The organism is Dactylosporangium sp. NPDC000244, assembly GCF_040300725.1.
Lineage (GTDB): Bacteria > Actinomycetota > Actinomycetes > Mycobacteriales > Micromonosporaceae > Dactylosporangium.
This window is the reverse complement of the sequence record NZ_JBEPEH010000059.1, coordinates 1-50,913: the sequence shown is the minus strand read 5'-3', so window position 1 is coordinate 50,913 and position 50,913 is coordinate 1. Positions and strand designations below refer to the sequence as shown.

General features: G+C 70.1%; 47 protein-coding genes and 1 pseudogene. 32 read left to right on the top strand and 16 right to left on the bottom strand.

Features of this window, described 5'->3' with window-relative positions; all coding sequences use genetic code 11:
• A partial coding sequence (locus tag ABT369_RS52135) for a hypothetical protein (RefSeq protein WP_350625136.1) occupies positions 1-283 on the top strand: 283 nt, incomplete at its 5' end.
• A 36-nt stretch (positions 284-319) separates the two neighbouring features.
• Complete coding sequence (locus ABT369_RS52130; RefSeq protein WP_350625134.1) at positions 320-874, top strand: hypothetical protein; 555 nt, start codon at positions 320-322, stop codon at positions 872-874.
• Between the two features lie 75 nt (positions 875-949).
• Here ABT369_RS52130 and ABT369_RS52125 read toward each other — a convergent pair whose 3' ends face one another.
• A complete protein-coding gene (locus ABT369_RS52125) occupies positions 950-1,084 on the bottom strand; it encodes a hypothetical protein (protein ID WP_350625132.1) in 135 nt (44 codons plus the stop codon).
• 41 nt (positions 1,085-1,125) lie between these two features.
• On the opposite strand from ABT369_RS52125, the gene ABT369_RS52120 reads away from it, so the two are divergent.
• Entirely contained in the window at positions 1,126-1,512 is a 387-nt protein-coding gene (locus ABT369_RS52120; RefSeq protein ID WP_350625130.1) for a hypothetical protein, read from the top strand.
• Positions 1,513-1,535: 23 nt separating this feature from the next.
• The gene (locus tag ABT369_RS52115; RefSeq protein WP_350625128.1) at positions 1,536-2,201 is read left to right on the top strand and encodes a GNAT family N-acetyltransferase; all 666 of its coding nucleotides are present in this window, start codon (positions 1,536-1,538) and stop codon (positions 2,199-2,201) included.
• 10 nt (positions 2,202-2,211) lie between these two features.
• On the opposite strand, the gene ABT369_RS52110 is transcribed toward ABT369_RS52115, so the two are convergent.
• On the bottom strand, positions 2,212-3,834 hold the full coding sequence (locus ABT369_RS52110; RefSeq protein ID WP_350625126.1) for a serine/threonine-protein kinase: 1,623 nt from the start codon (positions 3,832-3,834) through the stop codon (positions 2,212-2,214).
• Positions 3,835-4,469: 635 nt separating this feature from the next.
• Here ABT369_RS52110 and ABT369_RS52105 point away from each other — a divergent pair.
• Together ABT369_RS52105 and ABT369_RS52100 are read left to right on the top strand one after the other, a co-directional pair.
• Entirely contained in the window at positions 4,470-5,201 is a 732-nt protein-coding gene (locus ABT369_RS52105) for a DUF7933 domain-containing protein (protein WP_350625124.1), read from the top strand.
• Positions 5,202-5,553: 352 nt separating this feature from the next.
• On the top strand, positions 5,554-6,612 hold the full coding sequence (locus ABT369_RS52100; RefSeq protein WP_350625122.1) for a lysylphosphatidylglycerol synthase transmembrane domain-containing protein: 1,059 nt from the start codon (positions 5,554-5,556) through the stop codon (positions 6,610-6,612).
• A 106-nt stretch (positions 6,613-6,718) separates the two neighbouring features.
• Here the strand turns inward: ABT369_RS52100 and ABT369_RS52095 are convergent, their stop codons facing one another.
• From ABT369_RS52095 to uppS, 3 genes are read right to left on the bottom strand one after another with little or no spacing between them, the layout of a single operon-like run.
• Positions 6,719-7,072 carry a hypothetical protein gene (locus tag ABT369_RS52095; RefSeq protein WP_350625120.1) on the bottom strand — a complete coding sequence of 118 codons (354 nt, stop codon included), beginning with the start codon at positions 7,070-7,072 and terminating at the stop codon, positions 6,719-6,721.
• A 17-nt stretch (positions 7,073-7,089) separates the two neighbouring features.
• Positions 7,090-7,389: a hypothetical protein gene (locus tag ABT369_RS52090; RefSeq protein ID WP_350625118.1), complete on the bottom strand. Its 300-nt coding sequence runs from the start codon at positions 7,387-7,389 to the stop codon at positions 7,090-7,092.
• Positions 7,382-8,218, bottom strand: a complete 837-nt coding sequence (uppS, locus tag ABT369_RS52085; protein WP_502891937.1) for a polyprenyl diphosphate synthase — start codon at positions 8,216-8,218, stop codon at positions 7,382-7,384. The genes ABT369_RS52090 and uppS overlap by 8 nt, the downstream gene beginning before the upstream one ends.
• Before the next feature lie 602 nt (positions 8,219-8,820).
• On the opposite strand from uppS, the gene ABT369_RS52080 reads away from it, so the two are divergent.
• From ABT369_RS52080 to ABT369_RS52035, 10 genes are all read left to right on the top strand, one after another.
• Positions 8,821-9,714: an ABC transporter substrate-binding protein gene (locus ABT369_RS52080; RefSeq protein WP_350625116.1), complete on the top strand. Its 894-nt coding sequence runs from the start codon at positions 8,821-8,823 to the stop codon at positions 9,712-9,714.
• An 11-nt stretch (positions 9,715-9,725) separates the two neighbouring features.
• Positions 9,726-11,210, top strand: a complete 1,485-nt coding sequence (locus ABT369_RS52075; protein ID WP_350625114.1) for an asparaginase domain-containing protein — start codon at positions 9,726-9,728, stop codon at positions 11,208-11,210.
• Between the two features lie 12 nt (positions 11,211-11,222).
• Positions 11,223-11,615 (top strand): cupin domain-containing protein, encoded by a 393-nt coding sequence (locus ABT369_RS52070; protein ID WP_350625112.1) that lies wholly within the window; start codon positions 11,223-11,225, stop codon positions 11,613-11,615.
• Positions 11,608-12,546, top strand: coding sequence for an amino acid ABC transporter permease (locus ABT369_RS52065; protein WP_350625109.1), 939 nt, complete (start codon positions 11,608-11,610; stop codon positions 12,544-12,546). Before ABT369_RS52070 ends, ABT369_RS52065 begins: the two co-directional genes overlap by 8 nt.
• Positions 12,543-13,313 (top strand): amino acid ABC transporter ATP-binding protein, encoded by a 771-nt coding sequence (locus ABT369_RS52060; protein ID WP_350625107.1) that lies wholly within the window; start codon positions 12,543-12,545, stop codon positions 13,311-13,313. Before ABT369_RS52065 ends, ABT369_RS52060 begins: the two co-directional genes overlap by 4 nt.
• A 63-nt stretch (positions 13,314-13,376) precedes the next feature.
• A complete protein-coding gene (locus ABT369_RS52055; protein ID WP_350625105.1) occupies positions 13,377-15,020 on the top strand; it encodes a phytoene desaturase family protein in 1,644 nt (547 codons plus the stop codon).
• 4 nt (positions 15,021-15,024) lie between these two features.
• Entirely contained in the window at positions 15,025-16,155 is a 1,131-nt protein-coding gene (locus ABT369_RS52050; protein WP_350625103.1) for an aminotransferase class I/II-fold pyridoxal phosphate-dependent enzyme, read from the top strand.
• Entirely contained in the window at positions 16,152-17,303 is a 1,152-nt protein-coding gene (locus tag ABT369_RS52045; RefSeq protein WP_350625101.1) for a M24 family metallopeptidase, read from the top strand. Before ABT369_RS52050 ends, ABT369_RS52045 begins: the two co-directional genes overlap by 4 nt.
• A 41-nt stretch (positions 17,304-17,344) precedes the next feature.
• Complete coding sequence (locus tag ABT369_RS52040; protein ID WP_350625100.1) at positions 17,345-18,031, top strand: GntR family transcriptional regulator; 687 nt, start codon at positions 17,345-17,347, stop codon at positions 18,029-18,031.
• Positions 18,024-19,469, top strand: a complete 1,446-nt coding sequence (locus tag ABT369_RS52035; protein ID WP_350625098.1) for an aldehyde dehydrogenase family protein — start codon at positions 18,024-18,026, stop codon at positions 19,467-19,469. Before ABT369_RS52040 ends, ABT369_RS52035 begins: the two co-directional genes overlap by 8 nt.
• On the opposite strand, the pseudogene ABT369_RS52030 reads toward ABT369_RS52035, so the two are convergent.
• From ABT369_RS52030 to ABT369_RS52020, 3 genes and pseudogenes are all read right to left on the bottom strand, one after another.
• Positions 19,402-19,689, bottom strand: a pseudogene (locus tag ABT369_RS52030) (hypothetical protein); the annotation flags it as partial. The gene ABT369_RS52035 and the pseudogene ABT369_RS52030 sit on opposite strands and share 68 nt — an antisense overlap.
• Before the next feature lie 30 nt (positions 19,690-19,719).
• A complete protein-coding gene (locus ABT369_RS52025) occupies positions 19,720-20,256 on the bottom strand; it encodes an SHOCT domain-containing protein (protein WP_350625096.1) in 537 nt (178 codons plus the stop codon).
• Between the two features lie 54 nt (positions 20,257-20,310).
• Positions 20,311-20,559 carry a hypothetical protein gene (locus ABT369_RS52020; RefSeq protein ID WP_350625094.1) on the bottom strand — a complete coding sequence of 83 codons (249 nt, stop codon included), beginning with the start codon at positions 20,557-20,559 and terminating at the stop codon, positions 20,311-20,313.
• Between the two features lie 55 nt (positions 20,560-20,614).
• Between ABT369_RS52020 and ABT369_RS52015 the strand changes: the two genes are divergently transcribed.
• From ABT369_RS52015 to aroQ, 3 genes are all read left to right on the top strand, one after another.
• Positions 20,615-21,181, top strand: a complete 567-nt coding sequence (locus ABT369_RS52015; RefSeq protein ID WP_350625092.1) for a hypothetical protein — start codon at positions 20,615-20,617, stop codon at positions 21,179-21,181.
• Positions 21,182-21,775: 594 nt separating this feature from the next.
• On the top strand, positions 21,776-23,908 hold the full coding sequence (locus ABT369_RS52010) for an outer membrane protein assembly factor BamB family protein (RefSeq protein WP_350625090.1): 2,133 nt from the start codon (positions 21,776-21,778) through the stop codon (positions 23,906-23,908).
• Between the two features lie 176 nt (positions 23,909-24,084).
• Positions 24,085-24,528 carry a type II 3-dehydroquinate dehydratase gene (gene aroQ / locus ABT369_RS52005; RefSeq protein WP_350625088.1) on the top strand — a complete coding sequence of 148 codons (444 nt, stop codon included), beginning with the start codon at positions 24,085-24,087 and terminating at the stop codon, positions 24,526-24,528.
• Positions 24,529-24,549: 21 nt separating this feature from the next.
• On the opposite strand, the gene ABT369_RS52000 is transcribed toward aroQ, so the two are convergent.
• Positions 24,550-25,356, bottom strand: a complete 807-nt coding sequence (locus tag ABT369_RS52000; protein WP_350625086.1) for an IclR family transcriptional regulator — start codon at positions 25,354-25,356, stop codon at positions 24,550-24,552.
• Positions 25,357-25,882: 526 nt separating this feature from the next.
• Here ABT369_RS52000 and pqqC point away from each other — a divergent pair.
• From pqqC to pqqB, 3 genes are read left to right on the top strand one after another with little or no spacing between them, the layout of a single operon-like run.
• The gene (gene pqqC, locus ABT369_RS51995) at positions 25,883-26,581 is read left to right on the top strand and encodes a pyrroloquinoline-quinone synthase PqqC (RefSeq protein ID WP_350625084.1); all 699 of its coding nucleotides are present in this window, start codon (positions 25,883-25,885) and stop codon (positions 26,579-26,581) included.
• Complete coding sequence (gene pqqE, locus ABT369_RS51990; RefSeq protein ID WP_350625082.1) at positions 26,578-27,996, top strand: pyrroloquinoline quinone biosynthesis protein PqqE; 1,419 nt, start codon at positions 26,578-26,580, stop codon at positions 27,994-27,996. The genes pqqC and pqqE overlap by 4 nt, the downstream gene beginning before the upstream one ends.
• The gene (gene pqqB / locus ABT369_RS51985) at positions 27,993-28,850 is read left to right on the top strand and encodes a pyrroloquinoline quinone biosynthesis protein PqqB (protein ID WP_350625080.1); all 858 of its coding nucleotides are present in this window, start codon (positions 27,993-27,995) and stop codon (positions 28,848-28,850) included. Before pqqE ends, pqqB begins: the two co-directional genes overlap by 4 nt.
• Before the next feature lie 4 nt (positions 28,851-28,854).
• Here the strand turns inward: pqqB and ABT369_RS51980 are convergent, their stop codons facing one another.
• On the bottom strand, positions 28,855-29,514 hold the full coding sequence (locus ABT369_RS51980) for a TetR/AcrR family transcriptional regulator (protein ID WP_350625078.1): 660 nt from the start codon (positions 29,512-29,514) through the stop codon (positions 28,855-28,857).
• A gap of 463 nt (positions 29,515-29,977) precedes the next feature.
• On the opposite strand from ABT369_RS51980, the gene ABT369_RS51975 reads away from it, so the two are divergent.
• Both ABT369_RS51975 and ABT369_RS51970 read left to right on the top strand, forming a co-directional pair.
• Positions 29,978-31,042: a ThuA domain-containing protein gene (locus ABT369_RS51975; protein ID WP_350625076.1), complete on the top strand. Its 1,065-nt coding sequence runs from the start codon at positions 29,978-29,980 to the stop codon at positions 31,040-31,042.
• 224 nt (positions 31,043-31,266) lie between these two features.
• A complete protein-coding gene (locus ABT369_RS51970) occupies positions 31,267-33,978 on the top strand; it encodes a TIM barrel protein (protein WP_350625074.1) in 2,712 nt (903 codons plus the stop codon).
• 17 nt (positions 33,979-33,995) lie between these two features.
• Here the strand turns inward: ABT369_RS51970 and ABT369_RS51965 are convergent, their stop codons facing one another.
• The 3 genes from ABT369_RS51965 to ABT369_RS51955 form a co-directional block, all read right to left on the bottom strand.
• The gene (locus ABT369_RS51965) at positions 33,996-34,781 is read right to left on the bottom strand and encodes a citryl-CoA lyase (protein ID WP_350625072.1); all 786 of its coding nucleotides are present in this window, start codon (positions 34,779-34,781) and stop codon (positions 33,996-33,998) included.
• Positions 34,778-36,016: a CaiB/BaiF CoA transferase family protein gene (locus tag ABT369_RS51960; RefSeq protein WP_350625070.1), complete on the bottom strand. Its 1,239-nt coding sequence runs from the start codon at positions 36,014-36,016 to the stop codon at positions 34,778-34,780. The genes ABT369_RS51965 and ABT369_RS51960 overlap by 4 nt, the downstream gene beginning before the upstream one ends.
• Before the next feature lie 76 nt (positions 36,017-36,092).
• Entirely contained in the window at positions 36,093-36,950 is an 858-nt protein-coding gene (locus ABT369_RS51955) for an IclR family transcriptional regulator (protein ID WP_350625068.1), read from the bottom strand.
• Positions 36,951-37,128: 178 nt separating this feature from the next.
• Between ABT369_RS51955 and ABT369_RS51950 the strand changes: the two genes are divergently transcribed.
• From ABT369_RS51950 to ABT369_RS51915, 8 genes are all read left to right on the top strand, one after another.
• Positions 37,129-38,625, top strand: coding sequence for an aldehyde dehydrogenase family protein (locus ABT369_RS51950; RefSeq protein ID WP_350625066.1), 1,497 nt, complete (start codon positions 37,129-37,131; stop codon positions 38,623-38,625).
• On the top strand, positions 38,622-39,608 hold the full coding sequence (locus tag ABT369_RS51945; RefSeq protein WP_350625064.1) for a zinc-dependent alcohol dehydrogenase: 987 nt from the start codon (positions 38,622-38,624) through the stop codon (positions 39,606-39,608). Before ABT369_RS51950 ends, ABT369_RS51945 begins: the two co-directional genes overlap by 4 nt.
• The gene (locus ABT369_RS51940; protein ID WP_350625062.1) at positions 39,605-41,383 is read left to right on the top strand and encodes a thiamine pyrophosphate-binding protein; all 1,779 of its coding nucleotides are present in this window, start codon (positions 39,605-39,607) and stop codon (positions 41,381-41,383) included. The genes ABT369_RS51945 and ABT369_RS51940 overlap by 4 nt, the downstream gene beginning before the upstream one ends.
• A 31-nt stretch (positions 41,384-41,414) precedes the next feature.
• A complete protein-coding gene (locus tag ABT369_RS51935; RefSeq protein ID WP_350625060.1) occupies positions 41,415-42,560 on the top strand; it encodes an ABC transporter substrate-binding protein in 1,146 nt (381 codons plus the stop codon).
• Positions 42,561-42,624: 64 nt separating this feature from the next.
• The gene (locus ABT369_RS51930) at positions 42,625-43,494 is read left to right on the top strand and encodes a branched-chain amino acid ABC transporter permease (RefSeq protein WP_350625057.1); all 870 of its coding nucleotides are present in this window, start codon (positions 42,625-42,627) and stop codon (positions 43,492-43,494) included.
• Positions 43,491-45,293 carry a branched-chain amino acid ABC transporter ATP-binding protein/permease gene (locus ABT369_RS51925; protein ID WP_350625055.1) on the top strand — a complete coding sequence of 601 codons (1,803 nt, stop codon included), beginning with the start codon at positions 43,491-43,493 and terminating at the stop codon, positions 45,291-45,293. The genes ABT369_RS51930 and ABT369_RS51925 overlap by 4 nt, the downstream gene beginning before the upstream one ends.
• Positions 45,290-46,006: an ABC transporter ATP-binding protein gene (locus ABT369_RS51920; RefSeq protein WP_350625053.1), complete on the top strand. Its 717-nt coding sequence runs from the start codon at positions 45,290-45,292 to the stop codon at positions 46,004-46,006. The genes ABT369_RS51925 and ABT369_RS51920 overlap by 4 nt, the downstream gene beginning before the upstream one ends.
• Positions 46,003-46,869, top strand: a complete 867-nt coding sequence (locus ABT369_RS51915) for a DMT family transporter (protein ID WP_350625051.1) — start codon at positions 46,003-46,005, stop codon at positions 46,867-46,869. The genes ABT369_RS51920 and ABT369_RS51915 overlap by 4 nt, the downstream gene beginning before the upstream one ends.
• A 56-nt stretch (positions 46,870-46,925) precedes the next feature.
• Here the strand turns inward: ABT369_RS51915 and ABT369_RS51910 are convergent, their stop codons facing one another.
• The 3 genes from ABT369_RS51910 to ABT369_RS51900 all read right to left on the bottom strand — a co-directional run bounded on the left by ABT369_RS51910 (position 46,926) and on the right by ABT369_RS51900 (position 50,799).
• Entirely contained in the window at positions 46,926-48,827 is a 1,902-nt protein-coding gene (locus tag ABT369_RS51910) for a CE1 family esterase (protein ID WP_350625049.1), read from the bottom strand.
• Between the two features lie 537 nt (positions 48,828-49,364).
• Positions 49,365-50,060: a TetR/AcrR family transcriptional regulator gene (locus ABT369_RS51905; protein ID WP_350625047.1), complete on the bottom strand. Its 696-nt coding sequence runs from the start codon at positions 50,058-50,060 to the stop codon at positions 49,365-49,367.
• A 157-nt stretch (positions 50,061-50,217) separates the two neighbouring features.
• Positions 50,218-50,799 carry a peptidase dimerization domain-containing protein gene (locus ABT369_RS51900; protein ID WP_350625045.1) on the bottom strand — a complete coding sequence of 194 codons (582 nt, stop codon included), beginning with the start codon at positions 50,797-50,799 and terminating at the stop codon, positions 50,218-50,220.
• Between the last annotated feature and the right edge of the window lie 114 nt (positions 50,800-50,913).

Genomic DNA, 50,913 nt, shown 5'->3' with positions numbered 1-50,913 from the left:
GGTCGCCGCCGGCCTGCTGCCGCGCTTCGCGCGAGTCTGGGCAGGCACGACCGGCCGTTGGCCGCTCCATTCGCGCGACAGCGGCTTGGCCGGGCTAGTGCCGGTCGCCGCCGGCCTGCTGCCGCGCTTCGCGCGAGTCTGGGCAGGCACGACCGGCCGTTGGCCGCTCCATTCGCGCGACAGCGGCTTGGCCGGGCTGGTGCTGGTCGCCGGCCCGCCGCCGCGCTTCGCGCGAGTCTGGGCAGGCACGACCGGCCGTTGGCCGCTCCATCACCGTGGGTGAGGCCGGGTCCCACCCGGCCGAATTAGGGTCGACCCTATGTCAACGACCGCCACCGCCCTCGCCGTCATCGTGATCGTGCTGATCGTCATCGCCGCGGTCGCGACGGGCATCGGCCAGCGTCGCCGCTCCAAGGATCTGCGCCGGCGGTTCGGCCCCGAGTACGACCGCGCGGTCGCGGAACAACCCTCCCGGCGTGCGGCCGAACGCGACCTGCGCCAGCGCGAGCAGCACCACGACAGCCTTGCGCTGCGGGACCTGGACCCGAACCAGCGCCGCGTGTACGCGGACCGGTGGCAGCGGACCCAGGCCCACTTCGTCGAGGAGCCCGAGGCGGCGACGCGGGAGGCCGACCAGCTCGTCACGCAGGTCATGGCCGAGCGTGGCTACCCGGTGGACGACTTCGACACGCGGGCCCAGGAGCTCAGCGTCGAGCACGCCGAGACCCTGGGTCACTACCGCGAGGCGCACGAGATCAACAAGGTCAACGAGCGCGGCCAGGCTTCGACCGAGCAGCTGCGCCAGGCCCTGATGCACTACCGAGCCCTCTTCGCCGATCTGCTCGGCGACCGCCCGGCTACCGGAAAGGCATGATCGCCATGCGTGACCCGTCAATGGATCCCGAGCAGCCGACCTACCCGACCTCGGAGCCACCGGCTGCGCCGCCGCCTACCGCACCTTCACCCGGTGCGCCTTCCCGTGGTGCGCCTCCGCCTGGTTCGCCTTCACCTGCCGCACCTCCGCCTGGTTCGCCTTCACCTGCGGCGCCTCCGCCTGGTGCGCCTCCGCCCAGCGCGCCTTCACCCGGTGCGTTTTCGCCCGAGTCGCCTGCTGCGGGGGCGCCTGTGCCGGGTGAGACCGTTTCGCGGCCGACCGGCGATTCGCCCGCCACCACGCCTGCTCAGACGCCCTCCCCGACGGGCGCTCAGACGGCGGCCGAGGCCGCGCCGGGTGCCGGGACGCGGGAGACGCCGATCTGGGACAGCGCGCGGGCCGAGGAGATCCGCCGGCGCTGGCACGACCTGCAGACCAGTTTCGTCGAGAACCCCGCCCGCAGTGTCGGCGAGGCCCGGCAGCTCGTGGACGAGGCGGTCGAGGGTCTCACGGCCAGCGTCCGCGGGCGGGAGGAGCAGCTTGAGCGGGCCGGCGCGCGTTCGTCGGACAGTACGGAGGGTATGCGTGACGCTGTGTTGCAGTACCATCACCTGCTTGATCGGCTGCTGTCGGTCTGACGAGGTTTGATCTACTTGGCGGCATGAGTGAGCTGCGTGGGCTGTTCGCGCGCTGGGCACAAGGCTGGACCGCCGCGCGGGAACTGCCCGCGGCCGACGACCTCGGCGACGGGCTGCGGGTGCACTGCCGGCAGATGGGGCGCGAGATCGAGTACTTCGCGCTCGACGACGACCCCGGCGCGCTGACCCGCCTGGCCGGTCTCGTCGCGGCCGAGGACGCGATCACGTGGCTGACCGTCCCGACGACCGACCCCGCCCGCTCGGCCGCGGCGATCGAGGGGGCCGGGCTGGTGCTGCTGCGGTCCTCGGAGCGGCTGATGGCCACCGACCTGGGGACGCATCCGCGGGTTGCGGTGCGAGAGCCGTACCAGATGGAAATCCAGGCTGATGAGTCCTGCATCCGCGTGTCCGTCTCCGCGCCCGGCGACGCGTGGGCGGCGCGCGGCTTCGCCGGCCTCAGTGCCCGCACGGCCGTGCCCGACCGGATTCTGACCGGCCCCGACCATCGGCGCCGCGGCCTGGCCGCCGCCGTCATGGGCGCCCTCGCGTCCGCCGCCGCCGAGCGGGGCGCCGAGGAGGGCATCCTCGTCGCGAGCGAGGAGGGCCGGCTGCTCTACCGCACGCTCGGGTGGCGCGAGGCCGCCCAGGTGCTGATCGCGTCGACGCCGGGGGTCGAGTACCCGGTCTGAAGCGCCTTGGTCACGCCGTGTCGGTGCTGAGCGACGGCGTCCCGCCGGGGCACGTGACGGTCATGGTGACGCGGGTGTTGCCGTGCCGGAACGTCACGCTCGCGGCGGCGGCCGGCCCGGTCTGCTCGTCGTCGACCTTCCACGACTTCGCCGGCGTCCGATCGGTGATCCGCGCCAGCCCGTCGGCGCACTCGGCCGTGACCGCGCCGCCCTCCGAGGTGAACGTCCGCGAAGCCGGCGGCCGCTCGGTCGGTGGCGGCGTGGCCGGGTCCGTGGTCGTCACCCCGCCGGTCGCACCGCCGGTCGGGCCGGGGGCCGCGCCGCTGGTCGCCACCGCGGTGCCGCCGCCGTTGCCCGCGACGCCCGGCCCCTTTTCGGTGGCCGCGGTGCCCGGGTTCGCGGCGGCGCCGGACGAATTGTCGGACCGGCTCGCAACCACCGGGGAGACGGTCGGGTCCGCAAGCCAGGGCTGGACGTCCGCCGGCACCGCGTGGTCCGGCGCCGACACGAGCACCCAGGCGAGGACGACAGCCGCCGTCGCGCCCCCGGCCGCCGCCACCGCCGGCCACGCCGTGTCCCGAATCCGCGACGGGCGCGGCTCCGCCGTGGCGCGCAGGACCGCGGCGACCTCCGCGGCGCTCGGCCGCGACCGCGGATGCTTGGCGAGGCAGCGGCGGCACAGGTCGGCGACGGCGGGCGGCACGCCGGGCAGCCGGGGGAGCGGTGCCGGGACCCGGTGCTGGTGCGCGTCGAGCACGTCCGGCCCGTCGGCGACCGGCCAGGGCAAAGTGCCGGCGAGGAGTTTGTACAGCACCACGCCCAGCGAGTACACGTCGGACGCCGCGGTGACCGGGTCGGAGCCGAGGCGCTCCGGCGCCAGGTACTGCGGGGTGCCGAACACCGGCCGCCCGCTCGCGTCCGTGTCCGTGAGCGCCTCCGGCCCGACGAGCGTGGCGATGCCGAAGTCGACGAGCTTGGCGCCGGCCGGGGACAGGATCACGTTCGCCGGCTTCACGTCGCGGTGCACGAGGCCCTCGGCGTGGGCGGCGGCCAGGCCGGCCGCGGCCTCGGCGCAGATGCGTAGGGACTCGGCGGGCGGGAGGGGTCCCTCGGCGAGGCGCTGGGCGAGGGTCTGGCCGGGGACGAGCTCCATGACGACGTACGGCATCGGCCCGTCGCCCGTCGTCGCGCCGCCTGATGGCGTCTCGCTTCCGGTTGGCCCTCCGGCGGCTTGGCGTGCCTCGTTTCCGGCTGCCCTTCCGGCTTGTGGCGTCTCGTTTCCGGATGGTCTTCCTGCTTGCGGTGTCTCGTTTCCGGATGGTCTTCCTGCGTGCGGTGTCTCGCCGGTCGCCGGCGCCTTGTCGTCGCCGGGGAAGGCTTCGCCGTAGTCGTACACCTGCGCGATGTTCGGATGCGACAGCACGGCCGCGGCGCGAGCCTCGTCACGGATTCGGCGCCGCGAGCGCTCGTCGGCCGCGTACCGTCCCGACAGCACCTTCACCGCGACGGAGCGCCCCAGCACCGAGTCGTGGGCGAGCCAGACCACCGACATTCCCCCGACGCCGAGGATGTCGTCCAGCCGGTACCGCCCGCCGAGCACCCGGGGCTCGTCACCGGCACCGCTCCCGCTCATCGGGAGCACGGTACACATCGATTGCTGATCTCCGTGATCCGGCCCGGTTCGTGCGGGATTGTGCCTATATTGCGATCGTGGAGCCACGGAGGGTAATCGCACGCGGACGCGGAAGCGCAACAAGATTGTCGTGGCAGCCGGTGGCGCTAGCTGTCGCCGTGCTGACCGGCCTGTCGCCGGCCGCAGCGCCGGCGCGAGCATCGAGCGACCGCGTCGTCACCGTCAGTCCCTCTCTCGCCCCGGCTCCCGCAGGCCTCGCTGCTCCCTTCCGTGTATACGCAGCCTCTACTTTCCGTCCCAAGGCTTCCTCGGGTCCTAGCGTTTCCGCGGCTCGCGGCGCTTCCTCGGGTCCCGGCGCTTTCTCGGGTCCTAGTGGCACTTTGGGGTCTCGCATTTCCTTGGCTTCCGCGGGCGCTGGTGTTGCTGTCCCGTCGAGCGCTTTCGCGAGTCCCGATGCTTCTGCGGGTCCGAGCCTTTCCGCGAGCCCGGGTGGGTCTGCGAGCCCCGCTGTGCCTGCGAGTCCCGATGCTTCTGCGGGTCCGAGCCTTTCCGCGAGCCCCGCTGTGCCTGCAGGCCCCGCTGTGCCTGCGAGTCCTGCTGTGCCTGCGAGTCCTGGTGTGTCTGCGAGTGCTGGTGTGTCTGCAGGCCCCATCGCGTCCGGCGGCCCGACTGCCCCGGCCGCGCCGCCCATCACCGGACAGCCGTACGTGGCGGCATTCTTCGCCGTCCCGGCCACCGTCCCGATCGGGGAACCCACCGCGCTCGGCATCGCCGTATTCAACCCGTCCCGGGCGGCGGTTCCATTCACGTTCACCGCCACCCTCCCGCCGCATCTGAAGATCACCGCGATCGGCGCCCCGCCGCAGAACACCTGCGGCGGCCCGGTCACCACAACGCAAGACGGGACAAAGGTCACCACCTGGGGCCGTGTCGAGCCCATGCCGGGCGGTTGCGGCGTCATCCTGCCGGTGATCGCCGACCAGATCGGCACCTACACCGCCGCGGACGTCGCTCTCAGTGAGGTGGCCGGTGTGCCGGCGAGGGTCACCGACATCAGAAGCACGTGCGGCGACCAGTGCGGCGCCCTCGCCCCGACGCTGACGGTGACCACGACGCTGGCCCCGCAGGCGATCACATTCGGCCCGCTCGCCGACGCGACTCTGTCGACCACGGCGGTGCGGCTGACCGGCTCCGCGTCGTCCGGGCTGCCGTTGACGTACACGAGCCAGACCCGGCCCGTGTGCGCCGTCTCCGATGTGACGGTCACGCTGCTGACGCTCGGCACCTGTACGATCACTGCCGGCCAGCCGGGCAACGCCACGTACGCCGCGGCCGAGCCGGTCGCCGTATCCTTCACGATCCGTTGAACCGCCTCCGATCACGCTGTGTGATCGACACCGAATTACCGGCATTGCGATTACCGGTAATTCGATAATTCGGTAATCCGCCGCTAGCTCGAGGACCTGCCGACAGCGCGGGCTGTCGAGAAGGCGGGCCCTTGCGAGCTTGTATGCGGTGCGCTGACAGCGGCCGGATCGGCGTTTGCGGCGTTGGCCGCTTGCCGCTCGATTGCGGTGGGCGTCGTGTGCCTTGTGGGTGCGGATGGGAGCTCGCGCGTGCCGGGGATCTGGACGTTGGCCGTCGCCGGAATGACGGTTGAGACGCTGGCCACGGTGCCGGGGGCGAGAGGGGTGAAATCCCGTTGGGGATAATCAGACGGTGTCCGCGCCCACTACGCCCGAGCTCGCGCCCCCGGCCCCGCCGCGGCGGCGCCGTCGGCGTTGGGTGCGGCTCGCGGTCATCGGGGTCATCGCAGTCGTCCTCGCCACGATCGGACTGCACGGGCGGCTGCCGTCGCCGCAGGACATTTTGGCGGCGTTGGGCGGCGCGAAGTACAGCTGGATTGCTCTTGCCGCCCTGCTCCAGGTGGCCTCCATCGAGTCGTTCGCGCTGCAGCAGCGCCGGTTGCTCAACAGCCTCGGCGCGCATCTGACCCGCGGGCACGTGATGGCGATCACGCTCGCGGGCACGGCGTTGTCGATTTCCATGCCCGCCGGGCCGGCCGTGTCGACGGCGTTCACGATCCGGGAGTACCAGCGCGGCGGCGCGACCCGCGAGGCCTCCGCGGCGTCCGCGATCGTCTCCGGGCTGGCCTCCATCGGAGGGCTCGCGCTGCTCTACGCCGGTGGCGGCCTGGCCCTGATCGCCCGCAACCCCGACGGCCTGCTCACCTGGCGTCCGCTCGTGGTCGTCGTCGTGATGGCCGCGCTCACCACCGCGCTGGTCCTGGCCGGGCGCCGGTTCGCGCGCCGTCCCGCCCCGGCGCCGGACGCGCGGCCCGCGGCCGGCAATCGGGTCACCCGGGCACTGCAGGGCCTGCTGCGCGCGGGTGGCGACGCGTGGCGGGCCGGGGCGGGGTTGCGGGCGTTGGACTGGGTGTTCGCCCTGGTGTACGCGACCGTGAAGTGGCTCGCCGACCTGCTCTGTCTCGTCGCCGTGGCCGAGTCGCTGCATCTGCCGGTGGGCGTGGCCACGATGGCGACCGTGTACCTGACCGTGCAGATCGTCCGCCAGGTCCCGCTGACCCCGGGCGGCGTCGGCGTTGTCGAGACCGCCCTGATCGCCGGCCTGACCGCCGCGGGCGCGACCGGTGTCGGTGCCGCCGCGGCCGTGCTCGTGTACCGGGTGCTGTCCTGCTGGGCGCTGATTCCGATCGGCGGGATCGCGGCCGTGGTCCTGCGGCGGCAGCGTGGGCGGGAGAGCGGTAGCGGCGCGTAGTTCTGCGGTGACTGTGAGGGCGGGAGAGTGGGCAGTGGGCGTGGTCCTGTCGCGCCAGCGCGGGCGGTAGCCGTAGTCCCGCCGCGACGCAGGTTGCGGCTTCGTCCTATGACATCCGGGCGTCCTCGTCCTGTGAAGGCGGTGCCGGCGGGAGAGCGGGGAGCGGGTCGGCGGCGAGCACCTCGTCGATGAACCGGCGCCCGTCCGCGATCTCCAGCCGCGTGGTCCAGCCCAGCTCCCGGGCCCGCCGGATCAGCCGCTCGGCCAGTGCCGGTCGGTAGATGTTCGAGATGACCTCGAAGCCGGTCCCGCGCCATGGCAGGCTCATGCGGAACAGTGACCGCTTGTCGCCAAGCGGGTACGCGGTGAGCACGATCGTCTGCGGGTTGCTGCGCACAGCCACGTGGTACTGCGCACCGTCGACGACGATGGTCTTCCCCGATCGTCCGTGTTTGTGCACGCGCCCACGGTAGTCGCTCAGTCGGTGAGCGGCCGCTGGCGCAGCGCACACGCCTCGGCCGTTGGGCTTCGCTCATGGCGGATTGTCTCGGCTGTGGTGCTGCCCGGGCGGTCACTGGTGTGGTGGCCGTGCTCAGGTGTGTGGGGGCAGGTGCGGCGGCGCAGCACTAGGGCAGCGACGATGACGGCGCCGGGAGTCAGGCCGAGCGCGTAGCCGTCGCTGAGCGCGGCGGGCGTGGTGCTCGAGCCGGTGCGGTCATTGGCCGCGGTGCCGAGCGCCGCCGGGCCCAGCGACGCTTGTGGTGCCGGGTCAGGCACCGAACCGGCGATGGCGTGCGGCGTAGGACCGCAGGGCGCGGAGGAAGTCGATTTTCCGGAAGCCGGGCCAGTAGACGTCGGTGAAGTACAGCTCGGAGTATGCGGCTTGCCAGAGGAGGAATCCTGACATGCGGCGTTCTCCGCTGGTTCGGATGACCAGGTCGGGGTCGGGTTGTCCGCCGGTGTAGAGGTGGGTGGCGATCTGGTCGGTGGTCAGCCGTTGGGCGATGTCGTCGATGGTGTGACCGGCTCGCCCTTGCTCTTCGAGGAGCGATCGGATGGCGTTGAGGATTTCTTCGCGGCCGTCGTAGCCGATGGCGATGTTGAGGTGAAAGGGCGTGTTGCCGTCTCGGGTGGCCTCCTCGGCCAGTTTGAGGGCGTGCCTGGTGGAGACGGGAAGGACGTCGAGCCTTCCGGCTGGGTGGATCTGCCAGATGCTCGAAGGCCGGGTCAGGCGCTCAGCGACGACTTGCTCGATCATGCGTAGGAGGTTGTCGACTTCGTCGGAGCCTCGTTTCTGCAGGTTGTCGACGGAGGCGACGAACGCGGTCACGTGCTGGATGCCGATTTCGGCGCACCATTGAAGGACCTCGTCGAGGTGCTCCGCCCCGTACCGGTGGCCGATCTTGACGTCGGCGAACCCGGCCTGTCGTGCCCATCGGCGGTTGCCGTCCATGACGATCGCGACGTGCCGGGGCAGGCTCGCGCCGGCCAGCTGCGCGTTGAGGCGCCGCGCGTAGAGCGAGTAGGCAGCGTTCTTCACCGTCGTCCACATTCGCCAGATCTCATCGCGGAGCTGGCGGTTCAGGTGTTTCGTTCGTTCCTTCACGCGACTCTCACAACTGATCGCCGGCCAGGGACAGGATGAGGGTTGGTGCAGCTGCCAATTCCTAAACGATCTGGTCGACGGGTCCGGAGTCGTGGGACACCGCCAAGGCCGGGTCGGCGGCGGTGAAGGCGGCCAAAGCGAAGCAGCGCAAGCGGTTGACGAACGCGCCGCGGGCCGGCGCACTGGCCGCACCCCGCTGGTGTTGCTGTCGATGTCGAGGCGGCAAGGCAACGGCGCCGCAAGTCCGGGATCCGGAGGGCGAGGGTCACCGTCCGAAGGGGACGACGGCGATCGAGATGCTCGACGGGCTCGCCCAGCACGGGCCGCGGGCCACCGCTGGTGGCCGCGGATTCCGGATACGGCGACAGCGGCCCGTTCGGGGTAGCCCTCGATGCACGCGGGTCGCCTACAGCACCGGGTGCGGCGCACCTGGTCCGGGCGTGGCCGCCCACCAGCCGGCACCCGCCCGACCGGCCATCGCCGCGATCAACGCGTGGCTCTGACCCGACATCCCAAACGCGTTCTCAGCACGGCAAGACCGCTCTTGCGGGCCAGAAATATATCTCATAGCGTGTACCGCATCACGTACTTCTGGAGGCGCCATGACCCTCTCCACGCGTAAGCGATCTCGTGTTCTCATCCCAGTGGCCCTTGCTCTTCTCGCGACCGTGAGCGCCTGCGGAGGCGGCGGTGACGCCAAGAAACCGGCCTCCGATGTGGCTGCCAACGACAGCCTGCGAACCCTCGTGCCCAGCGACGTTGCCGCACGCGGCGTGATCGAGGTCGCGGGTTCGGCCGACTTCCCGCCCGACAACTTCCTCGACACCAATGAGAAGGACGTGATCGGCTACAACGCCGAGATGCTCGACGCGATCGCGGCCAAGCTCGGATTGAAGATCAATTTCACCCGGACGAAGTTCACGGGCGTGATCACCGGAATCGAGGCCGGCCGCTTCGACGCGGGAATCAGCTTCCTGGACACGAAGGAGCGCCAGAAGGCGGTCGACATCCTCGACACCTACCGCGTCTCCCAGTCCTTCATCACGCGCAGCGACTACCAGGGCGACCCGATCCCGTGCGGCAAGCGGGTCGGCGTCGGTGCCGGGAGCGCCGAGGCATTGATCATCGAGGACCTGTCCAAGAAGGAATGTGCGGATGCGGGCAAGCCGGCGATCGAGTCCGCCGTCTACCCGAGCAACCCGCAGGCGGTCGTCGCGCTGACCAGTCAGCGTGTCGACGCGGTGTTCGCCTCGACGGCACCGGCCGCCTATGCGGTCAAGCAGGCCGGTAGTGCGCTCAAGCTGTTCGGGGACCCGCGCATGGCCGGTGGTTACACCGGCATCGCGATCGCCAAGAACAAGCCGGAGCTGCGCGACGCGATGAAGGCCGCGCTGCAGGAGCTGATGGACGACGGTACCTACAAGAAGATCCTCGAGAAGTGGAACGTCCAGGGCATCGCTTCCGACAAAGCCGTCATCAACGCCGGCACCAACTAGGAGTCCACGCGATGGACAGCCAACCCGGCACGCAGCCTGACGGGGCTTCCCTTCCGGTGATCGCGGTCGTCGCGGGTCCCACCGCGACAATCCTCAACACGCCGCCCATGGGCGCCGACCCCGCCGCGCTGGTTCCGCAGCGCCTGGGCGAGGACGTCTCCATCGAGGTCGTCGACCACAGCGGCCACCCGATCGACGAGCACCTCAACAGCGCGACGGGCGGTGCCCTGCGCAAGGTCACGCTGGCTCGGGGGCAGCTCGTGGCGCTGCCACTGCCAGAGGGCGCGGGTCCCGCCGCACAAAGCTTCTTCCCGTCGGCCGAGCGGCTGTACGAAGAGCTGGACGCCCTCTGGACCGATGAGGCGGGCCACACCGGCGCGCTCGGCAGGCTGGCCCGGTACCGGCATTTCCGCGCCGGCCCGCCGGCCGGATACACCTGCGGCGAAGCGCCGGAGGTCCTCGGCGTCGACTTCTTTCCTTACGGCGCCTGGGAGAGCCGCGCCGAGCCCGACATCGGCACGCTCATGACCATCACCAACAAGGTCCAGGAGATCGTCGGTGCCGCCGAGGTCGCCGGGGTGCAGTGGCTTGAGGGCAGCCCGGTGATCGAGGAGACGCTGTACTGGCTCGGCCTGCTCATCGACACCGACAAGCCCATCGTCGGTCAGGTCGCTCAGCGGCTGCATCGCTCGATCGGATCGGACGGCGGGCAGAACCTCGTCGACGGCGTGCGGTACATCGTCTCGGAAGCTTGGAACCTGGACGGTCGCGGAGACGCGGTGGGTGCCGTCCTGGTCGCCGACGGCGTTGTCCGCACGGCGCGCGGAGCCTACAAGGTGGCCGGCCGTCCCGGCGGCTACGCCGGCGGCGGCCCGGTGGCCACCTGCACCACCCGATGGCCGATCCGGCTGGAGTATCGGCCGCTGCGGCGGCACACCCGCGACTCGGCCGTGCGCATCTCCGCGCTGCCCCGCGAGGTCCGCGCGCTGGACGGCGCCGGTGGCAGCCGGCCCGTCCGGGTGACGGACAGCAGCGGCCGCCTCGACCCCGAGGTGCTTCCGGTCGTCGACATCGTCGTGTACGGCAGGTATGGCATCGCGGGCGGCGCGTGCGGCTGTGCGGACCTCGGCGTCAAGGACGCCGTGTCGCACAACGTCGAGCGGCACGGCCTCGCCGGCTTCGTGCTGGAGGGCATCGCCCCCAACGGATGGGCCAGCCGCGCGGTCGAGTCATCCCTGTCGGCCGCCGTGTACTCGGGGTTTCCCGTCGTCTGGTGCGGCCGCGGCCGGCCGGAGGACCCGGTCGGCAGAACGCCCGCGCCGTTCGTCGCGGGCAGCAACCTCGGCGCCACGAAGGCCAGGATGCTGCTGCTCGCCTGCCTGCTCAAGTTCGGCGCAGCGCCCGCGGCGGAGGACCCGAACCGGCCCACCGCTGCCGAGCAGCGGGCCACCGCCGCGTACGTCCGATCCCTGCAAGAGGTCTTTGACACTCACTGAACGGAGGCACACATGATGCGGCCGAAGCACTTCGATCCGGTCGAGGCCGAGCTGGCCGACGAGCCGGAACGCTTTGCCGGGGCGGTCTCCCGGAAGGACCTCTACCGTCACGGCGAAGAGGCCGGCACCGACGTCACCGGGGTCTACTTCGCGCCCGGGGCGCGCACCCTGCCCCACATCCACAGCGTCGACCAGGTGCTCTACGCCGTCAGCGGCCGGGGTGCGGTGTCCGTCGAAGGGGAGGTCCACGAGCTCCTGCCCGGCGACTGGATGGTGATCCCGGCGCACGCCCACCATTGGCACGGCTCCATCAGCGAGGAGGAGAGCTTCACCCAGATGGCCCTGAAGGCAGGTGGTACGACCCGGTGGCTCCAGGCCGACGACGAGTGGCACCGGCATGAGTAGTGCTACGACCGATCGGCGGGAACTCGGGTCGGCGGCGCCGGACACGTTGCGCATAGTCAAGCAGCGCCACCCCTGGCGCTGGGTCTCGGTCGTGATCGCGCTGCTGCTCGTGGTCCGCATGGTGGTCTCGATGATCACCAACGATGCGTACCGCTGGGACGTCTTCGCCCAGTACATGTTCAGCGAGGCGATCCTCAGCGGACTCCTGCTGACCCTGGAAGTCACCGCCATGGCGATGGCGCTGGGCATCGTGCTCGGGGTCGTCATCGCCGTGTGCAGGATGTCGCGGAACCCGATCCTGTCGAGCTTCGCCTGGTTCTACACGTGGATCTTCCGGGGCACACCGACCCTGGTGCAGCTCATCTTCTTCTACAACCTCAGCGCGTTGTACCCGAAGGTGACACTGGGGATCCCGTTCGGTCCCGACCTGCACAGCTGGCCGACCAACGCACTGATCTCGGCGATGGTCGCGGGCGTGCTGGGGCTCGGCCTCAACGAGGCGGCCTACATGTCCGAGATCGTCCGCGGGGGTCTGCTGTCCATCGACAGGGGGCAGACCGAGGCGGCCATGGGCCTGGGCATGACGCCATGGCAGACGTTCCGCCGGATCGTGCTGCCGCAGGCCGTCCGGGTCATCATCCCGCCGACCTTCAACAACATCATCGGGATGCTGAAGTACTCGTCACTGGTCAGCGTGTTGTCGCTCGGCGACCTGCTGTACGTCTCGGAGCAGATCTTCTCCCGGAACTTCCAGCCGATCCCGCTGCTGCTTGCCGCCTCGACGTGGTACCTCCTCTGCACCTCGATTCTCATGGTGGGGCAGATCTACATCGAACGGATCTTCGGCAAGGGTGTCGCTCGCCCCGGGGCGACGCGCATCGGCCGTGTGCTCGCAGGTGGTCGCATGGTGCGGAAGGTGGTGCGAGGATGACGCCCCTGGTCGCGATCCGCGGTGTGCGCAAGTCGTACGGCGCCAACGAAGTGCTCAAGTCGGTGGACCTCGACGTCGACAAGGGGGAGGTGGTCTGCCTGATCGGACGGTCCGGGTCCGGCAAGACCACGCTGCTGCGCTGCATCAACCACCTGGAATCCGTCGACTCGGGCATCATCAAGGTCGACGACGAGTACGTCGGCTACCGGGAGTCGCACGGCACGCTCATCGAGCTCTCCGAGCGCAAGGCGGCGGTGAACCGGCGGCACATCGGCATCGTGTTCCAGCAGTTCAACCTCTTCCCGCACATGACGGTGCTGGAGAATGTCATCGAGGGCCCCCTTCGGGTGCTCAAGCGCAAGCGTGCCGATACCGTCGCGCTCGCGGTCGACCTCCTCGAGCGGGTCGGCATGGCGCACAAGCGCGACGCGTACCCACGGCAGCTCTCGGGCGGCCAGCAGCAGCGGGTGGCGATCGCGAGGGCGCTGGCCATGCGCCCGAAGCTGATCCTCTTCGACGAGCCGACGTCAGCGCTCGACCCCGAACTGGTGGGGGAGGTGCTCGACGTCATGCGAGATCTGGCGGCCGACGGGATGACCATGATCGTGGTCACGCACGAGTTGCGGTTCGCCGAGGAAGTCGCGAACCGGATCGTGTTCATGGAGGACGGCCGCATCGTCGAGTCGGGCGCCCCGAGCCGGCTGCTCCGCGATCCGCAGGCCGACGGCCTCAAGGCGTTCCTGTCCAGGTCGGGCTTCTCGAACTAGCCATGGGTCTTTCGTGATCAAGTCGGCGTCGCCCGTGTGCGATATATCGAATATGGAGTAGTGATGAAGCCCAAATGCACCCACTATGACGCCGTGATCGTCGGCGGGGGCCACAACGGTCTTGTCGCCGGCTTCTACCTGGCCGCTGCCGGTCGCCGGGTCCTGATCGTCGAGCAGCGCGCCCAGGCCGGCGGACTCTGCGCGCCGGTGGAGTTCTTCCCCGGGTATCGCGGCACGATCACCAACACGCCGAGCGCACTGGAGCCGCGGATCTTCGAGGACATGCAGCTCGAGCACTTCGGGGTGACGTTCGACCGGCCCGATCCGACCATGGTGTTCCCGCTCGCGGACGGGCGGTCGTTCAAGGGCTGGCGGGACAGGAAGCGGACCGAGGCCGACCTGCACGCGCTGGCCCCCAAGGACGTCGATGCCTACTTCGGGGTCATCGAGTTCTTCAACGACTTCGCACGCAAGCTCGGCGTGTCGGTCTTCGACGATCCGCCGAGCCTCGCGGAGCTGGCCGCATCGATGCGCACGCCGGACGACGAGGCGGCGTTCGCCGAGGTGTTCTTCGGCAGCATCCAGGACTTCCTGGACCGGCGCCTGTCGAGCCCGCATCTCAAAGCGCTGCTGGCAAGCCTGTCCATGAGCGCGGGCAACGTCGCGCCCTCGACCCCCGGGTCGCCGATCGGGCTCCTGCGCCGCCCGCTGTCGCTGGTGAGCGGGAACACGACGGCCGACGATCCGCGCCGCCACATGGTCCGCGGCTCGACCGGCCTGCCCCGGGGTGGCATGGGGACGATCGCCGAGGCCATGCGCGCGGCGGCGGAGGCGCGGGGCGTCGAGATCTGCCTCGAGACCCGGGTCGAACGCATCCTGACGGCCGGGGAGCGGGCGACCGGCGTCGTGCTCTCCTCCGGGGACGAGGTGACGGCCCAGACCGTCCTGTCCAACATCAACCCCAAGACCACGCTGCTGAACCTGCTGGACAACGCGGCACTCATCCCGACCAGCCTCGCGGACCGGCTGCGCGACCTGCGAATGGCCGGCGGGGCATTCAAGCTCGTCCTGGCGCTCGACGGCATTCCCGTCCACCGGTCGGCCACCTCCGACGAGGAGGCGCGGCAGCTGGCGGCCTGTCAGTACCGCTACTCGCCGACCGTCGAATACCTCGAAGAGGCGTACGACGACTACAAGTACGGCCACCCGTCGAGGCGCCCCAAACTGCTCGGGCTGACCCCCTCGGTCGTCGACCCCAGCCTCGCCCCACCGGGACGGCACATGATGAGCGTCAACGTCTGGTACGCGCCCTACCGCCTCGCCTCCGGATCGTGGGACGACGAGACGAAGGACAAGTTCGCGGCGAACTGCATCGACACCATCGAGGAGTTCATCCCGAACATCAAGGACATCATCGTCGACCAGAGAACCTTCAGCCCCGTGGACTTCGAGCGCGAGTACGGGCTTGTGGAGGGCCACCAGCTGCACGGCGACATGACGCCACTCGGGATGTTCGGCAACCGCCCGACCCCCGGCCTCGCCCGCTACCGCACGCCGGTGCAGGGCCTGTATCTGTGCGGTTCGGGGGTCTGGCCCGGCGGAACGGTGACGGGCATCCCGGGCTACAACGCGGCCGCTCGGGTCCTTCGCGACACCTCCGGGACGCAGGACGAGGTCTCGACTCCAGACGTTCCGTCGGCCGGGTGACCCGATGAACACCATCGACCTGGCAACCGGTGTGCCGGACATCGAATCCCCGCGGTCGGCGGCGGCCGCGGCCGTCGACGCGATCGGCCGCGGCGACACCAGGTACGTCGGCGCGTCGGGCATCGCACCGCTGAGGGAAGCCATCAGCCGGTCCCTGCACGAGCGCGGCCTCGCCTACGACCCTTCGCAGATCGTGGTGGCCGCCGGAGCCAAGCTGAGCGTGTTCTGTGTGCTCAGCGCGCTGGTCAAGCCCGGCTCCAACGTCGTGGTGCCGGTCCCGCACTACGGGGGCTACCGCGGGCAGGTCGAGCAGCTGGGCGGGCGGCTCGTCGGCCTCACGACGACGTCGGACACGGGCTACAAGGTCACCGGGACCCAGCTGCGGGACGCCTTGGACGACGAGACGAGCGTGGTGCTGCTCAACTCGCCGGCCAATCCCAGCGGCGCCGTGTACACCGCCGAGGAGCTCGCCGCCCTTGCCGACGTGGTGGTCAACCACAGCTCGGCGATGGTGCTGAGCGACGAGATCTACTCCCGGTTCGTGTACGACGGGCGGGCCGCGCACAGCATCGGCTCGCTGGGACCCGAGATCCTTGCCCGGACGGTCACCATCGACGGTGTCTCCAAGGCCTACGGCATGACCGGCTGGCGGGTCGGCTATGCCGCGGGGCCGAAGGCCGTCATCGACGTGGCCCGGCGGGTACACGCATCGCTGTGCAACTGCGCCTCCTCGATCAGCCAGTGGGCGGCCTGGGGCGCGCTCACCGGCACACCGCAGAACCATCACGACGTCCGCCGGCACCAGGAACTCCGGGACCTCTCGCACGCCGTGGTCGGCGGGTGGCGCGGTATCCGGACGGTCAGGCCTTCCGGCGCCATCTACCAGTTGATCGAACTCGTCCCGGAAGTGCTCGGCATCGCCCCCGGCGAGGAGCTGTCCTTCTTCGAGGCATGGGCCTCCCGGGCCTGCGTCTCGATCGCGCACAACGGCCGGTTCGGGGACCCGGTATTCGGCCGGCTCACCTTCTCGATACCGCGGCACGAACTGGAGGAGGGCCTCGGCAGATTGTCGGCCACTCTCGAGGAACTCGCCGATACCAACCAGCTGTCGTTTGGGAAAGGAACAATGCAATGAATCGGTACTTCACCGACGAGGAGTACGGCGCGCGGCTGGCTGCGGTGCGGGCGGACATGGCCGAGCGGGACATGGACGCCCTGCTGGTCACCGGCCCGGAGAACATCACGTATCTCACCGGCTACACGACGCCTGGCTACCACATCTTCCAGTGCCTCATCGTGCCGGCCGAGGGCGACATCCGGTTCGTGGTGCGCAACACCGAGCGCGTCAACGTCCCCGACCTGCCATGGATCTCGGACACGGTCCCGATCGAGGTGCAGGCCCTGACCGATCCGATCCCCACCCTGCTGTCGGCGATCAGGCAGGCAGGACTCGCGGGAAAGCGCAACGGCGTGGACCGGCGCAGCCTGTTCCTTCCTCCGCTGTACTACGACCAGCTGCGCGGCGAGCTGCACGACCTGATCGACGCGTCCGGCCTGGTGGAACGCCACCGCGCTCGCAAGTCGGCCGCGGAGATCGCCCTGATCCAGCGGGCGACCGGGCTCGCCGAGGGCTCGATCACCGCCGGGCTCGAGAGTCTTCGCGCCGCCGCGACCGACAGCGACGTCGCGGCCGCCGTGCTCGCCAGCCTCGCACGCAGCGGCAGCGAGTACACCGGCTCGCCGGCCTACATCGTTCCGGGCGTCAGCTCGCTCGTGACCCACTCGACGCATGCCCAGCGACCGATCAGCGACCAGGAGCCGCTGCGGATGGAGGTCTGCGCGTCGAAGGGCCGGTATCACGGCGTCCTGACCCGCACCGTGACGCGGGGGGAGCCGACCGCGCAGATCAGGGACATGGTCGCGCTCTCGGCGGCGGCCGGCGAGGCCATGCGCGCCGCCGCGCGGCCGGGGGTGACGATCGGCGAGGTCGACAGGGCCGGTCGATCCCTGGTGGAGGCGGAGTTCCCGGCCGCGTACTGGCCGAATCGCGGCGGTTACAGCATGGGCATCTCCTACCCGCCGGGGCTCGGCGAAGGCGATGTCCTCGACATTCGCGCCGGCGATCCCCGCCCGATCGAGGTCGGCATGGTCTTTCATCTGCTGCCGACGCTCAGGGTCCCGGGCTTGGGTGCAGTCGGCTGTACGGACATCTTGGCAGTCGAGGAAGATGGAACAAGATTCTTGACCACCCTGCCTCGGACAGTCTTGTCGGCGGCGCAATGACGTACCAGATATCGCTTCAGGGTCACGGGAAGGGACGAACAGTGAAGGCCGACGATTCCTCGCCGGGGATTGTTCCGCTGGCAAGGCACCAGAACCTCACGGTCCGCACGGCCGCGCTGCTCCGCGAGGCGATCGTCGACGGCACCCTCGCCCCGGGCATGGATCTGAAGATCCCGCAAATCGCGAAGCTCTGCGGGGTGAGCGCCACACCGGTCCGGGAGGCCCTCATCCATCTGACCGAAGCGGGCCTGGTCTCGGTCCACCCCCAGGGCATCCGGATCGCCACCCCGTCGAAGTCGGCGCTGGCGGAGGCGTTCGAGGTACGTGAGTGCCTCGAGGGGATGACCGCGAGGCTGGCGGCGCAGCGGCGCTCAGACGAGCAGTCCGGCTCGATCCTCAAGCTGGCGAACCGCAGCCTCGAAGCGGCCGACAACAGCGAGGCAAACGAGTTCCGGACTCTCGACGCCCAGTTCCACCTCGCGATCGTCAGCGCTGCGCGCTCCAGCCACCTCGAGCGGTACGCCCGGAATGCGCTCGACCTCGCTCAGACGCTGCGCAACATCAGGCCCGTGCAGCGAGGCTTCAAAGCGGCGTCGGCGCACCTGCACGTCACGGTCGCCGAGGCAATCGCCAACCACGACCCCGACGGCGCCGAGGCCGCGATGCGCGCGCACGTACGCGAAGTCCTGGGACACATTCTCGAAGAGGACGACCCCGGCCGTGAGTAGCGTCCGGGATCTCACGTCGAACATCTCGGTGATCGCGGGCCGTGTCAACGGCAACCGGGTCGGCGGCAGCACCCGCATGCTGCACGGCCCGACCGGGGACCTGGTCGCACACGTATCACTCTGCGGCATCCAGGACGTCGACGCAGCCGTCGACGCCGCCGCCGACGCGCAGCACGCCTGGCGGCGCACTCCCGCACCGCGTCGCGGCGAAGTCCTCAGCCGCGCCGCGGTGCTGCTCGCACAGCGCCGCGCGGAGTTCGCGACCACCATCACGCTCGAGGAAGGCAAGACGCTCCGGGAGGCCGGGGCCGAGGTCGACCGCGCCATCGACTATCTGTCCTTCTTCGGCGCCGAAGGATGGCGCCTCGCGGGCCAGGAATTCGCCAACCTGGAACCGAACCTGAGAATCACCTCGCGGCGGGAGCCGCTGGGAGTCGTCGGGCTGATCACCCCATGGAACTTCCCCCTTGCGATCCCCGCCTGGAAGATCGGACCGGCGCTGGTCGCCGGCAACGCCGTCATCCTCAAGCCCGCCCTCGAAGCGCCGGGCCCGAGTGTGCTCCTCGCCGAGCTGCTCGAGTCAGCCGGACTGCCTCCGGGTGTGCTCAACGTCCTGGTCGGCGACGGCGGCACGATCGGAGCTGCCGTCGTCGCCCACCCGGGCATTCACGCCATCAGCTTCACCGGTTCCACGGAGGTCGGCCGGCGCATCGCCGCGGTGTGCGGTCAGCGCATGGCCCGCGTCCAACTGGAGCTGGGCGGATCGAACGCCACCGTGGTGCTGGACGACGCGGACCCTGACTCGGCCGCGGACTTGATCGCCCGTAGCGCGTTCGGCCTGACCGGCCAGGCCTGCACCGCCACCAGCCGGGTCTACTGCACCCCGGGCATCGCGTCGTCACTCGTGGAGGCGCTGGTCGCCCGGGCCCGCTCGCTGCGAATCGGGGACGGCACGGACCCGTCGGCGGATGTCGGCCCGCTCGTGAGCACGGCCGCTCACGCTCGGGTCGCGGACATCGTCGACACCGCCGTGCGGGAAGGGGCCGTCCGGCATGGTCGGGGAGCCGCGGCCCCGCCCTTCTTCGAGCCCACGGTCCTCACCAGCCTTCCACCCGACGCGCACATCTTGCAGACGGAGGTGTTCGGCCCGGTGGTCGCGGTCGTGGAGGTCCCCTCCCTCGAGGAGGCCATCGCGTGCGTCAACGCCAGCCGGTACGGCCTGGTCGCCAGCATCCTGACCAACTCGCTGTCCGCGGCACAGACCTTCACCGACGAGGTCCGCGCCGGCACGGTCAAGGTGAACGAGACGACCACCGGAAATCAGCCGAACGTGCCCTTCGGCGGGCTGAAGGACTCATCCAACGCGGCGTTCAAGGAACAGGGATCAGTCGCCCTGGACTTCTACACGGTGTCCAAGTCGGTCTACGTCCGATGGTGAGGTGAAAGGCCCTTCGGGTTGCCTCCCCGGGACCGCGGTCGCCGTCACCGGCCGGCGCCCGTGGGCGCTTGTGCACGCCGGCGCGAGCGGTCTCGGGTTGGTTCACCAGGGCCTGCAGGGTCGGGGGTCGGCGGCTCAGCCCTGGGTGCTGGCCCAGGCAGCGGGCTACGGCTCTGACGCCCGTCTCTTCGAGGACCTCGCGGACGGCGGCTTCCGCGGGGTCCTCGTGGGGGGCACACCGGGACGATGCCTACATCTCGGCCAGGATCTTCGCCTTCGCCTGCTCGTACTCGGCCGGCGATAGCGCGCCGGATTCCCGCAGGGACTGCAGCATGGTCAACCTGACGACCGGGTCCGTCGTCGGGGCTGGCTGCGCGGTGCCGGGCCCGGCCGTGAACGATTGCCCGTCGTTGATGGTGAGCAGCGTGCCGAACGGCCGAGCCGCCGGACCAGCGTTGCCAACGGGGTGAGGGTGCGGCGCCGGGTCAGGCGCCGGTTGCCGGAACCATAGGCCCAGGATGAAGCCCGCGAGGCTGCCGATGATGGCCAGGGGCAGGATGAGCGCCCATTTGCCGGTCCCCGGTGGGCACGGCCGGGCAGAGACGTAGTTGCCCCCGGACGCGCAGGATCCGCCCCGGATCAGTTGGAAGAGCGCGAAGAGCGCGACGCCCAGGCAGACGACGCCGAGCAAGACGCAGATCGTGGAACGGACTCGAATCATCACGGTGCGACCGTACAGATCAACGCGTTCCATCCGGGTCGTTGCGTACGGAATGCGACCCATCATCAGGACCTCCCGCGTCGGAGTGCCGATAGTGCTTGATGGGTTCCTCCGCAGAGGTCAGATTTGCGGGCCTTGGAGGCCGTCGAGCGTTGGTGTGACGGGCCGTTCGGGTCGGCTGGTCGCCTGGGCAGGTTGCACGTCCGCCGCAGAGGTCGCTCGTTCTGCCGCGTGGATAGCGGCAGAACGTGGGTTTCGTAGGGCCATGAACAGGATCGCGGTGCGGAGATCCAGGCCGCAATCCGGACGCAGGTGAGCGAATGCCTCTCCTGTCGTGATTTGACCGGCTACCGAGATGATCTCGTCCATGACGAACCGCTCGGCGCGTGCTGGAGGGAGAGTGCCTGTTGCGGCGCTAGCGCTTGTGGCGATCAGCCTCGCCGGGTGTTCGGGACCGCTGGGCGGCGAGGGCGTACTGACCGCCGCCGGCTGGGCGCCTGACGGCAGCATTGTGGCGGCGACACACGCGACCGACCACCCGGCCAAGCTGTGGTCGGGTGCCCCCGGGGAAGAGCTCCGCCCGCTGGCGTTCGAGTACTGCCAACCTGCCGCGATCTTGTCGGTCTTCCGGCTGTCCGGCGACCGGCTGGGTCTGACCGTCGTGTGCGGTGAGCAGGATGAGGCCCAGCTGGAGGCGTGGCGGAACGGACAGTCTGCCCAGTATTCCGTGCGGCTCGTCGCGCTGCAGCCATCGAGCGGTCGCGTGGAGCAGTTGGCTGCCAAGCCCGCAAGAGTCGACGTTTCGATCCAGGATGGAGTCTGGTCCGAGGCCGCTGGAGCGGGATTCGTCGAGTACTCGAACGGATGTCCGGGCGTCGGGCGGCTGGACGCCGGCGGGGCGGTGCAGCCGTTGGCACTCACGGTGCCACTGCCGGGCGGGTCCGTGTCGATGTCCTCCGAGCCGGCCGCACGATCCCGCAGTTGTCCATAGGCGACAGGCGCACGGCGGAGTCGGTGCCGCCCACTTTCCATGCGCGGGCGCCCGCAGTAGCACCGGCGCAAGCCGGATCGGGATCTTGGTACTGCCTTCCGCGGCGATCTGTTCGAGGCGGTGCTTGATGCGCCGATTGCTCCACCGCCGCATGAGATCGGCCCGGGACGCCGAGGGATCCGGCAGGCCGGCCGACGCCTCGTCCCACCACTGCTCGACCAGGCCACGGCAGAAGGGGTCAGCGAGAGCGGCGGTTCGACGCAGCCTCGACTGGATTCCGCCCGTGCAGATCCTCGGTCTGCCCAGTGGACCATGTGACTGTACCGCGGACCTCTACTCGCGATTGGCTCGATCTCTTGCCTGAAAGGCTCGCGGCCCCATATATTCATGACCGCCAGCAATGGACCGATCGAACCATCTAGTGGACCACCTTCGGATTCGCTGCCGGCACTCTTCCGACCCTGCCGGAGTTCGCAGGCCCGCAACGGTTGCCCGCCGCACCACCGCGATGTCCCGGCTTCAGCTCCAAGAGGGGAGCAAGGTGAAACATCAGCAATTCCTGGGCCTCTGTCATCGCTGCTACGAGGCGGCGCCATGACGGAGATCGATCGCAGGCGGGTCCTCAAAGGCGCGGCCGCGACCGCGATGGGCTCGGCACTGGTGCAGGTGGCCGGCACCGCGGCGCAGGCATCGCCCGCGACGGCGGCCGGCGCCGGTCGAGCCCCGGTCCCGGCGTCGTGTTCCGCGCCTGGGGAGCAGAACTTTCCCAAGGTCGGCGGCAACTACGGCAACCAGAGCTACTCATCGCTCAGTCAGATCCAGCGCGGCAACCTTCGCCGGCTGGGTGGCGCTTGGGTGAACCGCATCGAGGGTGGCCTGACGACCGGCACCAACCAGAGCACTGCGGTGGCGGTCGGCGGCGTGCTGTACATCGAGTCGGCGCTCGGCAACGTCCACGCCGTCGACGGCGCGACCGGCGTCACGAAATGGGTGTACCGGCAGACCCGCGGAACGGTGACGCGCCGCGGCGTGGCCGTCGGTCAGGGGATGGTGTTCACGCACGGCAAGGGCAACTGGCTCATCGCGCTCGACCAGCAGACCGGCGCGGTCGTGTGGGAGCGTCAGGTCAACGGCTACGGCAACATGGAGAAGGTCGCCGTTACGTACCACGATGGCCTGCTGCATGTCGGCACGCACGACGGCGACCGCGGTGCCGCGATGGCGGTCAACGCCGCCGACGGCGAGCTCGTCTGGCACTTCTGGGGCGCTCCCGGACCGGGCGAGTTCGGCAACGACACCTGGGAGGGCGAGTCCTGGCGGACCGGCGGCGCCACGCCCTGGATGCACCCGGCCCTCGACCCGGAGCTGGGGCTGGTGTACTGGACGTTCGGCAACGCGCGGGGCAACCGCTCGTCGCAGGACGGCTCGCAGCGCGGCGGGATGAACCTGTTCTCGAGCTCGATCGTCGCGATGGAGATCAAGACCGGGAAGTACCGCTGGCACTTCCAGTCCATCCATCACGGTATCTGGGACATGGACAACGTCATGGCCCCGGTGCTGGCCGACGTGCGGATCCACGGCAAGATCCGCAAGGTGGTCGTCTACGGCAGCAAGTCCGGTATGTACTTCATCCTCGACCGGACCGATGGCTCGGCCCCCCTTGGCATCGACGAACGGCCCGTGCCGCAGGATGCGCGGCAGAAGACGTGGCCGACGCAGCCGTTCCCGCGGCAGGGTCCGTGGGTCGAGTCGCGCGTCGTCGACCAGCCCCTGGGCGCGGCGGTACCGGGCGACCCGAACCGGGCCGTGCCCAACTACGTGCAGGGCGCGCTGTACGACCCGCATTGGGACACTCCGGTGCTGTCGACTCCGGGGCACGGCGGCGGCGCGTGCTGGAACCAGCAGTCGTACAGCCACAGCACCGAACTCGTCTACACGGGCTTCGGCTACGTCGCGGCGGCGCACTCGCTGACCGAGGCGAGTAACGGCCTGCGGCCGCCGGGGGAGTACCAGACCGGTGGCGTGGTCGCGGTCGACCCGAGCACGAACCAGGTGCGTTGGAGGAAGCGGTTGCCGTACTCCCTGGCGCACGGCAACGGAATCCTCACCACGGCGTCGAAGCTGTTGTTCATCGGCCAGCCCGACGGCAACCTGCTCTGCCTCCACGCCGAGAACGGCCAGGAGCTGTGGCGGTTCCAGTGCGGTGCGGCGATCAGCAGCAGCCCGATCATGTACGAGGTCGACGGCGTGCAGTACCTCGCCGTCTACGCCGGCGGCACCGGCATCCCGTACGGCGATTCGGCGCCGCGCGGCGACTTCTTGTGGGCGTTCAAGATCGACGGATCCGTGCCGCCGGCGCCCACGCCTCCTCCGCCGGTGGTGCGCCGCCCGGTCTCCGGCGGGCCGGTCGAGGGCAGTGCGGTCGCCAACACCGTGGTGCTCGCGCGGACCTATAACGCCACGACCGGGCAGGTCAGTGCGGTCGAGTCGACGGCGGTGAACGCGATGGCACCGACGCACATGCGAGTGCCGGTGGGCACCACGGTGACCTTCGTCAACCCGGTCGACAACGTCAACGTGCACGGCGCGACGCAGTTCTTCGAGGGGCTGTTCGACTTCCGGCTGCAGCCGGGACAGTCCGCCACATACACGTTCACGCGGCGGGGTGAGTACTTCTTCAACGACTGCTACAGCCCCCGGCCGACGGGGAAGATCGAGGTGTACTGACGTCCCGGTGAACGGCGGTGCCGGTGACGCCACACCGGCACCGCCCCGATCGGCCGGCACGGCAACGCCAGGTGCGACCCGCCGTGGCCGGCCTTCGTCCACGGCGGTCACGGTATGCTGCCCACGACCTGACCCTGTGTGGCCAGTCGGCCGCCATGTCGAGAGGCAGCCCCGCCGTGCCACCGCGCCACCAGCTGCTCCTGCTCAACGGACCGAACCTCAACCTGCTCGGGGTGCGGGAGCCGGAGCGGTACGGCACCACGACGCTGCAAGAGATCGAGGACATGGCGGGCAAGGCGGCCGCCGAGCACGGCATCGCGATCCAGGCCGTGCAGAGCAACCACGAAGGTGTCCTCATCGACACGCTGCACGCGGCGCGCACCACCTGCGCCGGCGTCATCATCAATCCGGGCGGCCTGACGCACACTTCGGTGTCGCTGCGCGACGCGGTCGCCGCCGTGGCACTGCCGACCGTCGAGGTCCACATCACCAACATCCATCGCAAGGAGCCGTTTCGGCACCACTCCTACATCTCCGGCGTCGCCGACGCTGTCATCGCCGGCGCGGGCCCGATCGGCTACGTGCTCGCCGTGACCTACCTCGCGCACGCCCTGGGCTGAGGCGCACCGGCTTCCGAGGAGTCAGAGCGATGTGCCCAGTGGGTGGTCGAATCCGCGGTCGGAGATGCGTTGTGCGATGTCTTTGAGGTCGGTGGCGAATTCGGTGATGCGTTCGTCGGTGAAGCGGAGGGTGGGGCCGCTGAGGGACAGGGCGGCGACGACTGTGCCGGTGCGGGAGTGGATGGGTACGGCGACGGCGGAGAGTCCGTCTTCGCGTTCGCCGTGGCTGGTGGCGTATCCGAGGTGGGTGGCTTCGTCGATCCATTCTTGGAGTCGTTTGGTGTGTTGTTCGCCGTAGGGGCTGCTGCGGGCGATGCGCAGGAGGCGGCTGGGTGTGGCGTTGTGGAGGAGGACTTTGGCGGATGCGCCGGCCCAGAGTGGGAGTTCGTCGCCGATGTGGACGACGTGTCGCAGGGGTTGTGGGCTTTCTTGTTGGGCGATGCAGACGCGGTAGATGTCGCGGGCGACGTAGACGTTGACGGTTTCGCGGCGGCGGGCGGCGAGGTCGCGCATCATGCGTTGGGTTTCTGGGGGCAGTTCCCAGCTGCGTTGGGCGAGGTGGGCCCAGCGCCAGAGTCCTGGGCCGGCCATGTAGCCGGAGGTTGTTCCCCAGAGCAGGCCGCTTTGTTCGAGGGTTTGGACGAGGCGGATGACGGTGGTTTTGGCCAGTCCTGTTTCCTCGACGATGTCGCGGATCGTTACCAGTGGGCGGTCGTCTGTGAGCAGTGTGAGGATGTCCAGCGCGCGTTGGACGCTGCGGACGCCCTGCGACTCACCCTCGGCGGGTTCGGCGTCGCGGTGCTCATCACCGTTCGTTGCCTTCGCCATCTCTGTGTCTCCATTGCTTCTGTGTGGTACCTGCATGCGTGCTGCGGTGGGGTGTCCGTCTGTGGCGCCGTCGTCGCCCCTGGACGCCGATTGTGAACGGCTGCCAGGACACCCGTCCATTCTGCATTGTGGTCCACGCGTGCCGCCGGTCGGATTGGTCCCCAGAAGTCTCGCGCCGGTCTTGTGGAGGCGCCTCAGGTCGGTCTATGGTTCGTCCATCGAGCGGATCAAGTGAACCATCTGGCGGACTGGATGGGGCGTGGTGTGAAGCGACGAATATGGGCCGCCGACTCGGGTACCAGTCCCACCGCCGCGTTCTGCGGCGGCCTGGCCAATCAGTCGTACGCGTTCACGTCCAACGCCAGCAAGATCGTCATCTGCTGACCGACCGACAAGGAGCGATCATGTCCACCACCGACCAGACTCTCCCCGCCTCCCAACCTCCCCGCCGGCAGTGGAGTGCGCCCCACGTCGAATGCCTGGAGACCCGGCCGGAGGTCTCCGCCTACTCCGGTGCAGGGGATCCGTGGCTCCGGCAGTCGCGCTGAGCCGGGAAGCGTTCGCCGAGGCCCTCCGGGGCCTCGGCCCGCTCTACTGGGACCGGCACCGCTTCCATCTCCGCCTCCACGACGGGCGCTGCAGCCCGGACGAGATCCGGTCATGGGTGGCGAACCGCTGGTACTACCAGCGGTGCCTGGCGCAGAAGAACGCGGCGGTCGTGTCACGCTGCCCGCTGCCGGAGGTTCGGCGGAAGTGGCTGCCGCGGGTGACCTTCCACGACGGCTCGCATGAGGGCGAGGGCGGGCTGGCCGAGTGGCTCGTCCTTGCCGAGGCGGTGGGGCTTTCCCGGGAGGAGGTCGTCGATGAACGGCATGTGCTGCGCGGCGTGCGGTTCGCCGTGGACGGGTACGTGCAGTTCTGCATGACCCGGCCCTGGATCGAAGGCGTTGCCGCGGCGTTGACCGAACTGTTCTCACCCGAACTCATGACCGAGCGCGTGCACGCCTGGCAGCGGCACTACGACTGGATCAAACCGGACGGCCTCACCTACTTCGAGACGAGGATTCCCGTGGCCCGCTCCGAGAGCGCCGACACCCTCGAACTCGTCCTCACCCACTGCACCGGCGCCGAGCAGCAACAGGCGGCGCTCGCCGCGCTGCGCTTCAAGTGTGATGTCCTCGGCGCGATGCTCGACGCCATCGACTACGCGGCGATGACCACATGACCACCACCACCCCGCGGCCGGTGGAGCGGCCTGGGCTCAACCGCGGCGTCCGTCTTGTTCGGGACCCGGTGCGGTCGCAGCACGCCCTGCTCTATCCGGAGGGCGTGCTGCTGCTCGACACGGTCGCGGCCGACGTCGTTCAGGCGTGTGACGGCCGCCGCGATCTCGCCGGGATCGTGGAGGTTCTGGCGCACGAGTACACCGGCGTCGACGCCGGTGACGTCGAGCGGCTTCTCGCCGACCTGACGAGCAGAAGACTGCTGGCTTCCGGGCGCACCCGGTGCGAACGTCCCGGCGGCGCCCTGGCGGGCGGCGCCGCCGGGGCAACCCGGTGGAGCAGCGCCCACCCGCGACCGACCGGTCTGCTCGCCGAACTCACCTACCGGTGCCCCCTACGGTGCCCGTACTGCTCCAACCCGCTCGAGCTCGCCGCCTACCGCGAGGAGCTGACTACCGGGCAGTGGTGCGACGTGCTCGAGCAGGCGCGCGCCGCCGGTGTGCTGCAGGTCCACCTGTCCGGCGGCGAGCCGCTGCTGCGCCGGGACCTGGCGGAGCTCGTGGGCCGCGCGAGCCGCCTCGGCATGTACACGAATCTGGTCACCAGCGGCATCCCGCTCACCGATGACCTGCTGTCCGCGCTGCTGGCCGAGGGCCTCGACCACCTGCAGCTGTCGTTGCAGGACGACCGGCCGGCCGCCGCCGACCAGGTCGCCGGCGGCAGCTTCCACGCCCGCAAGCTCGCGGCGGCGGCGCTGATCCGCGAGTCGGGGATTCCGTTCTCGGTCAACGTGGTCCTGCACGCAGGCAACCTTGCCCGGGTGGAGGAGGTCGCCGAACTGGCGATCGGGCTCGGTGCCGACCGGCTGGAGCTCGCACACACCCAGTTCTACGGCTGGGGGCTGCGTAACCGCGCCGCGCTCATGCCCACACGCGCCCAGGCCGACGCCGCGGCGGTCGCGGTCGCGGCGGTCCACGGCCGTCACGGTGACCGTGTCGAGATCGTCTATGTCGAGCCCGACTACCACACCGGATACCCGAAGCCGTGCATGAACGGCTGGGCCAGCCGCCAGCTCGTCGTCGCACCCAACGGTGACGCCCTGCCCTGTCTCGCCGCGGGGCAGCTGCCGGGCATCGAGATTCCGTCGGTCCGGACCATGGCTGTTGCCGACATCTGGCAGCACGCGCCACTGTTCAACGCATTCCGCGGTACCGAATGGATGTCCGAGCCGTGCCAGAGCTGTGCGCTGCGCGACATCGACCACGGCGGCTGCCGGTGCCAGGCGTTCCAACTGACCGGCGACCCCGCCGCCACGGATCCGGCCTGCCGCTGGTCCCCGCACCACGATGCCGTGCTCGCCGCCGGCGGCGGTGACGCGGGTCCCCGCCCGCTGGCCGTTCCCCGGCGGCAACGGTGAAGGTACGCATCCTGGGCAGCGCGGCCGGCGGCGGCCTTCCGCAATGGAACTGCGCCTGCACCGGCTGCACGGCGGCGCGCCGCAGCGGGTCGCACCGCACGCAGGACGGTGTCGCCGTCACCGGAGACGGCATCGCCTGGTACCTGGTCAACGCCTCACCCGACATCCGCACCCAACTGCTCGCCGCCGGGGACGTCGAACCCGGGCCGGGCCCGCGGGACACCCCGATCCGCGGAGTTCTGCTGACCACGGCCGAGATCGACCATACGGCCGGCCTGCTCAGCCTGCGTGAGGCGAACCGGCTCACCCTCTACGGCACGGGCACCGTTCTCGGCGCGCTGCAAACGTCGCTGCCGGTGATCCCGGTGCTGCGCCGCTACACCGACCTTCGGCTCCATGAGCTCCCGATCGGCGAGCCACTCAGCCTCGACGGCGGCCTCACGGTCCGAACCGCGGTCGTCGGCGCCAAGCGACCCCGCTACGCCGACCACGGCACCGGCGACGACTGGGTCTGCGCCCTGCGTATCACGGACGACCGGACCGGGCGGGTGTTCGTCTACGCCAGTTGCCTACCGGAGTGGACCGATGCCTTCGACGACTTCCTGAAAGGCTCCGATGCCGCGCTGCTGGACGGCACGTTTCTCACGGGGGACGAGATGGCCCGTGAGACCGGGCTGACCAGGACCCCGCGGGAGATGGGGCACATGCCGATCGTCGAGGCGCTCCCGGCCCTTCGGCGCCACCGCGGCGTGCGGGTGTTGTTCGGTCACCTCAACAACACCAACCCTGCCGCGAGCGCCGGCGCGGACGCCCCTGCCGAGATGGCGGCGGACGGCCAGACGATCGAGTGGTGAGGCCTCACCCGCCGGTGAGCAGATGGGACACGATCATCTCGCCGAGCAGCCGCCGGTAGTGCTCCCGGCGGGCCGGGTCGACCGGATCCCGGCCGAAGATCGCGCTGAGGGTGTGCCGGTTGGCGATCCGGAAGAAGCAATACGCGCTGATCGCGAGGTGGACGTCGAAGGCGTCGACGTCGTCGCGGAAGATGCCCTCCGCCCTTCCGCGCTTCAGGATCTGCTCGATGAGCTGGATCGCAGGGCTGTTCAGCGACGCCATGCTGTCCAGTTGCGCGATGTGCTCGCCGCGGTGGATGTTCTCGATGCTGACCAGCCGGATGAAGTCCGGGTTCGCCTCGTGGTGGTCGAAGGTGATCTCGGCGAGCCGGCGAATCGCGTCGGCCGGCGGCAGGTGATCGAGGTTCACCTGGTGCTCGGCGGCGCGGATCTGCGCGTACGCGCGCTCCAGGACCGCGACGTAGAGCTGCTTCTTGCCGCCGTAGTAGTAGTAGATCATCCGCTTGGTCGTCCGGGTCCGTTCGGCGATCTCGTCGACCCTGGCCCCGTCGTATCCGCGGTCGGCGAACTCCCGGGTCGCGACGTCGAGAATCTCGCGACGAGTCCGGTCCGCGTCGCGGCGGCGGTCGTCTGGTGACTCGGGCGGGCTGGTTGCCGGATCCATCGTGTCCTTTCCGGAAGGGTGTGTAGACCTGGACGCCGCGCCCAGTCTTGCACGGCCCGTCGCCCATCCCGTCCGGATGGCCATGGCGGACGACGCATGACGGCAATGGCCGGCAGCCAGTCCGGCCGCTCGGCCACGGGTCGATGTCGCCGATCTGCTGGGCGGACTGTTGATGCCGCTTGATGGGAGCACAGGAGCCCCCTCCAGGGCGTGGCCACCCGCGGGACCCGAGCCGAAACTTCCACGAAACACGTGGTTGTGCCGGTGGTGCCACGGATCTATATTGAGTCAGTCATGAATGGTACGGCAGTACCGTCTGATGGACCATTTGAGGGTCCACTCATGACGATCGATCCTCGTATCGAGTCAAGCCCAGCCGCGCAGTCCTGACAGACGTCACCCCCTGACGCGTAGCAGGAAGATCGAAGTCCACCAAACCCCGCCCGACAGAGGTGAGCCCTGCATGGCAGCAAACGTCCCCCGCCGCCAGTTCATCAAAGGCGCGACCGCCGCGGTCGCCGCAACCGCCGCGGCGCAGGCATTACCCGCTTCAACGGCCAATGCTGACCCGGGCGGCGGTCAAGGCAAAGGACACGTCGAGCCGACCGTGAAGTCGCCGCTGACGACCAACACTGGTCCGGGTATCGACCAGTACTTCGACCCGTCGTACAACGTGGTCCGGGGCCGGGTTCCGGAGTCCTACCACCCGTGGGTCGCCAACCGCGAAGACCGGATCCTCCTCTACACGCGCACGGCTGGGCCGCGCCACGCGCACCTGGGCCCGGCGCTCAAGGCCGGCATCAACCCCGCGCTGACGCCGCAGAACGTGCTGCAGAACGCCATGATCAAGTGGATGGGCGAGGTTGGCGTCCAGGTCGACTGGACCGAGGACGTCTCGCGCCTGGCCTCGATCAGCAGCAGCTACAAGGCTGTGGTGTTTGCGAGCACGAGCCGCGACGTGATGTGGAAGCACGGCACCGCGGTGGCGCCGGCCTCCGCGGTGGACACGACGACCGGAGCCCACCTGGACGCGGCGAAGACGGCGTTGCGTCAGTACGTGCGCGCCGGTGGTGGATTCGTCGGCATTCACAACGCGTTCGGCACCGAGTACAACTGGCCGTGGTACGAGGGCCTGCTCGGCGGCGCCAACTACTACGACCATGGCAATCACCAGAACGGCGACGTCGTGGTCGTCAACTCGGACTCGAGCACGGACCGTATCCCGAAGCGTTGGGCGTTCCGGGACGAGTGGTACAACCTCGTGCCTTTTCCGACCCGCGTGAAGTTCCTGCTCACGGTCGACGAATCCACCGTCGCCACCAAGTCCAGGACGCACCCGGGCCACGGCGATTTCCATCCGGTGTCGTGGTGCCAGTACTACGACGGCGGCCGCGCCTTCCTCACCACGCTCGGCCATGATTCCGACGCCTGGAGGGACGGATCGGGCTACCCCAGCCAGGAGTTCTTCAAGCAGCACATCGTCAAGGGTGTGCTTTCGGCCATGGGCACGGTCCCGTTCTGCTCCTGACCCCCGGGTCTACCGGCTGCCGCTGCGTCATGGCGGCACGCTCCGGTTGTACGCGCTGCCGGCCCGGCCCGGCCAGTCCGGCCAGGCCGGCAGCGGGTGTTGATGCCAGGCGCCACCAGGCAGACCAAGGGGTTCGGTGGATGCGACAGCTTCCGTACGCGACGAGTGGGCGGTATAAGTAACTATCCAGTACGTTCATCGAAGATCGTAGGGAGCAGCGTCGCATGCGATCCGCTGAGGCTGGTCCTCGTCTTTGCATCGCCACCGTCTGTCTGTCGGGCACGCTGCAGGACAAGCTGGCGGCCGCGGCCGCGGCCCGGTTCAACGGCGTGGAGCTGTTCGAGCACGATCTCGTCGCGTCGTCGTGGTCGCCGGCACGGGTCCAGCAGGAGTGCGACCGGCGCGGCTTGAGGATCGACCTGTACCAGCCGTTCCGCGACTTCGAGGCGGTCCCGCCGGATGTGTTCGCAGCCAACCTCCGGCGGGCCGAGCGGGTCTTCGACGTGCTCGAGGGGCTCGGCGCGGCCACCCTGCTGGTGACGTCGACGGTCTCGCCGGACGCGGTCGACGACGATGACCTGGCCGCGGAACAGTTGCACGCGCTTGCGACGCGCGCCGAGCGGCGGGGCATCCGGATCGCCTACGAGGCGATCGCCTGGGGCCGGTTCGTCAACACCACCGCACACGCGTGGCGGATCGTGCGGCGGGCCGGCCACGCCGCACTCGGTCTGTGTGTGGACAGCTTCCATGTCTTGTCCAGGGGCGAGGACCCGGCGGCGCTGCGGGTGGTCCCCGGCGCGAAGATTTTCCACCTGCAACTGGCCGACGCCCCGCGGCTGAACATGGACATCGTCGAGTGGAGCCGCCACCATCGGCTGTTCCCCGGCATGGGGTCGTTCGACCTCGCGGGGCTCGTCCGGCACGTGCTGGGCACCGGGTACGACGGGCCGGTCTCGCTGGAGGCGTTCAACGATGTCTACCGCCAGGCGGACCCGCGGTACGCCGCCATCGACGGCATGCGGGCTCTGCTCACGCTGCAGGAGGCTGTGGCAGGCTCGGTGCTGCCGAGCGCACCCCGGCTCGACGGGCACGCGTTCACCGAGCTCGCCGTGGACGACATCTCCGGGCCGGCCGTCGCCGCGGCCCTGACCGCGCTCGGCTTCGTTCGCACCGCGCGGCACCGTTCCAAGCCGGTCGAGCTGTGGCACCAGGGTGCGGCCCGAATCCTGCTGAACTTCGCCGCGCAGCGGACCGTCGCCCCGGGGACCGCGTCGATCTGTGCATTGGGGGTCGAGACCGCCGACCCCGCCCGGGCGGCCCAGCGAGCGGAAGCCTTGCTCGCTCCGGTGCTGCCGCGTCTGCACGAGCCCGGCGAGGCCGAGCTGACATCCGTGGCGGCGCCGGACGGGACCGCGGTCTTCCTGGTGCAGACGACCGTGGAGCGCGGATGCTGGCTGGACGACTTCGCGAGCACCGAGTCGCCGGCCCGCGAGGACGGGCTGGTGAGCGGCGTCGACCACGTGTCGCTGACCGAGTCGCTCGATGATTTCGACGAGGCCGCGGTCTTCTACCGCACCGTGCTCGGGCTGCAGACGCAGGAGACGACCGAGATCGCCGCGCCGTTCGGTCTGATCCGGACCCGCATCGCGACCGACCCCACGGGGCGGCTGCGGATCGCCCTCAACACGGCGCCGCTACGCCGTGGCGACTGGGCGCCGGCTGTGCCCAGCCCGCAGTACGTGGCGTTCGGCACCGACGACATCATCGCCAGCGCCCAGGCGATGCGCGCGCTCGGCGCCGCTGTGCTGAAGATCCCCGCCAACTACTACGCGGACCTCGATGCGCGCCTCGACCTCCCGCCGCAGCGCCTGGCGCAGCTGCGGGAGCACTCGATCCTGTACGACCGCGACGAGCGTGGCGAGTACCTGCACTTCTATACGGAGATGCTGGGCTCCCGGGTGTTCTTCGCCGTGGTCCAGCGGATCGGTTCGTACACCGGCTCCGGCGACCCCAACAGCGTGCCGGTCCGGATGGTGGCGCATCGCGAGCGGCGGCTGGTCGCGCTGCGGCGCGTCCCGGCCGGCCCGGCCGAGGTGCGCCACGACTACTCGCTGGCGCACCTCACCGCGCTCAGCCTGTCGCCGCCTGAGCTTGTCGAGGCGGCCGCCGACGCCGGCTACCGGTTCGTGGGGCTGCGGCTCACCCGGGTGACCCCCCAGGAGCCGCACTACCCGCTGGCCACCGATCCGGCCTTGATGCGCAGCACGAAGGTCCGGCTGGCGGCCACCGGCATCGAGGTGCTCGACATCGAGCTGGCGCGGCTCAGCCCGGACAAGGCGCCCCGCGACTACCTGCCGTTCCTGGAGGCTGGGGCCGAGCTGGGGGCGCGGCACGTCATCACGCAGCTGCCGGACCCGGACCGGGCCCGCAAGATCGACCGGTTCGCGGAGATCTGCGAGCTCGCGTGCCAGTTCGGGCTCACCGTCGACCTCGAGTTTCCGTCGTGGACCGAGACGCCGGACCTGCGGGAGGCGGCGCGGGTGCTTCGCGGCGCGGATCAGCCGAACGCGGGCATCCTGGTGGACCTGCTCCACTTCGCGCGTTCCGGTTCGAGCATCGCCGATTTGCGGCAGCTGCCCGCCGGCTGGTTCCACTTCGTCCACGTGTGTGACGCGCCGGCCGGCGTGCCGCCCACGAACGAGGGGCTCATCCACACCGCCCGGTTCGAGCGGCTGTTCCCCGGCGAGGGCGGCATCGACGTGCGAGGCATCCTCGATGCGCTACCGCCCTCATTGCCCTACGCCCTGGAGATCCCGCGTGCGACGCTCGTGGCCCAGATGGGCGCGAAGGAGCACGCCCGCCGATCCCTCAGTGCTGCCCGCGACTACCTTGACGACGCTGCGGCGCAGCCGCGGCTCGTCGCGCCGCCCCGATGAGGACCGGCAGCGGCGGCTTACGGCTCCGACGGCCGGTAGGTCGGCGTGATCCCGGGCGGGATCGGGCCCTTGATCCGCCGGCCGCCCTCGGTCTCCTCCCACGCGTGGGCGAGGATGCCGACGCTGCGGCCGAGCACGAAGAGGCCGCGGGCCAGCGGCGGGGGGAAGCCGAGCTCGCCGTAGATGATGGCGGTGGCGCCGTCGATGTTCATGGGTACCGGGGCGATCTCCGCCTCCACGGCGAGCCCGGCGGCCAGGAAGTCGCCGGCGACGACCCCGTCGGCGACGGCCCGCTCGACGAGGTTGACGAGCGGGTCGCGGCGCGGGTCGCGGGGGTGGAACCGGTGACCGAACCCCGGCAGGTACTTGCTTCGCGCCCGCCAGCGCCCGACCGTCACCCGGGTCGCCTCGGCGAGATCCGCGCCCTGCGCGGCCAGGCCACGGATCTCGGTGTACAGCTCCAGGCACTGCTGGCCGGCGCCGCCGTGGACGTCGCCCATCACGTTGACTCCGTTGGCGATCGCGTTGTTGAGCCCGATGCCGCAGGTCGCCGACATGCGGGCGATCGCGATCGACGGGGCGTGCGGCCCGTGGTCGACGGAGGCGACCAGGGCGGCGTCGAGCAGCTCGGCGTGCCGCCGGGTGGGCAGCTCGCCGCGCAGCATCAGCCAGATCGCGTCGGTCAGGGACGAGTTGCCGAGCAGTTCCTGGACGGGGTGGCCACGCAGTTCGATGATCCCGGGTTCGATCCGGGACACGGAGGTGGCCCACCAGTCGGCCACGTCCTGGACCTCGGTGCTCATTCGGTAACGCCTTCCGTGACGATGTCGGCCCGCTGCCGAGCGGCCGGAACCATGCTGTGCTGGGCCACCCGCCAGGCCGTGAGCAGCTCGCCGACGGCGGCGTTGTGCTGACCGAGCACGGGTGGCGGATCGGTTGGGGTGAGCGGCATTCCGTCGTACAGCACGCCGCTGCTCACGACGTTGAGGCGGCGTCCGGACCCATCCGGGAACGGCAGCTGCGCGATGAAGCCGCGGTGCTGCAGCTGCTCGGATTCGACGGCCTGCGGAACGGTCAGGATGCGCGCGGCGGGCACGCCGGCTGCGGTGAGCACCCGCTCCCACTCGACGGCGGGACGTTGCCGCAGGGCACGGTTGAGCTCGTCGTTGAGCTCGGCCCGGTGGACCTTGCGACCCTCGCGCTCGGCGAACCGGGCGTCGGCGACGAGATCGGGGCGGTCGACGAGCCGGCACAGGGTCTCGAACTGCTCCTGGCGATTGGCGGCGATGTTGAGCGGCCCGTCCGCGGCGTCGAACGTGCCGGACGGCGCTGCCGTGGCGTTCTGGTCGCCGGTCGGTTCGGGCGGCTCGCCGGCCACGAGGTAGTTGGAGACGGTCCAGCCCATCGCGGAGATCGACGCCTCGAGCATGGACACGTCGAGGTGGCAGCCGTCTCCGGTACGGTGGCGAGCCGCGACGGCGGCGACGATGGCGAGCGCCGCGGCCAGGCCGCCGATGCTGTCGCAGACCGGGAAGCCGACGCGCAGCGGAGCGGTCTCGCGCGTGCCGGTGACGCTCATCATCCCGGACAGGCCCTGGATGATCTGGTCGTACGCGGGGGCCTGGCTCATCGGCCCGGTCTGGCCGAAGCCGGTGATGGAGCAGGCGATGAGCGCGGGGTTGAGGGCCCGCAGCCGCTCCTGGTCGTAGCCGAGGCGGGCCATGACGCCGGCGCGGAAGTTCTCCAGCAGGACATCGGCGGCGCCGACCATCTCCTCGAACGTCGCCCGGTCGGCCGGGTCCTTCAGGTCGAGCTCGACGGACTTCTTTCCGGCGTTCTGTGCGAGGAAGGAGGCGCCGATGCCGCGGCGGTTGAGTTCCGCGTCGGACCCGAGCTGCCGTGCGAGGTCGCCGCGCCCGGGGGCCTCGACCTTGACCACGTCGGCGCCCAGCAGCATGAGCTGATAGCTGCAGTACGGCCCGGCGAGGACGTTGGTGAGGTCAAGGACTCTGATGCCGGCTAGAGGTCGCTCGTGCATGCGCGTGTCTCCTTCCGTCGGCGATGGTGCGCCGGCGCGTGGTCAGTACGGTGCGGTCCCGAAGCGAGGTGAGGAGTCAGAGCGATGTGCCCAGTGGGTGGTCGAATCCGCGGTCGGAGATGCGTTGTGCGATGTCTTTGAGGTCGGTGGCGAATTCGGTGATGCGTTCGTCGGTGAAGCGGAGGGTGGGGCCGCTGAGGGACAGGGCGGCGACGACTGTGCCGGTGCGGGAGTGGATGGGTACGGCGACGGCGGAGAGTCCGTCTTCGCGTTCGCCGTGGCTGGTGGCGTATCCGAGGTGGGTGGCTTCGTCGATCCATTCTTGGAGTCGTTTGGTGTGTTGTTCGCCGTAGGGGCTGCTGCGGGCGATGCGCAGGAGGCGGCTGGGTGTGGCGTTGTGGAGGAGGACTTTGGCGGATGCGCCGGCCCAGAGTGGGAGTTCGTCGCCGATGTGGACGACGTGTCGCAGGGGTTGTGGGCTTTCTTGTTGGGCGATGCAGACGCGGTAGATGTCGCGGGCGACGTAGACGTTGACGGTTTCGCGGCGGCGGGCGGCGAGGTCGCGCATCATGCGTTGGGTTTCTGGGGGCAGTTCCCAGCTGCGTTGGGCGAGGTGGGCCCAGCGCCAGAGTCCTGGGCCGGCCATGTAGCCGGAGGTTGTTCCCCAGAGCAGGCCGCTTTGTTCGAGGGTTTGGACGAGGCGGATGACGGTGGTTTTGGCCAGTCCTGTTTCCTCGACGATGTCGCGGATCGTTACCAGTGGGCGGTCGTCTGTGAGCAGTGTGAGGATGTCCAGCGCGCGTTGGACGCTGCGGACGCCCTGCGACTCACCCTCGGCGGGTTCGGCGTCCTGCTGCTCAGCGCCGTCCCGGCCTGCCATTGCCTTCACCATGTCGTGTCTCCATTGCTCGATGCGGTGCGACTGGACGTGCATCCGTGGCACCACCGACGCCTCCGGACGCCGATTGTCGCGCGCCCGTTGGGGATTCACGCGCTTGTAACTTTCTCGACTCGGACTCTTGCCAGCGGCTGTCGGCCGCCCGTACGTTACACCCAGTCCGCATAGCGGTCCAGATGTGCCGCCGAGCGGTTTGGCTTCCAGGAGAGCGAACATGCTGAACGCCATTCTCGGGTCGCCCGCCCACGACAGCGCGCTCGCCGAGTCCCCAGCCATCGCGCCTGCACTGGTGATGGGGGAGTGGCGCACGGGCGGTCCGCAGGCGGAGCGCGTCGGCCCCTATGTGCGGCGGGTCGTGAGCCGGGCCACCGTCGCGAACGAAACGATGGTCCATGAAGCGGTCCGATACGCCCACCACTCGGCCAGGCAGGTAGCCGCGCTCGCGCCGGCCGCCCGCGCCGAGATCCTCGAACGCGCGGCCGCGGGTGCGAGCCGGCACCGTGACGAGTTCGCCAGGCTGATCGCGCTCGAGCTCGGTAAGCCGATCAAGGATGGCCGCGGCGAGATGGACCGTGTTGCGGACACCTTCTCGGTCTGCGCCGCGGAGGCCCGGCGCATCGGGGGTGACCTGCTTCCCGTCGCCGGCTGGGCCCGTGGGATCGGCAACACCGCCCTGACATATCGCGCACCGGCCGGGGTCGCCCTGGCGATCACGCCGTTCAATGCGCCGGCCAACCTGCTGGCGCACAAGCTCGGTGCGTCGTTCGCGGCCGGGAACACCACGATCGTCAAGGCCCCGCCGCAAGCCCCGGCGGTCTCCGCCGCCATCGTCGCTCTCCTGCTGGACGCCGGCGCGCCGATAGAAGCCGTGCAGTTGCTGCACGGCGGCGGCGACGTCGGGGCGGCGTTGTGCGCCGCGCCGGAGATCGCTGTCATCAGCTTCACCGGCAGCGCGCAGACGGGGGCCGCGGTTGCCCGGGCCGCCGGGGCGAAGCGGCTGGTGCTGGAGCTCGGCGGCAATGCGGCGACGATCGTGTGTCAGGACGCGGACGTGGCGCACGCCGCGGCCGTATGTGCTCGCACCGGCTACACGAACTCCGGGCAGAGCTGCATCTCGGTGCAGCGGGTGTACGTCGAGCGCACACGATTCGAAGCGTTCGTGGCCGCGTTCGGCAAGGAGGTCGCGGCGCTGAAGGTCGGGGATCCGCTCGATCCGGCCACCGATGTGGGTTCGATGGTCGACGAGGAGGCCGCCGAGCGGGTCGTGACCTGGGCCGCGGAGGCTGCCGCGGGTGGCGCGACGATCGCTTCGGGCGGCATCCGCACCGGAGCCACCGTGGCCCCGACGATCGTCGTCGACCCGCCCGCGGACGCGAACGTGGTGACCCGGGAGGTGTTCGGCGCGCTGGTCGCGCTGTTGCCCTACGACGACTTCGACGATGTGCTGGCCGCCTGCAACGGCAGCCGCTACGGGCTGCAGGCCGGCCTGTTCACCCAGGACATCGGGCGGATCGTCACCGCGTGGCGGGAGCTGGAGGTCGGTGGGCTCATCGTGAACGGGTCGTCGAACTTCCGGCTCGACCACGTGCCGTTCGGCGGGGTCAAGGACTCCGGCTTCGGCCGTGAGTCGCCCGCCTGCATGATCGAGGACTACACCGTCGTCAAGACGCTGCTGCTGCGCGGCCTGTCGATCTGGGGTACCCGCTCGTGAGGGCCGCGGTGCTCACCGGGCCCGGTGCCGTCGAGGTGACCGGCGACTGGCCGGAGGCCGAGTGCGGTCCGGACGACGTGGTGCTCGCCGTGCGGGCCGTCGGCGTGTGCGGCTCGGACCTGGCCGTCGTCGACGGCAAGCGGGACGTACCCAGGCTGCCCTGGGCGCTCGGGCACGAGGCCATCGGCGAGATCGTGCGGATCGGCGCGAACGTCGCGCCCGGCCGCCTCGGCCAGCGGGTCGCCGTGGAGCCCAACTTTCCCTGCCTGCGATGCGCCGCATGCACAGCGGGACGCACTGCCGTCTGTCCGAACCGCCGGATCCTGGGCATCAACGAGCCCGGCGCGCTGCGTGAGCGGGTCGCGGTGCCGGCCCGGTTCGCCTGGGCCGCTCCGCCCGGCCTCGCCGACGAGGACCTGGTGTGCGTGGAGCCCCTCGCGGTTGCCCTCGCCGCGCTGGCTCGCGCGGAACTCGCCCCTGGCGAGCGGTGCCTCATCGTTGGCGCCGGGGCCCAGGGTCTGCTGGTGTGCCTGGCCGCCCAGGCGCTCGGGGCGGTGCCGTTCGTGGTCGATCCGCACGAGGGCCGGCTCGCGACCGCGGTGGAGCTCGGCGCCGACACGCCCCCCGCCCGCGAGGGCTTCCCGGTGGTGTTCGAGACCTCCGGAGCGCCTGCTGGGCTGGAGAACGCGGTCGAGCGGTGCGCGCCGGACGGGCGGATCGTGCTCATCGGGCAGAGCGCGACCCCGGCTCCGCTGTCCACGTTCACGGTTGTGCAGCGGCGGCTCACGCTCCGCGGCTGCCTGATCTACGACCACCCGGCCGACTTCGCCGCCGCCGTGGCCCGGGCCCCGCACCTGCGCCCCGGTCGCATCCTGCGCGGCCGGTTCCCGCTCGCCGCCGCGGCCGACGCGTTCGCCCGGGCACGGGAGCTGCCCGGCAAGACCTGGATCACGTTCGAGCACCTGGAGGAACCGCCGCGATGAGCGTCGAGACGAAGGAACACCCGAAGCCCACCGCCAGCCCGGCGAACGCCGCCGAGGCACTGGTCGGACAGCTGGAGGCGTACGGGGTCGAGTACATCTTCGGCACCTGCGGGCATACCAACATCGCCCTGCTCGACGCGCTCGGACGCAGCGGGATCGAGTTTGTCATCGCCCGCCACGAGCAGGCTGCCGCGCACGCCGCCGACGGCTACGCCCGGGTCTCCGGCAAGCCCGGTGTCGTGCTCGTGCACGTCGGCCCGGGCATGATGAACGCGGTCACCGGCGTGGCCACCGCGGCACTGGACTCGGTGCCGCTGGTCGTGATCGCCGGCGATGTGCCCTCGTACATGTACGGCCGCCACCCGCACCAGGAGGTCAACCTCCATGCCGACGCCGAGCAGACGGCGATCTACCGGCCGTTCGTGAAGCGGGCCTGGCACGTGCACCGGGTCGAGGACCTGCCGCGGTTCACTGAGCGCGCCTTCTGGACCGCGACGTCGGGGCGGCCCGGCGCGGTCCTGCTCAACGTGCCCATGGACCTGTTCTCCCGCCCGCTGCCCGCCGACGCCGGCGCCGCCTTCCCGCTGCCCGCGTCGGCCACCGCACCGGCGCTGGCCGACGGTGACGCCGAGCGGATCGCCGAGGTGCTGCTCGGGGCGCAGCGGCCGCTGGTGTACCTCGGCGGCGGCCTCGGCCCCGGCGAGGGCCGCGCGGCACTGCTGTCGCTCGTCGAGCACCTCGACATTCCCGTCGCGCACTCGCTCATGGCCAAGGGCGCGCTGCCCGACGGGCACCCACTGGTCATGGGCATGACCGGATTCTGGGGCCTGGAGGTCACCAACACCTACGCGCTGGAGGCCGACGTCGTGCTGGCGCTCGGGACCCGGTTCGCCGAGACGGATGCGAGCTCCTGGGACCCCGCCTACACCTGGCGCATGCCGCCGACTCGGCTGATCCAGATCGACATCGACCCGGCCGAGATCGGCCGCAACTACCCGGTCGAGATCGGGGTCGTCGCCGACGCTACCCATGCCGTGCGCGCCATCGAGGCGGCCGTGCGCCGCGCCGCCCCGCAGCCGGTGCGCCGGGCCGCGCTGCGCGACCAGATTCGCGCCGCCCGCACCGCGCTGTTCGACGGCAGCACCGAGCGGGGCCGCAGCGACAACTTCCCGTTGCGCCCCGAACGGATCCTGCTCGACCTGCGCGAGACCCTGCCGCCCGACACGATCCTCGTCACCGACGTCGGCTGGAACAAGAACGGCGTCGCGCAGTGCTACCCGCTGCCGCCGGAGGGCCGCTTCATCGCCCCTGGCGGCGCCTCCACGATGGGCTTCGGGCCGGCCGCGGCGCTCGGCGTGCAGATGGCCCGGCCCGCCGCGGTCGTCGTCGCGCTCGTCGGCGACGGCGGGATGAGCGCGCAGCTGCCGGCCGTGCCGATGGCCGTCGAGCGCGGACTGCCGGTGTTGTTCGTCGTCATGAACAACCGCGCCCACGGCACCATCGCCGACCTGCAGGCCGCGAACTTCGGCCGGCAGTACGGCTGCACCTTCACCGACCCCGACGGCCGCCCGTACAGCCCCGACTTCGCCGCGTTCGGCCGGGCCTGCGGCGCCGACGGCTACCTCATCGAGCGCGTCGAGGACCTGCGTGAGGCGCTGCTCACCGCGCAGCGCCGCCGGCGCCCGGCCGTGCTCGACGTGGCGATGGTCAACGAGCCGGTGCCGACGCCGGGCCACTGGAACATCAAGGACATCTACCACGGTCTCTTCGACTGACACCCCTTCCACACATCGAGGTGATGCGCACATGTCCAGGCAACGCTTCCGGCTGCTCGCCGGTACCACCGTGCTCGCCCTTGCGCTGACTGCTTGCAGCGCGCCCGGCGAGAAGAAGCAGGATTCGCAGGCCGCCGCCGGGCCGATCAAGCTCGCCCTCATCGATGCGCAGAGCGGGCAGCTGTCCTCGCTCGGCGCATGGGAGCTCAAGGGGGCCAAGCTCGCGGTCGAGGAGTGGAACAAGGCCGGCGGCGTCAACGGCCGGCAGATCCAGCTCGACGTCTTCGACGACCAGGGCGACCCGACCGTGGGCACGAACCTGGCGCGGAAGATCGCCTCCGAGGGGTACGTGGCGATGATCGGCACCGCGGAGAGCGCGGTCACCATCGCGATGGCGCCGATCCTGCAGCAGGCGCAGATCCCGAACATCACCTCCGGGCAGTCGACCGGACTGGTGGCGGTCAAGAGCCCGTTCCTGTTCCTGAACGGCCCGACGAGCACCACCTACGACGAGACCCTGGCGAAGTACGTCGTCGACACCAAGGGCATCAAGTCGATCGCGATGATCAGCAACAACGGCTCGTACGGCAAGGGCGAGCACGACGCTTTCCTCAAGGCGCTGCAGGCACGCGGCATCACCCCGGTCGCGGACCAGGTCGTCACCACCGATCAGAAGGACTTCAGCGCCGCGCTGAGCACCATCCGCAGCAAGAACCCGGAGCTGATCTTCCTCGGCGCCGAGGAGGTCGAGTCCGGCCTCATCGTCAAGCAGGCCCGCGACCTCGGCATCACGGTGCCGTTCGCCGGTGCCGCGCCGCAGGGCACGCCGGTGTTCCTCAACACCGCCGGCGCCGCGAACGTCGAGGGCACCATCGTCAGCTCCCCGTACCTCAGCAACGACATCAACGACGCGGCCAAGAAGTTCGCCGCCGCGTACAAAGCCGCCTACAACGAGGACGCCGAGCTGCACGGTGCGAAGGCCTACGACGGCACGCAGATCGTGCTGACGGCGCTGAAGACCAGCAACGGCGCCACCGGCAAGGGGCTCGCCGACGCGATGCGGGCCACGAAGTACCCGGGCCTGCTCGGCAACTTCGCCTTCGACGACACCGGGGTCGGAATCTTCGCCACGTCGATCGGCGTGATCACCGGCGGCAGCCTCAAGGCCGTCAGCTGAGCCGTCCGTCCTCCACCCGGGGCGCCGCGATCCGCCGGCGCCCCGGTCCGGCATCGGGAGAGCCATGCAAGTCACACTGCAAACCCTGATCGGCGGGCTGAGCCTCGGCGCCGTCTACGCCCTCGTCGCCATGGGCTTTTCGCTGGTGTACCGCACGATGGGCCTGGTCAACTTCGCCCACGGCAACGTGGTGACCATCGGCGCCTACGTCGCCTCGACCTTCTACATGTCGGCGAAGCTGCCCTTCGCGCTGGCGATGGTGGTTGCCATCGTCGTGACGGGCCTGGTCGGCTTCGTCATCGAGTTCGTCCTGCGCCCGCTGGAGAACAAGGACTTCGACCTGATGCTGATCGGCACCATCGGGTTCGGCATCGTCCTCGACGCGCTGGCGATCATCATCTGGGGCGCCACCGGGCGAGCCGTGCCCTCACCCGTCCCCGCCGCACCCATCGACCTGTTCGGGCTGCGCATCCGCACCTACGATCTGGTGGTGCTGGCCATCGCGGCGGCCGCGATGCTGATGCTGATGCTGTTCCTCCAGCGCACCAAGCGCGGCGCGGCGATGCAGGCGGTGGCCATGGACCACGAGGCGGCCACCGCGGTCGGCATCCACGTCGGGCGCAGCAACTCCATCGCGTTCGTCATCGGCGCCGGCCTCGCGGCGCTGGCCGGCGGCCTCGTCGGGCCGATGCTCTACGTCAGCCCGACGATGGGCGGCGCACTGGGCATCAAGGGCTTCGCCGGCGCCATCCTCGGCGGCTTCGGCAGCATCCCCGGCGCCATCGTCGGCGGGCTGGCCATCGGCGTGCTCGACGCGTTCGCCGCCGGGCACTTCCAGGGCTACTCCGAGCTCGTCACGTTCCTGGTCTTCACCGCCGTCATCATGGTCCGGCCGACCGGCCTGTTCGGCGAAAGGACGGTCAACCGCGCATGAAACGCCGCCTCGCTGTCCTTGCCGTGGCCGCGGTAGCGCTGTGGCTGCTGCCGTACGGCCTGAGCTCCTACGCCATCCACGTCGTGGACGTCACGCTCATCTTCGCCCTGCTCGCGATCGGCATGGGCCTCGCGATGGGCGTGGCCGGCCAGGTGAACCTCGCCCAGGTCGCGTTCTTCGGCGTCGGCGCCTACACCGTGGCGATCCTGACCACCCACTCCGGCTTCGGCTTCTGGACCGCCGCCCTGCTGGCCCTGCTGGCCACCGCCGCCACCGGCCTGTTCGTCGGCACGCCGGCGCTGCGGATACAGTCGCACTACCTCGGCATCGTCACCCTTGGCCTGGCGCTGGCCTTCACCAACTGGGTCACGAACGCCTCGATCTCCGGCGGCGCCGAGGGCATCAACGCCATCCCGGTGCCGCAGCTGCCCGGGGTCGACCTTTCCAGCGAGTACCTCTTCTACTACCTCGAGCTCGTCGTCTTCGCGATCGCGCTCGCCGCCGGGCTGTTCGTCGTGCGCACACCGCTTGGCCGGCGCATGCGAGCCATGCGCGACGACCCGCTCGCCGCCGGGGCCGTCGGCGTCGAGGTACCGATGCTGCGCATGACCGCGTTCGTGCTGGCCAGCGTCTACGGTGGCACCGCCGGCGTGCTGTACGCCGGTCTCGTGCGATACGTGGCCCCGGAGTCGTTCAGCATCGCCAACATGTTCCTGCTGCTGGCCATGGTCATCATCGGCGGCCGGCAGAGCCTGTTCGGGTGCGTTGCCGGCGCGGTCATGCTGTCGCTGCTGCGCGAGTTGCTCGTGAACTACCCGACGTACGCGCAGGTCGTCTACGGCAGCGTCGTGGTCCTGGTCGTCGTGTTCGCCCCGACCGGCCTGGCCGGGTTGCCGGCCCGCCTGCGGGCGCGCTTCGGCCGGGGCAGTGGCGCCCGGCAGGAGCTCCGGCCGTTCGAGCCGTATCCGGCTGTCACGGTCGAGGACTCGGGCGACGGGCCGCTGCTCGACATCGTCGGGGTGGGCAAACAGTTCAAGGGGCTGCGGGCGCTCGACGGCGTCTCGCTGTCGGTGCGGGCCGGCGAGATCCGCGGCATCGTCGGGCCGAACGGCTCCGGCAAGACGACGCTGTTCAACGTCGTCACCGGCCTGTACCGGGCCACGTCCGGCGACATCGTGTTCGCCGGGGCGAAGGTCACCGGGGCACGCCCGTACCGTCTCGCGCAGGCGGGCATGGCCCGCACGTTCCAGAACCTGCGGCTGTTTCGCGCACTGAGCGTGCGGGAGAACGTGCTCGTCGCGCTCGACCGGACCCGGATGCACACGATCTGGCAGTACCTGCTGTGGCCGGTCGGGGTGTGGCGGCGCGACCGGGCCCTGCGCGAGGAGGGCGAGGCGCTGTTGGCACGGTTCGGCCTCAGCGACTTCGCCGAGGCCCGGCCGGGCGCGCTGCCGTACGGCATCCAGCGGCGCATCGAGATCGCCCGGGCGATGGCACGGCACCCGCGCCTGCTGCTGCTGGACGAGCCCGCCGCCGGGCTCAACGGCGAGGAGGTCCGCCAGCTCGCCGAGATCGTCCGTTCGATCCGCGACAGCGGGGTCACCGTGGTGCTCATCGAGCACAACATGGGTCTGGTCATGTCGCTGTGCGAGCGGGTCACCGTCCTGGCCAGCGGCCGGATCATCGCCGACGGCACCCCGGCCGAGGTGGCCACCGCGCCGCAGGTCATCGAGGCGTACCTCGGCGACTCGATGGCCGACACCGTCGAGCAGGTCGTCATCGAGGAGGCGAACCGATGAGCGCTGCGGCTCTGGAGGTCGAGAACCTGACCGTGCGGTACGGCGGCGTGTGCGCGGTGCAATCGGTGAGCTTCACCGTGCCAGCCGGCGGATGCCTCGGCATCATCGGCGCGAACGGGGCGGGTAAGACCTCGACGCTGAAGGCGGTGCTCGGACTCGTGCCGCGCACCGTCGGCGCCCTGCGGGTCGGCGGCCAGGACGTCTCCCGGGTCAAGGCCCGTGACATGGTCCGGCACGGCATCGGCTACGTGCCGGAGGGCCGGCACGTGTTCGCCGGCCTCAGCGTGGAGACGAACCTCATGCTCGGCGCCTACGCGCAGAAGTGGAACGCCGCGACCCGCGGGCAGCTCGAGGAGGTCTTCGCCCTCTTTCCCGTGCTGCGCGAGATGCGCGGCCGTCTCGCGGGCGCGTTGTCCGGCGGCCAGCAGCAGATGCTGGCCATCGGCCGGGCGCTCATGTCGCGGCCGAAGCTGCTCCTGCTGGACGAGCCTTCCATGGGGTTGTCACCGAAGCTGGTCGAGGAGATCCTGGCCGCGCTGCAGCGGCTCAGCGCCGACGGGCTGAGCCTGCTGCTGGTCGAGCAGAACGCCAAGCTCACCTTCGAGGCCACCGATAGCTGCCTGGTGATGGAGAACGGTGCCACGGCGATGACCGGCACGTCCGGCGAGCTGCGCCACGACGCCCGGGTGCGCCGCGTGTACCTCGGTCTGTGAGGCGGAGCTCCGCGGCGGTCCTGCTCGGCTGCGGCGCCCTGTTCGGCCTGTCCTACGTGCTGGTGCGTGACGTCGTGCCGGTGGCCGGGCCGGTCGGGGTCACCGTGGCGCGCACGTTCATCGGCGGCGCCGCGCTGCTCCTGGCAGCGCGGGCCGCCGGTCAGCGCCCGCAGTGGCGGCGCTGGCGGGCGTACCTGGTGCTCGGCGCGCTGTCGGCCGCGGTGCCGTTCAGCCTGATATCGATCTCCATGCTCAGCCTCAATGCCGGCACGGCGGCGGTGCTCAACGCATCGTCGCCGTTGTTCGCGCTGGGCTTCGACGTCCTCGAACGTCGTCGCCGTCCTGACACCGGCCAGCTCGTCGGCCTGGTGCTCGCCATCGCGGGCGTCTCGGTCGCAATGGCGGCGCGGGGTCTGCACATCAGCGACGGCGGCGCCGTCGGGGTGCTGGCGGGTCTCGCCGGTGCGGCCGTGTTCGCCTACGGAGGCTTCTTCGCCGCACGCCGATTCGACGGCGAGGCGCCGGCGGCGCTCGCCGCGGGACAGCAGCTGGCCGGCTGCACGCTGCTGTGCCCGGCGCTGCTGGTGTTCCCGTTCCACGCCACGCCGACCGCCTCGCTGCTGCTGCGGCTGGTCGTGCTCGGCGTGGCCGGCAGCGCGGTGGCTTATCTGCTCTTCTACCGCCTGATCGCCATCGAGGGGCCGGCCCGGGCCGCGAACGTCAACCTGCTGGTGCCGATGTTCGGCGTCCTGTGGGGCTGGGCCTTGCTGGACGAACCGATTCCGCCGCTGAGCATCGCGGGGATGGCCGCGACGGCGGCCGGAGTACTGCTGGTGTTGCGACACCGCCCCGCGGCCGGCTGACGGCCACGGGGCGGTGGGGTGCGGTGCGGAGGGTCAGCGGCGCCGGCCGGCGTGTATTAGACCCGCCGCTTGTCTCCCGGCTGCTGGAAGCCCGACGGGCTGTAGTAGCGGGTCGCCCGCCCGCTGGCATCGACCTCGATGCTGTAGTGCTTCACGAAGTCCCACAACAGCGGGCATTCCTCCGCCATGGTGTTGTGGGAGCGGTAGTTGTTCTTCGTGACCTTGAGGATCGGGATCGCGGTGCCGGGTTCGCGCCAGGTCCAGGTCTGGAAGCGGTTGTGCCAGCCGCTGCGCTTTCCGTCGAGGGTGTCGACGTCGGACAGCTGCAGGCCGTCGACCTGGAGGTGGTAGCGCGCCCAGCTGTCGAGCCCGTTCTGCACGTTGTCCCACAAGGTGCCGGTGACCGAGCTCAAGTCGCCGTAGCCGTAGATCATGTAGTTGGGGATCGCCCGGTAGCTCGCGGGGTACTGCCCGCCGTCGAACGAGATGTTGCCCGACGAGTTCGGGGAGACGGGGAAGGATGTCGAAGCGACGGCCGCGAAGTACTCCGGGTACGCGATCGCGAAGCTCTGCGACACCCCGCCGCCCGCCGATTGCCCGGTGGCGTAGACGCGCGTGGGATCGGCGGGGTACTGCTGGATCACCAGGTCGTGCAGCTGACGGTAGAACGCGACGGAGTTCTTGTGGCTGACCACCACTGAGGTGCTGCTGTACTGCTCGCAGACGACGACGAGGATGAACCCCTCCTGTTCGGCGACCTTCCACCACTGGGTGGCGTCGACGAACACCTTGTCGGTCTGGCTGTCGCCCGGAAACACGAACAGCACGGGCGCCTTCTTGTGCCAACGGGACGTGGCCGACCTGGGAACGTAGACGAGGTACTCCCGGACGAACCCCTCGACCATCATCGTGTGCACCTGGACGCCCAGCCGGGCGTAGTCGGCGCGTTCGTAGAGCTGGTTGCCGTAGGCGAAGGAGTTCTCGTACCGGGTGTAGGCGGTCAGGAACTCGACGATCTGTCTCGTCGTCTCCTTCTTCAGGGCATCGACCGGGTGCTTCTGGACCGCGACCTGGGAGATCGGGCCGGCGTGGGAGGTCATCCACCGGTCCGATTCGGGCCGTTGCCGGTAGACAGTGCCGAACTTCCCGCCCGAGGCTCCGGCAGGCGCGGTGTCGTTGGCCCGTTTCCAGTAGGCGAGGCTCGCGCTCGCGGAGCGCTCGTCGGGGTTGATGTACCACGTCGGCAGCACTGTTTCGTCGTATCTGATGAGGTCGAAACCTTCGGGAAAGACGACGGGCGTGTAGCTGGTCCTGCCGTCGAACTCCCGCGACGCGTAGGAGTCCAGGTACGCCGCGTCCAGGCCGGTGGAGTCGAGGTATACCTGGGCAATGGCCTTCAGCGGATGCGCAACTGCCCATGCTTCCAGCGCGGGCGCGCCGTGGCCGTAACCGACGAAGTAGTGCTCCCCGAAGATCGAGAAGTAGCGGTTGCTTTCGTAGAACGCCAGCGCCGCATTGACGTATTCGGCCTCGTCCGCCGCAGTGCCCCAGCCGTGCTCGCCGGGCTCGAGGATGAACAGCCCCTCCTCACGGTCGTCCGCGATGTCACGCCACGACGTCCTGCGCAGGAAATCGGCGGTGTCGATGCCGTCGGGGACCGCGATCACTGTGTAGTAGGAACGGATGGGCGTCTCCAGCGAGATGTAGATTTTGGCGGTGCGCGTCTGGTCGCCGCTGGTGAACGACTTCGTCCAGTAGCCGGTCATCTCCTTCGGCAGCTTGTTGGCGCGTGTGTAGTCGTAGGCCGGGAACGGGCGGCCGTCGAGCGGCTGGGCGGCTCCGAGGTCTCCTGGCGCTTTCCCGGCGGCCTGAGCGGTGCCCGTGGTGATCAGTTCCGTGCCGAGCACCGTGGTTGCGGCCAGTGCGGCGGTTGTCTGCAGTAGCTGACGTCTATCCATTGAATGCAGCCCCTTTCGGGTGGCAGGTGGCTGTTTGCGGCGCGGCGAGCTCCTGGGTGGACGGAATCATCCGGCGTCTGGCTGTGGCGGCTCAGTGTCGTTGCGGATAGGGGTGTGCGTCAGCCGGAGTGATGCCGTCGGCGCCCGTGGCCCGCCCGGACACGGTGTCGCTTCGCGACCCGTCGAGTGCTAGGTCCACCAGGCGGACCATCTGTACTGATAGACAGACCATAGCCGGTCGTCGACGCGGGCGACAAGACCTTGTAACGCGAGTGTTTCGGAGTGTGTTCGCCGGGCGTCTTCCCCTGCACAGTCCTGGGTGGACGGCGGGAGGGCCGTTCGGGTCTTCCCGGAGGCGTTCATGCCGTACGCCGGCCGCGACCACGTTGATGTCCGTGAGGGGATTGCCTGTATGCGCTCGTGCTTCGCGACCGTGACGTGTCGGGCACGCTGGGGAACACGTCGGCGGCCGCGGCTCGCGCCAGGACGCGGAGATCTTCGGGAGCGACGCCCGCGCGAACCGTCGAGCGCTGAGCGTTACCTGCTGCCGACCAGCAGATGCGACACGATCATGTCGCCGAGCTGTCGCCGGTAATGGTCCCGCCGGTCCGGATCCACCGGATCCCGGCCGAAGATCGCGGTGAACGTGTACCGGTTGGCAATCCGGAAGAAGCAGTACGCACTGATCGCCAGGTGCACGTCGATGGCGTCGACATCCTCACGGAAGGCGCCATCAGCGCGGCCGCGCTTCAGAATCTGTTCGACGAGCTGGATCGCCGGACTGTTGAGGGCCGCAAGGCTTTCGAGCTGGCCGATGTGCTTGCCGCGGTGGATGTTCTCGATGCTGACCAGCCGGATGAAGTCGGGGCTCGCCTCGTGGTGGTCGAAGGTGATCTCGGCGAGTCGGCGGATCGCCTCGGCCGGCGGCAGGTGGTCGAGGTTCAGCCCGGCCTCCACCTCGCGGATCTGCGCGTACGAGCGTTCCAGGACGGCGACGTAGAGCTGTCTCTTGCTGCTGAAGTAGTAGTAGATCATTCGCTTGGTCGTTCGGGTCCGCTCGGCAATGGCGTCGACTCGCGTCCCGTCGTACCCACGGTTGGCGAACTCCTGTGTCGCAACGTCGAGGATCTCGCGGCGGGTCCGGTCCGCATCGCGGCGGCGCCCGTCTGGCTGGTGCATCGCGTCCCTTCCGAAGACGTCGGCGTGACGGCACGGCCACGCCCGGACTCGCACGGCTTCTGGGCGGCCCCCGTTCCGGCGAGGACTAATAACGTACTAGTTCGTACATACGCTACCTGTGTCTGCGCTCCCGTGCTGTGGGACAGCACGCCGGTGAACCTGGTCATCGACCAGGTTCACCGGAGGCAAGGCCGGGAAGGTTGAACGCGGGTCAAACCGTGCGCAGGAAGTCGTCCAGCACATCCAGGCCGCTGCGCAGGGACGCGATCGGCACGCGTTCGTCGACGCCGTGCATGCCGGCCGCCGTACGGCCGTCGGGATCCTCGCCGAGCGGGGCGAAGCCGAAGCCCGCCATCCCCAGCTCGGCGAACGGCTTGGCGTCGGTGCCGCCGCCCATGCAGAACGGGACGATCACGCCGTCCGGGTCGTGGCGCAGGACCGACGCGGCCATCGCGTCGTACCAGGCGTTGTCCCAGCCGGCGCCGATCGCGGGGCGGTAGGACAGGAATGACCGGGTGACGGACGGTCCCAGCAGCTCGTCGATGATGGCGAGCTGTTCGTCCTCGGTGCCGGGCAGCGACCGTACGTCAATCTCGGCGTGCGCCTCGCCCGGCACCACGTTGAACTTGTAGCCGGCGTCGAGCACGGTGACGTTCGTCGAGCAGCGCAGCGACGGCTCGACGTACTCGCGCAGCGGCCCGATCCGGTCGAGGACGGCCTCGACGCCCTCGTCGCAGGAGAGGTCGGCGTCGAGGCCGAGGGCCCGCACGGCGGTGTCGAGCAGCCGGCGCACCGGTGGCGTCAGGGTCAGTGGCCACCGGCCCCCCCCCCACCGCGCCCCCCCCGGGCCCCCCGGGGGGGCCCCCCCGCGGGGGGGGCGCCCCCCACTCTGTTCGTGCGGGGTCAC

Coding starts and splice junctions, on each gene's coding strand:
- ABT369_RS52130 (WP_350625134.1), top strand. CDS start 320: ATGTCAACGACCGCCACCGCCCTCGCCGTCATCGTGATCGTGCTGATC.
- ABT369_RS52115 (WP_350625128.1), top strand. CDS start 1,536: ATGAGTGAGCTGCGTGGGCTGTTCGCGCGCTGGGCACAAGGCTGGACC.
- ABT369_RS52110 (WP_350625126.1), bottom strand. CDS start 3,834: ATGAGCGGGAGCGGTGCCGGTGACGAGCCCCGGGTGCTCGGCGGGCGG.
- ABT369_RS52080 (WP_350625116.1), top strand. CDS start 8,821: ATGACCCTCTCCACGCGTAAGCGATCTCGTGTTCTCATCCCAGTGGCC.
- ABT369_RS52075 (WP_350625114.1), top strand. CDS start 9,726: ATGGACAGCCAACCCGGCACGCAGCCTGACGGGGCTTCCCTTCCGGTG.
- ABT369_RS52070 (WP_350625112.1), top strand. CDS start 11,223: ATGATGCGGCCGAAGCACTTCGATCCGGTCGAGGCCGAGCTGGCCGAC.
- ABT369_RS52065 (WP_350625109.1), top strand. CDS start 11,608: ATGAGTAGTGCTACGACCGATCGGCGGGAACTCGGGTCGGCGGCGCCG.
- ABT369_RS52060 (WP_350625107.1), top strand. CDS start 12,543: ATGACGCCCCTGGTCGCGATCCGCGGTGTGCGCAAGTCGTACGGCGCC.
- ABT369_RS52055 (WP_350625105.1), top strand. CDS start 13,377: ATGAAGCCCAAATGCACCCACTATGACGCCGTGATCGTCGGCGGGGGC.
- ABT369_RS52050 (WP_350625103.1), top strand. CDS start 15,025: ATGAACACCATCGACCTGGCAACCGGTGTGCCGGACATCGAATCCCCG.
- ABT369_RS52045 (WP_350625101.1), top strand. CDS start 16,152: ATGAATCGGTACTTCACCGACGAGGAGTACGGCGCGCGGCTGGCTGCG.
- ABT369_RS52025 (WP_350625096.1), bottom strand. CDS start 20,256: ATGATGGGTCGCATTCCGTACGCAACGACCCGGATGGAACGCGTTGAT.
- ABT369_RS52020 (WP_350625094.1), bottom strand. CDS start 20,559: ATGGACGAGATCATCTCGGTAGCCGGTCAAATCACGACAGGAGAGGCA.
- ABT369_RS52010 (WP_350625090.1), top strand. CDS start 21,776: ATGACGGAGATCGATCGCAGGCGGGTCCTCAAAGGCGCGGCCGCGACC.
- ABT369_RS52000 (WP_350625086.1), bottom strand. CDS start 25,356: ATGGCGAAGGCAACGAACGGTGATGAGCACCGCGACGCCGAACCCGCC.
- pqqE (WP_350625082.1), top strand. CDS start 26,578: ATGACCACCACCACCCCGCGGCCGGTGGAGCGGCCTGGGCTCAACCGC.
- ABT369_RS51980 (WP_350625078.1), bottom strand. CDS start 29,514: ATGGATCCGGCAACCAGCCCGCCCGAGTCACCAGACGACCGCCGCCGC.
- ABT369_RS51975 (WP_350625076.1), top strand. CDS start 29,978: ATGGCAGCAAACGTCCCCCGCCGCCAGTTCATCAAAGGCGCGACCGCC.
- ABT369_RS51970 (WP_350625074.1), top strand. CDS start 31,267: ATGCGATCCGCTGAGGCTGGTCCTCGTCTTTGCATCGCCACCGTCTGT.
- ABT369_RS51965 (WP_350625072.1), bottom strand. CDS start 34,781: ATGAGCACCGAGGTCCAGGACGTGGCCGACTGGTGGGCCACCTCCGTG.
- ABT369_RS51960 (WP_350625070.1), bottom strand. CDS start 36,016: ATGCACGAGCGACCTCTAGCCGGCATCAGAGTCCTTGACCTCACCAAC.
- ABT369_RS51955 (WP_350625068.1), bottom strand. CDS start 36,950: ATGCACGTCCAGTCGCACCGCATCGAGCAATGGAGACACGACATGGTG.
- ABT369_RS51950 (WP_350625066.1), top strand. CDS start 37,129: ATGCTGAACGCCATTCTCGGGTCGCCCGCCCACGACAGCGCGCTCGCC.
- ABT369_RS51940 (WP_350625062.1), top strand. CDS start 39,605: ATGAGCGTCGAGACGAAGGAACACCCGAAGCCCACCGCCAGCCCGGCG.
- ABT369_RS51935 (WP_350625060.1), top strand. CDS start 41,415: ATGTCCAGGCAACGCTTCCGGCTGCTCGCCGGTACCACCGTGCTCGCC.
- ABT369_RS51930 (WP_350625057.1), top strand. CDS start 42,625: ATGCAAGTCACACTGCAAACCCTGATCGGCGGGCTGAGCCTCGGCGCC.
- ABT369_RS51925 (WP_350625055.1), top strand. CDS start 43,491: ATGAAACGCCGCCTCGCTGTCCTTGCCGTGGCCGCGGTAGCGCTGTGG.
- ABT369_RS51920 (WP_350625053.1), top strand. CDS start 45,290: ATGAGCGCTGCGGCTCTGGAGGTCGAGAACCTGACCGTGCGGTACGGC.
- ABT369_RS51910 (WP_350625049.1), bottom strand. CDS start 48,827: ATGGATAGACGTCAGCTACTGCAGACAACCGCCGCACTGGCCGCAACC.